Below are 51,550 nucleotides of genomic sequence, written 5' to 3'. Positions count from 1 at the left end.
AACAGTGCGGCCCCGCGGTGAAGTCACCGCGGGGCCGCACTTTTTCTGCTGGGCGCGGCTAGACGCGGGCGCCCGAGTGGATCTGCGCGAAGTACTCCCCGAGCTCCGCGGTGGCCGTGAGCGGCAGGACGTTTGCCACGTACTGGTCAGGGCGGACGACGACGACCACCCCGTCGCGGGAGAGCCCGCGCTCGTCGAAGATGTCGGCACCGGGAACGATCCCGTAAACCTTCTCATATTGGGTCAGCTTGAACGGCCCGACCTCCGGCTTGAACACGGCGGGGACGGCGTTGATGTCGATGTCCTCGTGCGGCTGCTGGTAGATGACCTTCACATCAAACCAGGCGTCGGCGTCGAGCCCCTCCGGCGTGGCCACGAGCGGTGACGCCGCGTCCGTGGCGAGCCATTCGGCGAAGTCCGCGACGGGCGAGGCGCCGCCGGCCGGGGCCGGGTCGGCGAAGACGTAGATGCGCCACCGGCCGTCCGCCGTGGCCTGGTGGCCCAGGTGCAGCGGGTTGGTGTCGCAGACGCGGCAGGCCATGGCCGACTTGAAGCGCTTGCCGACCGGGAAACCGGTGGCCAGCGACTGGTGCGTGGCCTCACCGGTGATCAGGGAGGGGGCGTATTCGGTCATGAAGCCGGCCGGGAACTCGGCCGTGCGCACGTAGAAGTCCTCCAGGTCCGACGGGCTGTCGAACTCCTCGGGCTTCTTGGCCATCATCGTGGACCATTCCTTGTCGAAGTCGATGAGGTTCTTCGCCACGACCTGGCGCTCTGCGGAGTACGTGGAGAGCAGTGCCTCGGAACTGCGGCCTTCGAGGACGTGGGCTAGCTTCCAGCCGATGTTGAAACCGTCCTGCATGGAGACGTTCATGCCCTGTCCGGCCTTCGCGGAGTGGGTGTGGCAGGCGTCGCCGGTGATGAAGACGCGCGGCGCGCGGGTGCCCAGCTGCTCGGGCAGGACGTCGTCGAAGCGGTCGGTGAGGCGGTGGCCCACCTCGTACACGCTGTGCCAGGCGACGTTGCGCACCTCCAGGGTGTACGGGTTGATGATGGCGTTGGCCTTGGCGATGATCTCCTCGATGCTGGTGGTACGCACGTGGCCGTTGTCGTTCTCCGGCACCACGCCGAGGTCCACGTACATGCGGAAGAGGTGCCCGCCCTCGCGGGGGATGAGCAGGATGGAGCCGCCGTCGTGCGACTGGATGGCGCACTTGGTGCGGATGTCGGGGAAGTCGGTCTTGGCCAGGACGTCCATGACGCCCCAGGCGTGGTTGGCCTTGTCCCCGGCCATGGTGCACCCGATCGATGCCCTAACCTTGCTGCGGGCGCCGTCGCAGCCCACCACGTACTTGGCGTGCACCGTCTTCTCGGCGCCCGCTTCCGGGCCGGCACTGCGCACGAGCGTGACCTTGACCGGGTACTCGCCGTCGTCGGTGACCTCCAGCCCCTGGAAGTCCCAGCCGTAGTCCGGCGTCAGGCGGGCAGGGGCGTTCCTCGCGACCTCGGCAAAGTAGTCCAGCACGCGGGCCTGGTTGACGATCAGGTGCTTGAACTCGCTGACGCCCGTCTCGTCGTCCTTGGCCCGGCCGCCGCGGATGATGTGCGTGGGATTCTCGGTGTCCGGGCGCCAGAACGCCATCTCGGTGATCCAATATGCCTCCGAAGTGATCGCCTCGGCGAAGCCGAAGGCCTGGAACGTCTCGACGCTGCGGGCCTGGATGCCGTCGGCCTGGCCGATTTCCAGCCGTCCGCCGCGACGTTCGACGAGCCTGGTGGTGATGCCCGGGAACTGGGCCAGCTGGGCGGCGGTCAGCATGCCCGCGGGACCCGAGCCGACAATGAGCACGTCCACCTGCTCGGGGAGTTCGGCGGGACGGTTGATGCCGGTCCCCGCCGCCGGTTGGACGCGCGGATCGCCGGATACGTATCCGAGGTGGTGGAACTGCACAAGAATCTCCTCATTGCCGGCGGGCGGCGCGTTCAGCACCGGATTAAAATTCGCTATCTGAACACACAGTTCCAATAGCGCACACTAAGCATAATTGTGTGCGCCATCTCACGCAAGCCTGTGACCGCCCCGCACACCGGGAACGCCGCGGATGACGATTCGGACAATTGAGGTCGATATATCGGCATCAATTGTCCGAATCGTCATCCTGGCCGCGTCCCCTGCCGGGCCGCAAACCAGATACCCGCGATGGTCAGTGTGGCGCCGATGGCCTTGACGTTCAGCACGCCGGTCTGGTTGACGCCGTGGTCCACGGCGTAGGAGCTGGCCCAGACGGTCATCAGGCCAACGCCCACCAGCCCCGGGCCGAGCAGGAACGGCACGCGCCAACCCCAGACGAGGAATTGCGCTTTCGGCATCAGGCTGACTGCGGACACCATCAAGGTCGCCATGACCGCACCGGCCGGGCCGCCCATATTGGCAAAGCTGGCGGCAAATCCGCGCCGCTTGGCCGGGGAGTGTTCGAGAGCCACCAGCATGGCGCCGCCCCATTCGCCGCCGACGGCGATGCCCTGGACCAGCCGCAGCACCACCAGCAGCACCGGGGCGGCCAGGCCGATCTGGGCCGTGCCGGGGAGCAGGCCGATGGCCGTGGTGCCCAAGCCCATCATGACCATTGAGACGATCAGGCAGCCTTTACGGCCCAGCCGGTCGCCGAAGTGGCCAAAGATGGCGCCCCCAAGCGGGCGGGCGGCGTACCCCACCGCGAGTGTGCCGAAGGACGCGAACAGGCCCACAGCCGGCGGGACGTTGGCGAAGAAAACCTTGTTGAACACTAGGCTGGCGGCCGTTGCGTACAGCACAAAGTCATAGAATTCGATGGCGCTGCCGATGAAGCTCGAGGCCAGGATCCGCCGCATGGCGGTGGTGTTGAGGCTGTCCTCCCTGCCGGGCCGGCGTGTGGGGGAGCTCTTTGTGTGGGCTGCCATTGTCATCCCGAGGACACCATTTCTAAAATTATCCGCGTAGTTGCGGTGGTCTGGCCGAAGGGGATTGATTGCAGGTCGTCGGGGACGTAGTAGTCCCCGGGGAAGGCCTCCCCCGTCGCCGGCCACACTGACAGCGGTGTGGTGCCCGATACCAAATGGTGCAGTGCCAGCGCCTTGGCGCCGGCCCGCTTTGCCAGCTCCACGGCCTCGGCGGCGCTGGTGTGCGACTTGCGGCGATGGTCTCCCGACGCGCGTCCGGTGCCGTCGGCGGAACTTCCGTACGTCCGGTTGACCCAGTCGAAGTCGATGGCCTCGTGGAGCAGCAGGCCGGTGCCGCGGGCCAGCCGGACCAGGTTTTCGCAGGGCGCGGTGTCGCCGGAGATGGTGACGGAGCCGGCGGCGGTGTCGAAGCGGAAGGCGAACGCCGGGGCTGTGGGAGGGTGCTCCACCAGCGTTGCCGTGACCGTCACCAGCTCGTCGGAGTAGATTTCAAACGGTTCCATTCCCGACGGAGCGGGGTTGCCGTTGGGCGAGTATCCGGCCTCCTTCGGGACGGTAATGTCCCGCGGCACAAAGTAGTCAAAGGGCGACGGCCGCAGGCTGTCCAGGATCCTGTCATTCAGGTCGGTTGCATAGGCGGCCATCAGGTGGTGGAACAAGCCGGTGATGCCGCGGGTCGGGTTGTCCGGGAACACGGGGGCCGGCGGCACGGGGGCCGGCGGCACGGGGGCCGGCGGCACGGGGGCCGGCGGCACGGTGGCGCAAGGGGAAACCGGGGGAAGTTCGCCGCGGTCGCCGGGGCCGACCAGGTGGATCGTGTGCTGGTCGGGGCCGAATGTGAACATGCCGAAGATGGCCAGCGAGCCCAGGTCGACGGTGTGGTCCGAGTGCAGGTGCGTGACGAAGATCCCGCGCAGCGAACTGACGGACAGCCCGGCCAGCATCATCTGCTGGCCCACCCCATGCCCCGCGTCCACCAGATAGGTGGCACCGCCCACCAAGACGGCGGTCGCGATCCCCGAGCGCTTCCCGGCGTTTTCGCCTGTCCACCACCGGGGCCCCCGGCGGTGCCGAGGGTGACCACCCGTGGCGTGAGGTCTGACGACTGCCCGTTCATGCGCTACTCCTGCAACTATGCCGTGAATCACTTCCAGCACCCATCGTGCGTCACTTTCCGGCAGTTGAAAAACGGTTATAACCAGGCAACAAAACTGGTTTTGCCTACGTTTGGGCACGTGTTCCCGGAAACCTCACAGCCTGGGCCCGGAGAATGCAACCATGCCTGAGAACTTTTCGCCGGACCGAACCATGCCCTCAACCCGTGCTGACGGCGTCCGCAGCCTGGTGTCCAAGGTGCCGGAGGTGACGGCGTTGTTTTGGATCATCAAGGTGCTGACCACCGGGATGGGAGAGACCACCAGCGATTACCTGGCCCACACCCTCGATCCCGTGATTGCCGTGGGCATCGGCGCGCTGTGCTTTGCCGGAGCCCTCGCCCTGCAGTTCCGCGTGAAGCGGTACATACCGTGGGTGTACTGGCTGGCCGTGGCCATGGTCAGCGTCTTCGGCACCATGGCCGCCGACGTCCTCCACGTGGGCCTGGGCGTCCCGTACCTGGTGTCCACCGTTTTCTACGCCGCGGTCCTCGCGGCGGTCTTTTTCCTCTGGCACCGCACCGAAAGGACACTGTCCATCCACAGCATCCACACGCCCCGGCGCGAAATGTTCTACTGGGCCGCCGTGCTGGCCACGTTCGCACTGGGCACCGCCACCGGGGACCTCACCGCCGTCACGCTGAAACTCGGATACCTCGGATCCGGCGTGCTGTTCGCCGTCGTCATTGCCATTCCGGCGCTTGCGTACTGGAAGTTTGGGCTGAAGGCCATCGCCGCCTTCTGGGCGGCCTACATCGTCACCCGCCCGTTGGGCGCGTCCTTCGCCGACTGGATGGGCGTCTCCCATGAGCGCGGCGGCCTGGATTGGGGCACGGCCCAGGTCAGCATCGGCTGGGCCGCGGCCATCGCGGTGCTCGTGGCGGTGCTGGCCGCCAGGCAGCGGCGGTCGGAGACGGTGGCGACAGTCAGCCGGTAGCCGGCCATGCCCAAGGCGTGCGCACCGGATGGGCGGCGCCCCTACAGCCGCTGCGCAAACCCCGCGGCGGCGTCCAGGAGCCTCGGCACGCCCGCTTCCAGCGCGGCACCCAGGCCGGGTCCGGCGTCGTTCCTCTCGCCCTGCTTCCAGCGCGTGTAGATCGCCTCGGCGAAGATCGCGGCCTTCCACAGCGCCAGCGCCTGGTACCAGGGCAGTGCGGACAGGTCCAGTCCGAAGTGCTGGTTGTACCGCAGCGCCAGCTCCTCCCGCGTCAGGTAGCCCGGCTGCGCCGTCACGCCGGTCAGCTCCATGATGGTCCCGGCCGATCCCGCCTGCGCATACGTGGCGGTCAGGTAGCCAAGGTCCGCCAGCGGGTCGCCGAGCGTCGCCATTTCCCAGTCAAGCACGGCCTGCACCCGCACCGGCCCGGACCGCCGGAACATCAGGTTCCCCACCCGGTAGTCGCCGTGGATCAGGGAGGTTCGCTGCGTCGCGGGCAGGTTGGCCTCCAGCCACCGCGCCAGCCCGGCCACCTGGGGCAGCTCGCGGGTGGCGCCCTGCTCCCACAGGCCGGCAAACCGCCGCAGCTGCCGGCCCAGGTACCCCTCCGGCCGGCCGATCCCCGCGATCGCGCCCCGGCTGACATCCACCGAATGCAGCCGCACCAGCATGTCCGCCACCGCCTCGCTGGTTTCACGCCGCTGCCCGGGCGGGTCCAGATGCGCCGGGACGGTGTCGGTGACGACGTCGCCGTCCAGGAAATTCATGAGGTAGAACGGCACCCCCAACACGTGGGTGTCCGCGCAGACCGCCAGGATCCTGGGCACGGGGAAGCCCAGCGGCGCCAGCAGGTGCTGGATGTGGGCCTCCCGCACCATGTCGTGCGTGGACGGCGGCAGCGGCGGCCGCGGACCGCGCCGAAGCACGACGTCGGCACCGCGCCTTTTGAGCCGGAAGGTCACGTTGGACTGTCCCCCGCCGATGCGCTGCCAGTGCAGTGGCCCTGTCCCGATCCCGCAGGCGTCGAGGTATTCCTCCACCCGGTCCACCACCAGCAGCGGCGGGACGTCCATCCGGTCCGCCTCGGCCGCGGTCCGGGCCACGTCCTGGCTGCCCGTCATTCCTGGCCCCCGTCGTTGATCCGCGCGGCGCCCCGGAACGGTTCGCCGGCGGCCACCTCGCGGCGCCGGGCGGAGGAGGCACGGCGGGCGATGGCCCACTTGTGGGTCTCCGTGGCGCCGTCGTAAATCCTGAAGGGGCGCACCTCGTTGAGGTACTGGGCCAGCGGAAGGCCGTCGGACACCCCGTCTCCCCCGCACAGCTGCACGGCCCGGTCGATGACGCGGTAGACGGCCTCGGAGCAGTGCACCTTGGCCACGGAGGAGAGCGCGGCGCCCGCCCTTGGGTCGGCGCCCAGCAGCAGCGCGCACTTGCCGATGATGGCGTCCGAGGTTTCAATGTCGATGACCGACGCCGCGATCAGCTCCTGCGCAAGGCCCAGCTGTGAGATGTGCGCGCCGAAGATCTCACGCGTGTTGCCGCGGTCCAGGGCAATGTCCAGCGCGCGGCGTGCCAGCCCCAGCCAGCGCATGCAGTGCGTCAGCCGGGCCGGGCCGAGCCTCAGCTGGGCGTGTTGGAAGCCAAGGCCCACCCTGCCCAGCACGGCGTTCTCGGGCACGCGGACGCCGTCGAAGTGCACGTGCGGGTGGCCGCCGGGCAGGTACTTGTCCATGGTGTGGATCGGCGCACCGACGCGGACCCCCGGCGTATCCATGGGCACCAGGAACATGGTGGCGCCGGCCGGGGATGCCTCCGCCGCGTGGGCCTTCGTTTCCGGGGTGAGGCTTTCCCCGGCCTCCGTTTCCGGGGTGCGGGCCATGACGATGGCGAAGCCGGCGAACGTGGCACCGCTGGTGAAGCGCTTGTGGCCGGTGATGACCCAGTGGTGCCCGTCGCGGACGGCGGTGGTGGCGAGCGCGTCCGGGTCCGAGCCCGCGCCCGGGTGCGGCTCCGTCATGGCGAAGCAGGAGCTGACCCGCCCGGCCGCCAGGGGCTCCAAATAGCGGCGCCTTTGTTCGGGCGTGCCGATCAGGTTGAGCATGTGCATGTTGCCCTCGTCCGGCGCCATGCAGTTCAGGGCGGCCGGGCCGATCGGGGAATACCCGGCCTCCTGGAACACCGGCGACCAGTGTTCCAGCGCCAGCCCCTGCCCGCCGAATTCGCGCGGCGCGTGCGGGGCGTAGACGCCGGCGGCCTTGGCGGCCTCGCCGAGTTCCCGCCGCACGGTCAGGTTCAGTGCCTGCCCGGGGCGCGGCTCCAGCGGGATGACCGTGCCCCGGATGAACTCGCGGGTGCGCAGGCGCAGCTCCTCGACCTGCTCCGGATAAACACCGGGATACTGTGTGCTGTTCACGCGCCGCTCCTTGGGTGGGGGTCTAGCCGAGTCCGCCGGCGTTGAGCAGGCCGCCGTCCAGGGTCAGCACCTGGCCCGTCACCCAGTCGGCGTCCGGGGAGGCGAGGAAGGCGACGGCGGAGGCAACGTCGTCGGGCGTTCCCAGGCGCTTCAGCGGGTAGGCGGCGGCCACCGACTCCTCGCGCCCCTCGTACAGGGCGCGGGCAAAGTTGGTCTTGACCACGGCCGGCGCCACGGCGTTCACGCGGATTTCCGGCGCCAGCTCGATGGCCAGGGTGCGGCTCAGGTGGGAGACGGCGGCCTTGCTGATGCCGTACAGGCCCAGCCCCGGTGCCGGGACATCGCCGCTGACGGAGGACACGTTCACCACGTTGCCGCGGCGCCCCCGGAAATTCAGCCCGGGATGGGCCAGGGCGGCCTGCGTCCAGGCCAGCGTCGAGAGGACGTTGACCTCGAGGATTTTGCGCGCCGCGCCCATGTCCACGGACTCCAGCGGCCCGTAGGCGGGGTTGATGCCGGCATTGTTGACCAGGATGTCCAGCCCGCCCCAAAGCCGGACAACGCCGTCCATCACCGCCGCGCGGTGCGCCGGGTCATCCGCGTGCCCGGCGAAGGTGACGACGCTGCCGGGCGGGAAGGCGGCCGCGGCCTCCCCGAGCTGCTGCGCGCCGCGGGCGGTGATCGCCACGCGGGCCCCCTCGGCGGCGAGCCGCAGGGCGATGGCCAGGCCGATCCCCCTGCTGGCGCCCGTGACAATGGCCGTCTTGCCCACCAGCCGCCGGCAGTCCGCACCCATGCTGTCCTTTCAGCCCCCGGACAGCTGCCGGGCGACACTTGCCAGCATGCTGCGGATTGGGGCGCCGGTCAAGGGGCGGCCGGCGCACGGCCACCCCGGCGACTGCACTGGTATGCGCAGCGGGCACCTCCCGTGCGCCCAACACTGCCCGGCGCATGGTTCACTGCCGGCCGGGCGCAGGACAGGACGGGACACGAGCCGGGCCAACGTCGGGTCAGCGCCCCTGGTGCGCCGCCAGAAACGTGTACACCTCGGTCTCGTCAACGCCGGGGAACGCGCCCTGCGGCATCGCGGCCAGGAGGTGCGAGTTCGCCCGGGTGCTGGGCCAGGCATTGCCGGCCCATTGCGCGGAGAGTTCGGCGGGCGGGCGGCGGCAGCAATCCGGGTCCGGGCAGCGCGACTGCGAACGCTCCGTGGTGTCGCGTCCGCGGAACCACTTCACGTGCTCGTACGGGACGCCGATGCTCAGTGAGTACTCCCCCGAGGAATGCCGTTCCGTGCGGGCCGTGCACCAATAGGTGCCCACGGCCGTGTCCGTGTACTGGTTGAAGGCGCGGAACTTGTCCGGCACGTCAAAGACGGCGCGGGACGTCCAGAACCGGCAGACGGCCTGGCCCTCGATGGCGCCGGTGTGGTCGGCGGGGAAGTTCACGCCGTCGTTCTCGTAGGCCTTGTGGATGATGCCGGACTCGTGCACCTTTTGGAAGTGCGTGGTGATGCCCAGGTGCTCGGTGGCCAGGTTCGTGAAGCGGTGCGCGGCCGTCTCATAGGACACTGCAAACGCATCGCGGATGTCCTCGATGGCCAGCTCCTTGGCGGACTTCGCCTCCTTCAGGAAATCCACCGTGGCGTGCTCGGGCATGAGCAGGGCCGCCGCAAAGTAGTTCGTGTACACGCGCTGGCGCAGAAAGTCCGCGTAATCGCGCGGCGTCTGGTGGCCCAAAACAAAGTGGCCCAGCGCCTGGAGCAGCACGGAGCGGGGGTCGTGGTCGGAGCGCTGGCCGTGGGTGAGGTAAATTCGGTGATTCTTCAAGTCCGTCACCGAGCGGGTGGAATGGGGCAGATCCCCCACGTAGTGCAGGTCAAACCCCAGGTGCTCGGCAATGTCCGCGGCCACATGGTGGGACAGCGGGCCACGGTCATGCCCCACCTTGTCCAGCAGTTCCTGGGCCTGGACCTCAATCTCGGGGTAGTAGTTGTTCCGGGCCTTCATCTCCGCGCGCAGCTCGGAATTCGCCCTCCGCGCCTCCTCGGGCGTTGCGGACTGCTCGTCGAGCCTCCGTTCCAATTCGTGCTGCAGCCCCACCAGGGACTCCAGGATTTCCATGGAAAGCCGCGAACTGACGCGGACCGTGGGCAATCCCAGCGACTGGTACAGCGGCCCCCGCTGGGCCCGTTCGAGCTCGATTTCCAGCGCGGCCCGACGGCTGGGCGGCTCGGCCCCGAGCAGTTGGTCCAGGCTGACACCGAGCACCCCGGCCAGGTGCTGGAGCAGGCTCAGCTTCGGCTCCCGCTTGCCGTTCTCAATCAGGGACAACTGCGACGGCGCGGCGCCCGCCTTGGCGCTGAGGTCGTCAAGGGTCATGCCCAGTTTCTTGCGCAGATGGCGCACCCGGCGGCCCAGCGCAATCAGGTCCACTTCCCCGTCGCCCGCGGCGCCCTTGCCGTTGCGGGGGGCCACATCGCCCAGATTCCAGCTTGCATTGGTCATTTCTTGAGGATACGGGAAGAAGTGCAAATCTTTCCACCATTTGTCTCTAGAAAGCCCATGAAAAGCACTGAATAGTTGATTTTACGAAGAAGGAACACGGATCCCGGATTTCGACAGGCTCAACCACCGAGGTCCTGGACTTCGACAGGATCGACCACCGAACGCAAAGGAGCGACCATCATGAGCGCAGCATTTGAGACCGCAAAGACCCCGGAACAGTCCAACGCCGAGGCAGCCGCCGCGCTGGAACTCGAATGGTCGGCCAACCCCCGCTGGGACGGCATCGAGCGTTCCTACCCGGCCGCCGACGTCGTCAAGCTGCGCGGCCGGGTCCAGGAGGAGCACACCCTGGCCCGGCGCGGTTCCGAGAAGCTCTGGGACCAGCTGCGCAATGCCGGCCCGGAAGGCTACACGAACGCCCTCGGCGCCCTGACCGGCAACCAGGCCGTCCAGCAGGTCAAGGCCGGGCTGAAGGCCATCTACCTTTCCGGCTGGCAGGTCGCCGCCGACGCCAACTCCAACGGCAACACGTACCCGGACCAGTCCCTCTACCCCGTGGATTCGGTGCCGAAGGTGGTCCGCCGCATCAACAATGCCCTCCTGCGGGCCGACCAGATCGAGTTCTCCGAGGGCAAGCAGAGCGTTGAGGACTGGCTGGTGCCGATCGTGGCCGACGCCGAGGCCGGCTTTGGCGGGCCGCTGAACGCCTACGAGCTCATGAAGTCGATGATCACGTCGGGTGCGGCCGGCGTGCACTGGGAAGACCAGCTGGCCAGCGAGAAGAAGTGCGGCCACCTGGGCGGCAAGGTCCTCATCCCCACCGCCCAGCACGTCCGCACCCTCAACGCCGCCCGGCTCGCAGCCGACGTCGCCGGCGTACCTTCTGTTATTGTTGCCCGTACGGACGCCGAGGCCGCCACCCTGATCACCTCCGACGTTGACGACCGCGACAAGCCGTTCCTGACCGGGGAGCGCACCGCGGAAGGTTTCTACAATGTGCGCAACGGGATCGAGCCGTGCATTGCCCGCGGCCTGGCCTACGCACCCCATGCCGACCTCATCTGGATGGAAACCGGCACCCCGGACCTGGAACACGCCAAGAAGTTTGCCGAAGGCATCCACGCCCAGTTCCCGGACCAGATGCTGGCGTACAACTGCTCACCGTCGTTCAACTGGAAAAAGCACCTGGACGACGCCACCATTGCCAAGTTCCAACGCGAACTCGGCGCCATGGGCTTCAAGTTCCAGTTCATCACCCTGGCTGGCTTCCACGCCCTGAACTACTCGATGTTTGACCTCGCTCACGGCTACGCCCGCAACGGGATGAGCGCCTACGTCGAGCTGCAGGAGCGCGAATTCGGCTCCGAAGACCGCGGCTACACCGCAACCAAGCACCAGCGCGAAGTGGGCACAGGCTACTTCGACCTGGTGGCGACAGCGCTGAACCCCAACAGCGGCACCCTCGCACTGGCCGGCTCCACAGAAGCCCAGCAGTTCCACTAACCTCTCCCAACCGTGACGCAGCAGTTGCTGAAAATCTCCGAATTCCCAGCAACCACTGCGTCACAGTTGACCCAGACTTGGAGCAACCCCCATGAACTCAACCAACAGCCTGAACGGATTCACGTTCAACGGCATCACCCTGACCGCACCGCCCATTCACCGCCAGGACGAGATCCTCACCCCCGAGGCCCTGGACTTCATTTCCGCCCTCAACCGTTCGACGACGGCGCGGCGCCAGGAACTGCTGAAGGCCCGCCAGACGCGCCGCCGCCAGATCCTCAGCGGCACCGATCCGCGCTACCTGCGTGAGACTGCCGGAATCCGTGAGGACCCGCGCTGGCGCGTGGCCCCGCCGGCCCCCGGGCTGGAGGACCGCCGCGTGGAGATCACCGGTCCCGTCGACGCGAAAATGACCATCAATGCCCTGAATTCCGGCGCCAAGGTGTGGCTGGCGGACATGGAGGACTCCAGCACGCCCACGTGGGGCAACGTCATCCGCGGGCAGGTCAACCTGATTGACGCGCTGGAGCGCCGCATCGACTTCACCACCCCGGAGGGCAAGGAATACCGGCTGAACCCCGCGCAGGAGCTGCCCACCATCGTGGTCCGCCCGCGCGGCTGGCACCTGCCGGAAAAGCACCTGCTCATCAACGGCAAGCCGATGGCCGGGGGCATCGTGGACTTTGGCCTGTTTTTCTTCCACAACGCCCGCCGGCTGATCGCCCAGGGCACGGGGCCGTACTTCTACCTGCCAAAGATTGAAAACCACCTCGAAGCACGGCTGTGGAATGACATCTTCATCCAGGCCCAGGACCTGCTGGGCATCCCGCAGGGCACCATCCGCGCCACCGTCCTGATCGAAACCATCACGGCAGCCTTTGAGATGGAGGAAATCCTCTACGAACTCCGCGACCACGCCGCCGGTCTGAACGCCGGCCGCTGGGACTACCTGTTCTCCGTCATCAAGAACTTCCGCACCCGCGGCCCGCGCTTTGTGCTCCCGGACCGCAACCAGATCACCATGACCGCGCCGTTCATGCGGGCCTACACCGAACAGCTGGTCCGGGCCTGCCACCGCCGCGGCGCCATGGCCATTGGCGGCATGTCCGCCTTCGTGCCGAACCGCCGCGACCCGGAGGCCAACGCCAACGCCATGGAGAAGGTCCGGGCGGACAAGACCCGCGAGGCCAACGACGGCTTTGACGGTTCCTGGGTGGCCCACCCGGACCTGGTCCCCGTGGCCATGGAGGTCTTTGACGACATGCTGGGCTGGAACCCCAACCAAATCAGCCGCCTGCGCGAGGACGTGGAAACTGACGACCGCGCCCTGCTGGACGTGGCCGGCACCCAGGGGACCATCACCGAGCAGGGCATCCGGGACAACATCTGGGTGGGCATCCAGTACATCGAGTCCTGGCTGCGCGGCCACGGCGCCGTCGCCCTGAACAACCTCATGGAGGACGCCGCCACCGCGGAGATCTCCCGCTCACAGATCTGGCAGTGGATCCACAGCCAGGCCATCACCGACCAGGGCGAGCTCATCACCTTCGACTGGTTGCAGGAAATGCTCGAGGAGGAGTTTGCCAAGATGCCCCGCTTCGACGCCGACCGCTTTGACGACGCCCGGGAGATCTTCGAGGCCGTTGCGCTGGGCGAGGAGTTCCCCGCCTTCCTGACGCTTTCCGCCTACGCCAACTACCTGCACGAGTCCCCGGTGCAGGAGCCGGCCAGGAAGCGCGATCTCGCCGCCGCCTAGGAACGGCACAAGTTTGGCTGGCCCCGCCGGACGCGTCGCCACTGCAGGCCCGAAATCCGGGTCCCGGCGGGCCAGCCTCAACACTTCACCTCCACGTACGACGGCGGTTGGCGCGTTTCCCACGAAACCCGCCAACCGCCGTCGTACGTTGGGAAGCAGCGCCCCCGCGCGCGGAATATTCGCCGTCCGGCGCCCGTTGCCGCCAGTATGAAGATTGAGATCTGGTCCGACGTCGCCTGCCCGTGGTGTTACATCGGCAAGCGCCGCTTTGAGACCGCCCTGAACGCGTTCCCGCACAAGGATTCCGTGGAGGTGCAGTGGCGCAGCTACCAGCTGGACCCCACCGTCCCCGAGCACTACGACGGCACCGAGATCAGCTACCTGGCCGAGCGCAAGGGCATGGACCCGGCCCAGGTCAGGGGCATGTTCGCCCACGTCACGGAGCAGGCTGCCGGGGAGGGGCTGGACTACAAGTTCGACGACGTGGTGGTCGCCAACAGCTTCAACGCCCACCAGCTCATCCACCTCGCCGCCGCCCACGGGAAGGCCGACGGCGTCAAGGAAGCCCTGCTGTCGGCCCACTTTGAGCACGGGGAGGACATCGGCAACCGCGAGTTCCTGGTGCGCACCGGCGCGGCCGCGGGCCTTGACGCCGCCAAGGTCAAGGAGGCCCTGGACACGGACCAGTATGCCGACGACGTCCGGCACGACTTTGCCGAAGCCCGCGCGCTGGGTGTCAGCGGTGTCCCGTTCTTTGTCATCGACCGCAAGTATGGCATCTCCGGCGCCCAGCCGTCCGAACTGTTTGCCCAGGCCCTCGACGAGGCGTGGCAGGAAGCCAACCCGCTGACCATGGTCGCCGCCGGTGATGCGGACGCCGAAGTGTGCGGGCCGGACGGCTGCCCCATCTAGCGCGGTGGCGCGTCGAGGGGGTAGGCGACGATTGCGATTTTCCGTCCGGTGGGGTCCCAGCTCGGCACGTTCATGGTGCCCTGGCCGCCACGGACCCGCGCCAGGTCCCGGATGGTGCCGTCGGCTTCGAGCAGGCGCACCAGGACCTCGACGTTCCCCGGGTGTCCCACCGTTCCCGGCGGGAAACTCACATAGGCGATCCTGATTCCGTCGGGTGAAAGGTGTGGAAACCAGTTGACGCGTTCGTCAAAGGTGAGCTGTTCCGGGCCGGCCTGCGGGGCCTGCGGGACGGGCATGCGGAACAGCTGGGCGTGGCCTGGCGTCGCGGAAGCCCGTTCCGAGTTGAAATACACCCACCGGCCGTCGGGGGAAAACTCGGCGCCGTCGTCGGGGAACCGGTCATTCGTCAGCTGGATGTCGGCACCGCCCGCCGACGGCAGCAGCCAGACATTGGCCCGCACCGTGCCACCGGCGGATTCCACCCCGATGTAGGCAAGCATCCGGCCGTCAGGCGATACTCCGTGCAGGTAGTGGCGGAACCCCTCCCCGTTGTCATTGCTGACGCGGCGCGGGCGGCCGGAACCGTCCAGGGCGACGGCGTAGATGTGGCCGTCGTCGCTGGAGACATAGACGGTGCGGCCGTCGGGGCTCAGGACATGGTCGTTGTTGATCCCGGCAATGCCGCCCAGGTCGATCTCGTCAGGTCCCCCGGCTTCAACGCCAAGGACAAACAACCTTCCTGCGCTGTTCACAATCAACGCCCGACCGTCGGGACTCCAGTTGGGAGCCTCGATAAGCAGCGTGTCGGTGGCATGCCTCAGCGCGACGGTTGCGGAATCCACATCAACGATGAGGAGTTCCGCCCGCTGGCCGGGAAGAAGCTCTCTTGGCATGGGAGTCTCCTGAAAGTGGCACGCCGTGACGGATGAGGGCCCAGGTGTTACTTGACCGCACCAGCCGTCAGGCCGGCCACGAAGTTCTTTTGCAGGAGCAGGAAGCCGATGACGATCGGAATGCTGACCACCACGGACGCGGCCATGATCTGGTTCCAGTACACGTTGGTCTGCGTCGAGTAGAGCTGCAGGCCCACGGCCAGGGTGCGGTTGGCGTCGGTGGTCATGACGGAGGCGAACAGGACCTCGCCCCAGCTGGTCATGAAGCTGTAGATGGCCACCGCCACCAGTCCCGGACGTGCCGTGGGCAGGATGACGGTGAGCAGGGCCCGCATGGGGCCGCAGCCGTCCACCTTGGCGGCCTCGTCCAGCTCGCGCGGGATGCCGTCGAAGTAGCCGGCCAGCATCCAGATCGAAAAGGGCAGGGAGAACGTCAGGTACGTGATGATCAGGCCGGTGCGGGTGCCCACCAGCTGGAGGCCGAAGTTCGTGTTGATGTTCACAAAGATCAGGAACAGCGGCAGCAGGAACAGCACGCCGGGGAGCATCTGCGTGGAGAGGACGGTGGTGGAGAACACCGTCCGGCCCCGGAAGTTGTACCGGGAGATGGCGTAGGAGGCAAAGATCGCGATGATCAGCGAGAGCACCGTGGCAACGCTGGAGACAATGACCGAGTTGACGAAGTAGCTGGCCAGCGGGACGGTCTGCCACATTTCAATGTAGGGCTGGATGGTCAGGGTGCTGGGCCACCAGGTGAAGTCGCCCTGCACATCCTTCAAGGGCTTCAGGCCGGAGATGACCATGACCCAGATGGGGACGATGGTGAAGATGCCCAGGACCGCAATGGTGACGATCCTGAAGGCCTTGGCGCCTGTGGTTTCACGCACGGTCTTTCCTCCGGTTCATGATGAGAAGGTAGATTCCGCTGACAAGCAGCAGGAACAGCAGGAGCAGGACGGACATCGCGGCGCCGGATCCGAAGTTCCAGGTCAGGAACGACGCATTGTAGATGTGGAAGGAAATAAGGTCGCCGGCCGGGGGGTTGGAGCCGCCGAACAGCACAAACGGCGTGTTGAAGTCGTTGAACGTCCAGAGGAACATGACCAGCAGCAGGACCATGTTGACAGGACGCAGCATGGGCAGGGTGATGGCCGACCACTGGCGCAGCGGCTTGGCGCCGTCCACGGCGGAGGCCTCGTAGACGTCGTTGGGGATGGACTGCAGCCCGGCCATGAGCATGAGGAACGCGAACGGCCACAGGCGCCAGATGGCCACGATGACCACTGACCAGAAGGCGTTGTCGCCGATCAGCCAGAACGGTTTGGCACCGGCCAGCCCGAGGTTGTCGAAGAAGAAATGGTTGATGGCGCCGTTGTCCTTTTGCAGCATGAACTTCCAGGCAATGACGCCGGCATACATGGGCAGGGCGTACGGGATGAGGAACAGGGTGCGGAAGAAGCCCCGGCCAAAGAAGGACTTTTGGAGGGCCACGGCCGCCGCCATGCCCAGCCCCCAGGAGATGCCCACCACCAGGATGGTGAAGGCGGCGGTGATCAGGAAGGACCTGAGGAGCCCGGCGCCGACGGCGGAGTTGAAGTCGAGGGCGATCTGGTAGTTCCTGAGGCCGGTGACGGGGGCGTTGCCCCAGTTGGAGATGAACATCTTGGTGAGCTTGAGGAAACTCATCCAAATGCCGGTGACCATGGGAATGACATGGATCACCAGTTCAAAGATGATGGCGGGGGCCAGCAGCGCATACGGCAGCCACCAGCCGGCTCTGCGGGGTTTTCGGCTCCCGCCCTTGGAAGCCTTGCCGGCGGCTCCGGACTTGCGGGTGGTGGCGGTTGCAGACACTGCTGGCACACACCTTTCTTGGGAGGACTTGATGGGCGAAGGGGCGGAGCCTGCGACGCGGGCCCCGCCCCTTCACTTGCGTTTGGTTGTCCGGTTTGTCAGCCGGCAGCCTCGACGGCTTGCTGTGCGGTGGTCAGCGCCGCCTTGATGTCTGCCTTGGAGACGGTTCCCCCGGAGGCAATGGTGGCGAACATCTGGTTCATGGCCTTGCCCACGGTGCTTTCAAACTGGTCCTCGGCGGGCACCAGCGGGAGCGGCTTGGACTTGTTGGCATAAATGTCGCTGAAGGTCTTGGCCTCCTGGGCGTTGTCGGTGAAGACCGCCTTGGCGCCGGCCAGGACGGGCAGTGCGGCGAACGGCTTGTCGAGGGCGGTCTGCGTCTCCGGGCTCGTCATGAACTTGACGAACTTCAGTGCGGCGTCCTTGTTCTTCGTGTTCTTGAAGATGGACATGTTGATGCCGGCCACGTGGCTGGCCACGTCCTTGGCGCCCGCGGGCGCGGGGAACGCCACCACCCCGTATTGGTCGTTCTTCATGCCGTTGGCGACGATGCTGCTGTCGGCATTGTTCTGGTTCAGGATCATGGCGACCTTGCCGGTGGCGAAGTCGTTGACGGCCTTGGTGCCGTTGTCGTACTGCGCGTTCGCCACGTTGACCACCTTGTCGGTCTGCATCAGGTCAAGGTAGCGGGAGATCCCGTCCACGACGCCGTCGGAGGTGAAGGTGGGCTTGCCGTCGGCGCTGAACAGATCCGCGCCGTTCTGGGCTGCGTTGATGAAGGCGAAGTGTGCGTTCTCGGTGTAGCTGCCGGCCGCCAAGGCGAAGCCGTACTTTCCGCCCGTGGTCAGCTTCTTGGCGTCAGTAACCATTTCGGCCCAGGTGGTGGGCGGGGTCAGGCCCGCATCCTTGAACATGGCCTTGTTGTAGTAGAGGCCGTAGGCCAGGCCGTACAAGGGAACAGAGGTGGGGTCCTGCCCCGGCATGCCGCCGGTGTCCATGGCGGTCTTGACGAACTTGTCCTTGCCGCCGATTGCGGTAAACGCGGCCGAGTCGAACGGCATGAACGCGCCGGTGGACTGCAGCGACGCGGCCCACGTGTTGCCAATGTTCAGCACGTCGGGGGCCTGGCCGGAGGTGACAGCGGTCTGGATGCGGGTCTGGAGGTCATTCCAGCCGATGACTTCAAGGTTGACCTTGATGCCGGTCTCGTCCTGGAACTTCTTCAGCTGGGGCGTGAGGACTTCCTTGTCATTGTCCAGGCTCGTTCCCTGGTTGCTGGCCCAGTAGGTGAGCGTCTTGCCGCCGCCCGCCGTGGCACCGGAATTGCTGGTGCCACCGCTACAGCCGGTGGCGGTGATCGCCAGCGCTGCGATTGCCGCAGCTGCGGCAAAAGTACGAATTTTCACTTTCGCGACTTCCTTGTCCTTGTCGTGGGATACCCGAAGATTTGATGCCGGAGCGTTCCGGGCGGACCCGATTCTCATCGTGAATCCAAACCTAGATGAACTTATGCCGATGGTCAATCAAAAGTTAAGAGGACTTTTCCAGGCTATTGAATTTGCATCAGCAGATCTCGGGGCGCGTGCCGGGACCGGGCGGCGCCGGCATACGGAAAAACCTTGAAAACACAAAGGATTTTGGCCGCCAGACGGAGCCCATGGGGCGTGACCGGCATTACTGAACCGGTTCAGCAAGGACGCATCGTTACCGCTTTGTTATGCAGCTACGGGTGCTGGCGGACCACCCCGGCCAGGCTCTCACGGGAGTGCAGCACGCCGGCCGGCATGGCCACACTGGCCCGCTGGTGCCCGGCAATGGTGTCCAGCAGCAGCGCCGCGGAGAGGCGCCCCAGCTCCATGGTGTTGCGGGCCAGGGCCGCCACGCCGGGCGAGCTGAGCCTGCACAGGATGGAGTCGTCCCAGCTCACGATGGACACATTGCCCGGCACGGCGATCCCCCGCCGCTTCAGGGCGCGAAGACCGCCAATGGCCATGAGGTCGTTCCCGTAGACGATGGCGGTCGGGAAGTCAGGGGACCCGACAGCCAGGCCGGCGACGACAGCGGTGGTCGCCTTGCCGCCGTCGTCCGCGGTGTAGTCGGAGGCGCTGAACACGGTGGTCATCCCCAGGTGGTGCGCATGCGCGTGGATGCCTGCGCGCCGGGCGGCCTCGTGCGTGAGCCCCAGCGGGCCGGACACATAGGCGATGTGCCGGTGCCCGCCGCGGTGGAGCGCCTCCACCAGGGTGGCCGCATCCGCGCCCTGGTCGACCGTGGTGTTCGCGCCGAACGGCGTGGGCTGGGCGTCCTCGGCGGCGCCGACCATCACGTGCGGCAGGCGCAGCCGGGAGAGCAGCTGCGGGCGGGAGTCGTCGCCGAAGAGGTCAAAGACAATGACGCCGTCCACCCGCCGCTCCCCCGCCCACCGGCGGTAGACGTCCAGGTCGCGGCCCGGGGCAGGCGCCTCGGTCGGGGCGACCATGCGCAGCATCAGGTTCATGTCGTGCTCGCTGAGGACGGCTTCAATCCCGGCCAGGACGGTCATGTAGAACGACTCGGACCCCAGCTGTTCCGGGGAACGGGCCAGCACGATCCCCACGGCGCCGCTGCGCGATTGCGACAGCGCCCGGGCGCTGGAGCTCGGGTACCAGCCAAGTTCGGCGGCGAGTGCCAGGACGCGGGCGCGGGTGGGCCCGCTGACGCCGGGCTGGCCGTTCAGTGCGTAGGAGGCGGACGCCTTCGAGATGCCGAGGCGCTCCGCCAGGCCGGCGATGGTCACTTTTCCCGCCGGGCCGCCCCCGTTCATGGCTCCCGCCGGGCCGCCGCCGTTCATGGCTCCCGCTGGGCCGCCAGAAGATGCTCGACGCCGGTCGGCGCCAGCACGTGGTCAATCACGAGCCGCCCGGCCCCCAGCACGCCGGCGTGGTCCGCCGCCATGGACTGGACAATGCGCAGCCGGGACGTGGCGAGCGGCAGGGACCTCTGGTAGACAATTTCCCGGACGCCGGCCATCAAGTATTCGCCCGCCGAGGACAGCCCGCCGCCAATGACAATGACGGAGGGGTTGAGCAGGTTGACGCAGGCGGCCAGCACATCCCCCACGTCCCGGCCGGCCTGGCGCATGGCCTGGATGGCGGCCAGGTTTCCGCGCCGGGCCAGCTCCAGGACGTCCTCGCCGGTTGCCGCGGGAACGCCGGCAGCGGCAAGGGTTGCGGCCACGGCGGGCCCGGAGGCCATGGCTTCCAGGCAGCCGAAGTTTCCGCACCGGCACAGTACATCGCCGCCGCGGGGGACACGGACGTGGCCGATGTCCCCGGCCGTGCCGTCGGCCCCGCGCTGCAGCAGCCCGCCGCTGATGATGCCTGCGCCAATGCCGGTGGCAACCTTGATGAAGAGCAGGTTGTCGGCGTCGGGCCAGTAGGCGGCACGTTCGCCCAGGGCCATGATGTTGACGTCGTTGTCCACCAGCACGTTCGTCCTGAACCTCCGCTGGACATAAGCGGGAACGTCAAAACCGTCCCAGCCCGGCATGATGGGCGGGCTGGCGGGCTTGCCGGTGGAATGCTCCACGGGCCCGGGCAGGCCGATCCCGATCCCGACGAGCTCGCGTTCATGCCGGCCGGCCTGGACCAGGAGCTGCGCGGCGTGCTCCAGCACGGCATCCAGCACGGGGACGGGACCGGTCGAGACGTCGATGGATTCCCGGAGCTCGGCGAGCACCTTGCCGCTGAGGTCGGTGAGTCCGGTCAGCACGTGCGTGGCGCCGACGTCGACGGCGAGGACCACGCGTGCCGTTGGCTGAAAGGCAAAGCGCGACGGCGGGCGCCCACCCGAGGAGACCGCCTCGCCGGCGGGCCCGATGAGCCCCGAGGCCGCCAGGGCGTCGATGCGGGCGGCCACGGTGGAGCGGGCCAGTCCGGTGATGTCTGCCAGTTCGGCGCGCGTGCGGGCATGGCCGTCGCGCAGCAGCTGAAATACCTCACCGGCCCGTGATGCCCCGGCCAACGCCGCGCCGCCGCCGGCGCTGTTCCCGCCGGGCGGTGCTGCAGGGGGCATGACTGATGACTTGGGCACTCACAATAAATAACACACGGGCTTCTATCTGTCACAATTTCGATTGATGCAACCATTGCCCCAACTTTTGCTTGACGGTCGTCAAAAGTTCCTTTAGCTTGGAGTCAGCCCCTATCCGCGTCCAAGCAGGAGACCCCAATGACGTATTCACTACAGCTGTACACCGTGCGGAAACCGCTGGAGGAAGACCTGGCCGGCACCATCGCCCGGGTCGCGTCCATCGGCTACACCAACGTGGAGCCGTATAACTTTGTTGCGACGGCGGATCAGCTGGCTGCCGCGCTGGCCGCCAACGGCCTGCAGGCCCCCTCCGGTCATGCGCCGCTGCTGCGCGCCGATCAGGATGAAATTTTCACCGCGGCGAACAAGCTCGGCATTGGAACCGTGATTGACCCGCATGTCGACAGCTCCCAGTGGAGCACTGAGGAAGACATCAAGGCCACCGCCGCCGCATTGAACGCCGCGGCCCTCAAGGGAGCCGGATACGGCGTTCGGGTGGGCTACCACAACCACGAGTTTGAGCTCGAAGCGCAGTTCGACGGCCGCTCGGGCCTGGAAGTCCTGGCCGAAAATCTCAGCCCGGAGGTGGTGCTGGAAGTTGACACCTACTGGGCGGCAGTGGGCGGCGAGGACCCGGTGGAATTGCTCAAGCGCCTGGGCGACCGCGTCCGCTTCATCCACATCAAGGACGGCCCGCTGACCAAGGTGGACAAGGACCAGGTGGCGGTTGGCGCCGGCCAGGTTCGGGTCTGGGACGTCATCGCGGCGGCCCCGGCCCTGGAAGTGGGCGTCGTCGAACTCGACGACTTCACCGGCGACATCTTCGACGCTGTCACGGACAGCCTCAACTACCTCAAGGCGGGAAACAAATGAGCAGCAAGACGGGCCCCGTGGGCGTGGCCATCATTGGCGCCGGCGTCATCAGCAAGGAATACCTCAAGAACCTGACCAGCTTCCCCGACGTCAAGGTCCACATTGTCGGCGACATGTTTGAGCAGGTCGCCGCGGAGCGCGCGGCCGAATTTGGCATTGCGGCTTCGGGCAGCGTCGAGGATGTCCTCAACCACCCGGAAGTGGAGATCGTGGTCAACCTGACCATTCCCGCCGCCCATGTCGAGGTGGCCACGCAGGCGATCAACGCAGGGAAGCATGTGTGGAGCGAGAAGCCGTTCTCCACGGACCGTGAGAGCGGCCTGGGCCTGCTGAAGCTGGCCGACGCCGCCGGGCTGAGGCTCGGCTGCGCCCCGGACACCTTCCTGGGCGCGGGCCTGCAGACCGCGCTGCGCCTGATTGCCGACGGCGCCATCGGGAAGCCGCTGACGGCGCTGACACTGATGCAGTCCCCCGGCCCGGAATCATGGCACCCGAACCCGGCCTTCCTCTTCCAGGAAGGGGCGGGGCCCCTTTTCGACATCGGACCGTACTACCTCACCGCGCTCATCCAGTCCTTCGGCGCCATCACCAAGGTTGCCGCGCTCAGTTCCAAGTCCCGGGACACCCGCGTCATTGGTTCGGGCCCGAAGGCGGGGGAGGAATTTGCCGTCACGGTTCCCACGCATGTCAGTGCCATCGCACAGTTTGCCGGCGGCGAATCGTCCCAGAGCATCTTCAGCTTCCAGTCCCCGCTCCAGCGGACAGGCGTTGTTGAAATCTCGGGCACGGAAGCCACCATCGCCTTCCCCGACCCCAACAACTTCGACGGGGACATCACCCTCCACCGCCTCGGCGTCGACGAGCCGGAGGTCATCCCGGCGGTCGGCGCCACCAGCACGCGCGGCTCCGGCGTGCTGGAAATGGCCCGGGCCATCCGCGCCGGCCGGCCGCACCGGGCCCAGGGATCCATGGCCTACCACGTCCTCGACGCCATGGTTGCGATTTCCGAATCCTTCGAAACAGGTGAGTTCGTAACGCTGCAAAGCACCGCGGCCGCCTCGGATCCGCTCCCCGCGGACTGGGACCCCACCGAAGCAACCCTCTAGGAATCCCACCATGACCTCCCCCCAGACCCCGGCCAGCGCACGCCCGCTGGGCGTGGCCGCAATTGGCTACGCGTTCATGGGCCAGGCCCACTCCCACGCGTGGCGCACCGTGGCCAACCACTTCGACGTGCCCGCCTTCGAGCAGAAGGTCCTGGTGGGCCGGCACGGCGAGGCCGTCGCGGCGGCCGCTCAAAAGTACGGCTGGAGCGAGTCCGCCACGGACTGGCGCGCGGTTCTGGAACGGGACGACATCGACATCGTGGACATTTGCGCGCCCGGCTGGCTGCACGCCGAAATTGCGACGGCGGCCCTCGCCGCGGGCAAGCACGTCCTGGTGGAGAAGCCGCTGGCCAATTCCCTCGCGGAGTCGCAGAAGATGGTCCGGGCCGCGCAGGCGGCCCGGACCGCGGGCGTGCGCTCCATGGTGGGCTTCAACTACCGCAGGCTCCCAGCGCTTGCGCTGGCCCGCCAGCTCATCGCGGAGGGACGGCTGGGCAGCATACGCCAGGTCCGCGCGTCGTACCTCCAGGACTGGCTGGTGGACGGCGAGTCCCCCATGACGTGGCGGCTGCGCAAGGAAACCGCCGGCTCCGGCGCACTGGGGGACATCGCCTCCCACGCCGTCGACCAGGTCCAGTTCCTGCTCGGCGACACCGTCACGTCCGTCTCCGGCACGCTGCACACCTTTGTCACCGAACGCCCCGGCCCCGGGGGCCCTGAAGCTGTAACGGTCGACGACGCCGCCTGGGCCACGCTGTCCCTGGCGGGCGGCGCCGTGGCCAGTGTGGACGTCTCCCGGGTGGCCCTGGGGCAGAAGAACGCGCTGCGCCTGGAAGTTTATGGCACAACCGGGTCGATCACCTTCAACCTGGAAAGCCCCAACGAGCTGTACTTTCTGGACGGCACCGAGCCCGTGGAACTGCAGGGCTTCCGCCGCATCCTGGTCACCGAACCGGGCCACCCCTACGTTTCCGGCTGGTGGCCGCAGGGGCACGTGCTGGGGTGGGAGCACAGCTTCACGCACCAGATCCGCGACTTCCTGCTGGCCGTTGCCGGCGGGACCGACCCCTCGCCGTCGTTCGAGGAGGGGCTGGGCGTCCAACGCGTGCTGGCCGCCATCGAGGCGTCCGCCGCGGCTGGCGGCGCCACGACGCTGGTTGAGCCTGTCCCGGTGGCTGAGCCCGGTGGCCGGGCAGCGAGCCCTGCGAGCGCGTCGAGACCCGGCTCCGCGCTGGTTGAGGCCGCCGAAACCGATTCCCACTCGTCCATCCCGTCAAGGAGTTAGCCATGCCCCGCCCCTACACCCTGTTCACCGGCCAGTGGGCCGACCTCCCGTTCGAGGAAGTGGCCCGCCTGGCATCCGGATGGGGCTACGACGGCCTGGAGATCGCATGCTCGGGCGACCACCTTGACCCGTGGCGCTGGGAGGAGCCCGGCTACGTGGCCGGCAAGCTCGCCGTGCTGGAGCGCCATGGGCTGAAGGTCTGGGCCATCTCCAACCACCTCAAGGGCCAGGCCGTGTGCGACGACCCCATCGACTTCCGCCACCAGGCGATCGTCGGTTCCAGGGTGTGGGGCGACGGCGACGCCGAGGGCGTGCGCCAGCGCGCCGCCGAGGAAATGAAGCTGACCGCCCGCCTTGCCCAGGCCCTGGGCGTGAAGACGGTTGTCGGGTTCACCGGCTCCTCGATCTGGCAGTATGTGGCCATGTTCCCGCCCGTCCCGGAGTCGGTGATCGATGCCGGCTACCAGGACTTTGCCGACCGCTGGAACCCCATCCTGGACGTCTTTGACGAGTGTGGCGTCCGCTTCGCACACGAGGTCCACCCCTCCGAGATCGCCTACGACTACTGGACCACCGTGCGCACCCTCGAGGCGATCGGCCACCGTGCGGCGTTCGGGCTGAACTGGGACCCGAGCCACTTCATGTGGCAGGGCATCGACCCCGTCTCCTTCATCTGGGACTTCAAGGACCGGATCTGCCACGTGGACTGCAAGGACACGAAGCTGCGCATGACAGGGCGCAACACGGTCATGGGCTCCCATCTGCCGTGGGGCGATCCGCGCCGCGGCTGGGACTTTGTCTCCGCCGGACGGGGCGACGTGCCCTGGGAATCGGCGTTCCGCGCCCTGACCGCCATCGGCTACGACGGGCCCATCTCCGTCGAATGGGAAGACGCCGGCATGGACCGACTCCAGGGCGCGCCCGAGGCCCTCGCCGCGCTGAAGAAGTTCAACTTCGCCCCGTCCGCGCTCTCCTTCGACGCGGCGTTCAGCAACCAGGACTAGATTCTCGGCGCTCGGGCTTGTCGAGATCGCGGTGCCCAATTCCGCGCCCGGTCCCCATTTTCGCGCCCATCCCCCATTTTCGAGCCCGGTCCCGCCACCCGGACGTCGACGCCCGCGCCCGTTCCCCGTTTTCGCGCCCGTTCCAAGGGGCGCGAAAACGGGGGACGGGCGCGGGCAGTTTCGGCGAGTGTCGGACGGCCGGCGCTAGACTCGAATCCACTATGAGCATTCCGAAGAACGCGCCCGCCTCGGTACGCATTGACGCCTGGCTGTGGTCGATCCGCGTGTACAAGACGCGTTCCGTGGCCACGGCCGCCTGCCGCGCGGGTCACGTGAAACTCAACGACGTCAACGCCAAGGCCGCGCACACCGTGGTCCCGGGGGACACCATCCGGGTCCGTGAATCCGGCTGGGAACGCATCCTGGAGGTCCGCCGCCTGATCAACAAGCGGGTGGGCGCGGAGGCGGCGGCGCACTGCTTCACCGACCACACTCCCCCGCGCCCGGTGCTGCCGGCGCTCGGCCTGCCCCAGCGGGACCGCGGCGCCGGCCGCCCCACCAAGAAGGACCGCCGCGAGATGGACAGGCTCCGCGGCCAGGACTGAATCACCCCCCTCGATGGCGGATGGTGGGCGAAAAGGCCGGTGCTTCGGCGACACGGGCGCAGGGGGAGCTGGGGGCTCGGCTCGAATCTGGCGGTGTGGATGATGCTGGACCGATGCTGGAGAGTGAGGGTGAGCCCCGGACGGGTATCGGTTGACCAGTGAGGTGGAGGCGGCGAGTTGTTCCTCGGCACCCCAGGCCGGGCCCCGGGCCGGGCACCCCGGGAAGGTGAGGTTCGCCGGCTCGGTCGAGCGTGACGGGGCCGGCCTCGACGAGGTCAGGTTCGGAACCGTCCCTGATGCCGGTGCGGGCAGCCCATCAGCATTCCGCCAGGCGAACGTGGGACGTGGAAATATGATTGCTGCCGAGGGTTGGCTCGCCTAGCGGGCGTCAAATGGCTTGCGCATTATGGTTCCCGTTTTAGGACGAGGAATCGCGATGACGATTACAGAGGATCAGGGGCAGCAAGGGGTTTCGTTTGGGGTGGCGGATCCTGAGCCTGAGTCGGCCGTCGGCGCCTGCGGCCGCCTGCAGTTCTTCCGCCAGTTGCAAGGCGCCGCGGACATACGGCGAAGCACGTGATAAGAGCCGGTGACGAGAGCCGCAGCAGCCGCTGGACACTTCGACATCCCACCCCGTGGAGTCGAGCAGCGCGAGGTCGGTGTCATGGCCCATGACGGCGTACTGGTCACCATGTGGCCGGGTCAGCAGGCGTTCCCCGCTGGCCCGCGGGCATGCAAGCCCCCCCCCGAACAGGGTTTCCCACGAAGTTCCCCGGGGCAGTGCATCCGCGGAAGATTCCACAGGGCGTGGTGCACCGACCGGAATTGCAGCAATAATTGCAGCAAGAGAGGACCGAAGTCAAGGACTGTTCCGCGGCATTCTGGCCGTGCCGAACGTGGTCCTGTCCGGGCACTGGCTCCCCCGCCTAACCCATATCTGGTTCTGTCCCTCAGGCCTGCCGCGTACGTAGATTTGGGCTACAACAGATGGAGTGATTGGAATCACACAGAGTCGAAATGGCATTCCGACCTCCATCGAAGACCCTAGTCTGGCACCTCATGGTGCCGGCACCGAAGTGCACTTCAACGGGTTCCGTCTGAGCAATTTGGAGGAAACGTGAATACCACCGATCCAGAACAGGCCGAAAGTGCGGGCCTCGGCAGAGGCCTTAAACGCAGACACATGAACTTGATCGCGATTGGCGGCGTCATCGGGGCCGGGCTGTTCATCGGCAGCGGCGTGGTGATCAGCCAAACAGGGCCGGCCGCAATCATCTCGTTCCTCATCGGCGGCATCATCACGTTGCTGCTGATGCGAATGCTCGGCGAAATGGCCGTGGCCCGGCCAGTTGTCGGCTCCTTTTATGTCTATGCCCGGCAGGCCCTGGGCCAGCGGGCAGGCTTCACCACCGGGTGGATGTATTGGTATTTCTTTGTCATTGTGGTGGCCGTGGAGGCCATCGCCGGAGCCCGCATCATCCAGCTGTGGTTCCCCCTGGTGCCTCTGTGGATTCTCAGCATCGGCCTGATGCTGCTGCTGACGGCAACGAACATGATTTCGGCGCGGTCGTTTGGCGAGTTTGAATATTGGTTCTCCTCGATCAAGGTCATTGCCATTGTGCTGTTCCTGATTTTGGGCGTGCTGTGGATTACCGGGGTGTGGCCGGGCTCCACGCCCGGCCTGGGCAACTTGGTCAACCATGGCGGGTTCACTCCCTTGGGCTGGGGTGCGGTACTGGCTGCGGTGGTCCCCTGCGTGGCCTTCTATACGGGGGCCGAAATAATCACCATTGCCGCCGCCGAATCTGCCGAGCCGGCGGTGGCCGTCAAGCGCGCGATGAAATCGATTGTGATCCGGGTGGTCACGTTTTACGTCGGCTCAATCTTCATTGTGGTGGCCATCCAAAGCTGGGACGCCAAAAGTGTTGGAGTCAGCCCCTATGCCGCGGTCTTGGACGTCTTGGGGATTCCCGCAGTGGGCACCATTATGAATTTCATTGTGCTCACCGCTGTTCTGTCCTGCCTGAACTCCGCGCTCTACACCACGTCCCGCATGCTCTTCGCGTTGACCAAAAATGGTGACGCCCCCAAGTTCTTCACAAAGCTTTCCAAATCCGGCGTGCCGCGGCGGGCGATCCTGCTTGGCACCACCGTCGGCTACATTTCGGTGGTCTGCGTGTACCTCTGGGGAGACGTCGTCTTCAGCTTCCTGGTGAACTCCTATGGAGCCGTGGCGCTCTTCGTCTACCTGGTCATCGGGATATCACAAATCGTTCTTCGGCGGCGGCTGGAACGCGAGGACCCAGCATCCCTGAAACTGAAAATGTGGCTCTTCCCCTGGCTGAGCTACGCAACTATCGCTCTCATGCTGGCCGTGATCATCGCCATGGCAGTGTTGCCCAGCACCCGCTCCCAGTTCCTCATGAGCGGGGTGACCATGGTGGCGATCCTGGTTGGCTATGAGCTACGCCGCCGATTTGGTCCCAAGCCAGGTGCCGACGACCATGCCGTCAAGACGCGGACCGATCCCGTTGATTCCGGCACCGCCCCGGGGCGGGACGTGGACTTCGCACCCGCCCGCGACTCAAGCCATTACGTCCGGGCCCAAGGTGGTCAGGCTGCGGACAACAACGACCCGCACGGCAGGACCGTCAAGATCCCCGGTTGAGCAGGGCCGCCCGGCATTGAAGCCGGCCGGTGAAGCGCCCGCAGAGTTGCGGGCCTTCCCGGCCGGCTTTTGCGTTCGGGCATCAAGGGGGGGCGGGCCCGGCGCCGTCACCGCCGGAGTGCGTGCCGGACGCTTTTCAGCGGCCCCGGGCCATCAGGGCAAGAACGTCCGCCACGACGGCGGTGGTGGTTCCGTGCGTGAGATCCAGCGCCGCCACCCGCCGGTAGTAGGGGCTCAGATCCAGCCCGACGCCAAGCCCCAGGATTTCCGCCTTTCCGGCGCCCTGTTGGCGTGCGACGACGTCGCGCAGGTGGTGTTCCAAGTAGTTCCCGTCATTGGCGCGCGCCGTGGCGGCATCCATGGGGCTGCCGTCGGAGATGACCAGCAGCAGGCTTCGGGAGGCGCCATCCGGCGGGGCGCCGGAGGCCAGCCGTGCGCATGCCCAGTCCACTGCCTCGCCATCGACCCCTTCACGGTAGAGGTCCTGCTTGAGCAGGCCCGCTATGCCGTGCCTGCCCTGGCGCCAGGACGAGTCCGCGTCCTTGAAGACCAGGTGCCGGGTCTCGTTGAGCCGCCCGGGGTTGGCGGGCCGGCCCGACCGCGACCATTGCCTTGCCGCCCTTCCACCATTCCAGGCCGCCGTGGTGAAGCCCAGAACCTCGCTGCGGACGCCCGCCATGTCCAGGGCCCGGGCATAGGCGTCCACAAGAACGGCAACGGACTCGCTGTGTCCCTTCATGGACCCGGAACAATCGATGAGAAACGTCACGGCCGCATGCGGGCGCGGTTCCGTTCGCTCGGCGCGGAACACCCGGCGTTCACCGCCGGCAGTGACAAGGCGCGCCAACCGGCTGCCGTCGATCCGACCCTCTTCGAGATCTGTTTCCCACCCGTCCGCCACGGGGTCGGACAGCAGGGCCCGCAGCGCCCGGCCAAGGCGGGGGACGTTGATGCGCTGCTGCGCCAGTGCTGCATCGAGCCGGTGCCGGTAACGGCGTAACAGGTCAGGCCGGACCAGTCCCTGCACATCTTGCTGCCGGTCAAAGGCCCGGGTGAACACCCGATATTGCCCGTCGGACGCGTCCAGCGCGCGGCTGCGGCCAAAGCCTGCCACGGGCGGGGCCTGGTCCTGGTCCTCCTGGTCAAAAAGGAGCCTGAAGTCGTTGCGCCGGGCGCGGGTTCGTGCCGGCCGTCCCTGGGCCTCCTCCATGCCCCGGCACAGGGCGCCGATGTGTTCGGCCAACGGCAACGCGGCACGGGCAAACTCTGGCTGGGAAAATCTGGCCCGCCGCAATGGCGCCAGATGCACGGAAACCTGCCGCCCCAGGTGAAACCGTGTTGACTCAACCAGGTCAGCCCTTGCTGCGGGCATGGGCGTCCCGCAGATGCGTTCCCGGCACACCTGCGCCACGGTGAAAAGCAGCATCCCCAGCTGCGTCTCGACCATGCCGGAGGCTTCGAAGTCATTGGACCAGTCGAGAAACCGCCGGGCCAGGTTGCTGGACAGGCCCGGCATGGACTCCGGGGCCAGGGATTCCACCCGGAACTGTTCCAGCATTTCAAAGACCAGCCGGGCGGACGCTGAATCCGGGCACCTGTCAGCATGTTGGCGTGCGTCGCTGTGCAGCACCCGAAGCGCCATGCCGTCGGCAGCGCCCCGGAACGCGGGCAGCACCAACGCGGCCGGGGCCTGCGGGCCCGGGTGCAAATGCGGGGCCGGCATGGGTAGCCGGTCCTCGCCACGGTGCAGGATTCCGCCACGAAAGTGCAGCCCGCCCGTGGCGCTCAGCGCACGAATGGACGCGGCGCACAAGTCCATGAAGTGCTGCGCGTCAGCCGGCGTGGGCCCCATTGCGGGCTCAGCCAGCCATCGCGGCCAGCGTGTGGGCGCCCGGCCGCACAGCGTTCAAATCCGCAGCGTCCAGTTCCGCGTCGAAGCAGCGCTGGAAGTACTCGGCCACCACGGGTTGTTCCGCCTCGTCGCATTTGTTGACGAAGGACAGTCGAAAGGAGACGGCCGGGTCGGGGAAGATCTGCATGTTTTCAGCCCAGGTGATGACCGTTCGGGGTGACATGAGCGTGGACAGGTCGCCCACCTCAAACCCGGCACGGGTCAGGTTGGCCACGGCAACCATGGACGCCACCATTTTCCTTCCCTGCGGAGTGTCCATCTCCGGCACCCGGGCCAGCACGATTTCCAGCTCGTCCGCGGCCGGCGGATGGTTCAAGGCGGCCACAATGTTCCACCGGTCCAGCTGGGCATGGTTCAGGCGTTGCACGCCGTGGTACATCCCGTTCAGGTTTCCCAATCCGACGGTGTTGGCTGTGGCAAAAAGCCGGAACCCCGGATGCACATCCAGGACCCGGTTCTGGTCCAGCAGGGTCAGCTTGCCATCCCGTTCCAGGATCCGCTGGATGACGAACATGACATCCGGCCGCCCGGCGTCGTACTCGTCCAGAATCAGCGCGACGGGGCGCCTCACGGCCCAGGGAATGATTCCCTCCTGGAACTCCGTCACCTGCCTGCCCTCCTTCAGGACGACGGCGTCGCGGCCCACCAGGTCCAGCCGGCCAATGTGCCCATCCAAATTCACGCGCACGCAGGGCCAGTTCAGCCGTGCCGCCACCTGTTCAATGTGGGTTGACTTTCCGGTCCCATGGAGCCCTTGGAGGAGCATGCGTCGGTTGCGGCTGAAGGCGGCCAGGATGGCCAGCGTGACGGAGGGGTTGAATCTGTAGGCGGGATCGATGCCGGGGACATGAGGATCCGGTTCGGAAAAGGCCGGCACCAGCAAGTCCGAGTCAATGCCGAAGACCTCCCGCACGGAAACCGTGGTGTCGGGCAGGGCGGCGGCGCTGGACACTGTGCCTGTGGAAACCGTGAGGGGCGCGGGGCCGGCCAACTGATCCACGGCCTATCCCACCTCTCCGTCGCGATTCTCACCGGCAGTATCGGCGGCCTCCGCTTCAATGCGTCCCATCGCCTCCGCGGCCATGAGCAAGGCCGGCACCAGGTCCGCGGCCTTCTCGGGAGTCAGGCGCATAAAGGGCCCCTGGACCGCAACGCACAGGTTCGAGACCGCATTGCTCGTGGGAACAAGGACTGCCGCGCAGACCAGCCCGGGCAGGAATTCTTCGTCGTCGATCGCGTAGCCGCGCTCCTTGACCTGGTCCAGGTCCGCTTCCAGCAATTCCAGGCTGGACAAGGTCTTCGGCGTATACCGGGTCAGCTCGGCGCCGCTCAGGAGCCGGCGGCGCTGCGCCGGCGTGAACTGCGAAAGAATCATCTTCCCGCTGGCGGAGGCGTGCACGGGTACGCGTGAGCCGGGCTGCAGGGTCACCCGCAGGGGTTCGGCCGTTTCCACCCTGTCCAGGTAGACAACCTCGCTGCCGGAGACGGCGGTGACGTTGCAGCTCTCGCCCAGTTCCTTCACAAGCGACTGGAGCACTGCATGCCGGGCGCCGTGGTAGATGTCGTTGATGAGCAGGTTTTCGGCCATCCGCCGCAGCCGGACGCCCACACCGTAATGCCGGCCGTCGTCCTGGCGGATCAGCAGGCCCGCGCCTTCAAGCTGCGCCAGCATGCGGTGCAGCGTCGGCTTTGGCGTGCCGGTTTCCTCGACCAGGCCCTGCAGGGTGAACAGCTGGTCGTGGGTGGAGATGAGCTCCAACAGCGAGAAGAGCCGCAGTGTGGGCGTCTCCCCGGCCAGTTCCGTAGGGCCCGTCTGCCTGGCGGCGTCAATCCGGCGAATGTCGCCCATGTGTGCTCCTTGGCCAATGATGGTTCAGCAGGTGGTCTTGTAAATTTATTGTACGTGGCGTTCCGAATATTTGAAATACCCATTGACCCGCCCCCGTTTTCGTCATAGTCTCGTCTCGGATTACAAAAACAGGAACGTTGAGTTCCAGATTTAATAAACCCTTAGTCGATCTAGGTCCGCCTAGAGGAGGAGTGGCCACCATGAGCCAAGAAACTCTCGCCCGGTCCAATGAGGACGGCAACGCCCGTTCCGATTCAGCTGCCGTCAATGAAGCCCCTGCAGCACCCGCACGCCAGGCAGTCCAGGGTGTCCAGAAGATGACGCCGTCGGAAGCATTTGTGGAGACCCTGGTCGCCAATGACGTCACGGACATCTTCGGCATCATGGGCTCCGCGTTCATGGACGCCATGGACATTTTTGCCCCGGCAGGCATCCGCCTGGTCCCCGTGGTGCACGAACAGGGTGCCGCCCACATGGCGGACGGATATTCACGGGCCAGCGGCCGCCACGGCGTGGTCATCGGGCAAAACGGTCCAGGCATCAGCAATTGCGTCACGGGCATCGCCGCAGCGTTCTGGGCACACAGCCCGGTGGTGATCGTTACGCCGGAGGCCGGCACCAACGGAATCGGCCTCGGCGGCTTCCAGGAAGCCAACCAGTTGCCCATGTTCCAGGAATTCACCAAATATCAGGGGCACGTGACCCATCCGGCCCGGATGGCCGAATACACTGCCCGCTGTTTTGACCGGGCGATGTCGGAAAACGGCCCCACCCAGCTGAACATCCCCCGTGATTACTTCTATGGCGAAATCACGGCCGAGATCCCGCAGCCGCGCCGCGTGGACCGCGGGGCCGGCGGCACCAAGAGCCTTGAGGAGGCCGCGGAACTGCTGGCACAGGCCAAGTTCCCCGTCATGGTCTCCGGCGGGGGCGTGGTCATGGCCGACGGCGTGGAGGAATGCAAGGCCCTGGCCGAGCGTCTGGGCGCCCCCGTGGTCAACAGCTACCAGCACAACGACTCCTTCCCCGCCAGCCACCCGCTCTGGGCCGGTCCGCTGGGATACCAGGGCTCAAAGGCGGGTATGAAGCTCATCTCCCAGGCCGACGTCGTCGTCGCCTTGGGAACCCGGCTGGGTCCCTTTGGAACGCTGCCGCAATACGGGCAGGCCTACTGGCCCAGCGATGCGAAGATCATCCAGATCGACGCCGACCACAAGATGCTGGGCCTGGTCAAGAAGATCAGCGTCGGCATCTGCGGCGATGCCAGGGCCGTTGCCGCCGATCTCAACGAGCGGCTGGCGGGCAGGACGCTCGCCTGTGACGCCACCAAGGCCGAGCGTGCCGCGGCGATCAAGGCCGAAAAGGAAAGCTGGGAGCAGGAACTGACCGAGTGGACCCATGAGAAGGACGACTACAGCCTTGACATGATCGAGGAACAAAACGGCGAGGAGGGCAACTGGCTGCACCCGCGCCAGGTGCTGCGCGAGCTGGAGAAGGCCATGCCGGAAAATGTCATGGTCTCCACCGACATTGGCAACATCAACTCCGTGGCGCACAGCTACCTGCGCTTCGAGAAGCCGCGCAGCTTCTTTGCCCCCATGAGCTTCGGCAATTGCGGCTACGCGCTGCCGACCATGATTGGCGCCAAGGCCGCCGCCATGGACCGTCCGGCTGTTGCCTACGCCGGCGACGGCGCCTGGGCCATGAGCATGGGCGAGGTGCTGACCGCCGTTCGCCATGACATTCCCGTCACAGCCGTCGTGTTCCGCAACCGCCAATGGGGGGCGGAAAAGAAGAACCAGGTCGAGTTCTACGGCCGGCGGTTCGTTGCCGGCGAGCTGGACAACGGCGAGAGCTTTGCCGCCATGGCCCAGTCGATGGGCGCCGAAGGCGTTGTCGTTGACAAGCTCGAGGACGTCGGCCCGGCCCTGCAGCGTGCCATCGACGCCCAGATGATCGACGGCAAGACCACCGTCATCGAAATCATGTGCACCCGCGAGCTGGGCGACCCGTTCCGCCGCGACGCACTGTCCAAGCCGGTTCGCATGCTCGAAAAGTACAAGGACTACGTGTAAAGGCAGCAGCTGGAGGCAGTCAGCAGCGCCAAGTCGCGCATGGAGCGGGTGTTCCCGGAAGCTTCCACCTTCCGGGAACACCCGCTTTGTGTGTTTGCCGGGCGTCCGGCCGCCCGGAACCCAGCGTCGCGGCTAGTCCGTCCCGCCCGCCAGCAGCGATTGTGCCACGTCGCCGAGAATTGCCATGCCCTCCGCCACGGAGCGTGTCGGGATGGCGCCATAGCCGATCCTGAAAAAGTTCCTGGGCGGGTCCGGATTCAAGAAGAAGATGTCCCCACGCTCTATGAGGACGCCGCGTTGTTCGGCGCGGCGGACCAATTCCACGGAGTCCAGCTCCGGCGGCCCCTTGACCCACAGGCTGACGCCGCCGGGCGGGTAGGCGTCCTGCGGCCAGGGCAGGTGCCGGTGCGCCAGTTGGCTGACCATTTCCCAGCGCTTCTTCATTTGCAGCCGGTGCCGCCGCAGGGCGCGGTGGTAGTCGCCGCTGTCGATGAGCAGGGCCAGCGCGCGCTGCGTGTGCCCCGGCGGATGGCGGACCTGGTACCGGCGGACGCGGCGCAGTTCCGCCACCAGCTCTTCGGGTCCGACCAGAAACCCCATGCGCAGCCCCGGGGCCAGGAATTTGGAAAATGTGCCCAGGTACACCACGTCGCCGCTGGTGTCCAGCGCCTTCAGGGACGGGCTGGGGCTCCCCATGTAGCGGAACTCGCTGTCGTAGTCATCCTCGACCACTACGGTTCCGGACGCTGCGGCGAGTCCAAGCAGGTGATGCCGGCGCTCCATGCTCAGCGTGACGTTGGTGGGGTGGTGGTGGCTGGGCGTGACGTAAACCATTGCGGTTCCGCTGAAGGATTCAGGCAGGCGCAGGCCGCGTTCGTCAACGTCGATCCCGTAGACCTGTGCGCCCGTCCGCAGGAAGATGTGCCGGGCATCCAAATAGCCCGGGTTTTCCAGTCCTACGCGCTGGTGGGGTCCCAGGAGGGTCCTGCCCAACAGGTCCAGCCCCTGCTGGGAGCCGATGGTTATGAGGATCTCCTGCGGCCTGGCTTCGATGCCGCGGGCAGGCAGGATTTGGCGGCGGATCAAGTCAATCAGCAGCGGGTCGTCGGCACCGATGCTGTCTTGAAGGCTGGCGAAGATGTGCGGGCGGTAAAGTGCATCACGCAGGCAGCGCACCCAGGCCGTGGTGGGAAAGCTTCCGACGTCAACCTGTCCAGCAATGAACGGAAACGGGTAGGCATGCCAGTCCTCGTTTTTTTCCACGTCCGCGATCGAGTCATCCGCGTATCGGCGCATGCGTGAGGACCAGTCGATGACCGAACCGGTGGCCCGCACCTCGGCTTCGGCGGCTGCCAGCATGTCCGGGTTGACGAATATGCCGCTGCGCTCGTGGCTGATGACCAAGCCTTCGGTGAGCAGTTCCTGATAGGCCAGATTGATGGTGTTCCGCGATACGGAGAGTTCGACGGACAGTTCCCGGGAGCTGGGCAGCCTGCGCCGGGAGTTGAAAATGCCAGTGGCAATGCCGTGCTCGATGACCCGGCGGACCTGCCTGTACAACGGTTCGCTGGAATCACGGTCAATCTCAACTAGCGTCCTTGGCACGCCGTCCCTTCCTTGACACCGAAGTGACCGATCACCATGAAAGAGCGGGGGAGCTCACCATCGGGCTCCCCCGCCTGATACTTCACTTCATTCTACTAGCCCAGGGCGGCTTCCTTGCTGGGATCGACGACGTCGATCCCATGAACGGCCCCCACCGCGGCATTTGTCAGCCGTCCACCGAAAGTGCTCAGGCCAGCCCGCAGGGCCGGGTCGCCGGCCAGTGCGGCCTCCACCCCCTTGTTGGCCAGTGTGACGGCGTAGCGCAGCGTGACGTTCGTCAGGGCGTAGGTGGAGGTGTTCGGCACCGCGCCCGGCATGTTGGCCACGCAGTAGAAGATGGAGTTGTGCACCTTGAAGGTGGGATTTTCGTGCGTGGTGGGGCGCGTGTCCTCGAAGCAGCCGCCCTGGTCCACGGCGATGTCCACCAGCACCGAGCCCGGCTTCATCTTGGCCACGAGCTGGTTGCTGACCAGCTTGGGCGCCTTGGCCCCCGGGATCAGCACCGAGCCGATCACCAGGTCTGCATCGACCAGGGACCGTTCGATCTCCATGGCGTTTGATGCCACGGTCTTCAGCCGGCCCTGGTAGATCGCATCGAGCTCGCGCAGCCGGTTGATGTTGATGTCCAGGATGGTCACGTCGGCGCCGGCGCCGAGCGCCATGGCCGCGGCGTTGGTGCCGGACACGCCGGCACCCAGGACCACGACCTTGGCCGGGCGGACGCCGGGGACGCCGCCGAGCAGCATCCCCTTGCCGCCGGCTGGGGCGGTCATGCACTGGGCGCCCACCTGCACGGACAGCCGGCCGGCCACCTCGGACATGGGTGCCAGCAGCGGCAGTGCCCGGCCGTCCTGGACCGTTTCGTAGGCGATGGCGGTGACGCCGCTGTCCATGAGCGCGCGGGTCAGTTCCGGTTCGGCGGCAAGGTGCAGGTAGGTGAACAGGACCAGGCCCTCACGGAAATACTGGTACTCCGCGGCGATCGGCTCCTTGACCTTGATGACCATGTCGGCACCGTTCCAGGCCTCGGCCGCCGTGTCGACCAGGCGTGCCCCGGCCACGGCGTACTCGTCATCCGAGATGGAAGAGCCGACGCCGGCACGGCGCTCGAGCAACACCGTGTGGCCCTGGCCCACCAGTTCGTGGACTCCGGACGCGGTCATCGCTACTCGGAACTCGTTGTTCTTGATTTCCTTGGGGACACCGATGATCATTTGAAACCTCCTGATGGTTGAAGCCTGAATTCATCATGGCCGCCGTGCAGGCTGCGCAGCATAGTGGAAGTCTGCCCCCGGGAACCATGGGTCCAGAAGATCCAGAATCACCACACCGCATGGGGCCAAACTGGTCCTGTTGGCTGGGTCACATGTGGCCCTGATGTTGGGCGGCCAGCCAGCCTAGGCTTCGAGCACAACTAGTTTCAACACATGAGGAGATGATCGTGGACACCACCCAACTGCGAGCCCAGGCCCGCCGGCACCTCGGACCACACTTCACGCGCAAGGACACCTGGGACAGTGACTTCCCGATTTTTGTCCGAGGCGAGGGCAGCTATTTAATTGACACGGAGGGCGACCGGTATCTGGACGGACTGGCCGGGCTTTTCTGCGTCAACATGGGCCACGGCCGCGGTGACATTGCCCAGGCGGCCAGCGATCAGCTCAACACGCTTGCCTATGCCTCAAATTGGGGCTCCGCACACCCGCCGGCCATCGCGGCTGCCACTCTTATCGCCGACCTGGCACCCGGGGACCTGAACACCACGTTCTTCGTCAACTCCGGTTCCGAAGCCGTGGAGACGGCACTGAAATTTGCACGCCAGTACTTCCGCAGCCAGGGCCAGCCACAGCGCACCAAGATCATCAGCCGCGACATGGCCTACCATGGCACCACCATGGGCGCCCTGTCGGTGACGCAGCTGCCCAAGATCAAGGAACCGTTCGGCGAGCTGCTCCCGGGAATCCGCAGCGTTCCGAACACGCTTGGCTTCACCGGCGACTGCGGCCCCGTGGAAGACCTGGACTGCTTTGCGGCGTTCGAAAGGGTCATCCTCGAAGAGGGTCCGGAGACCGTGGCGGCAATCTTCGCCGAACCCGTCCAGAACGGCCGCGGCGCACTTGTGGCACCCGACGGCTACTGGCCTGCCCTGCGCGCCTTGTGCGACAAATACGGCATCCTTCTGGTCTCGGACGAGGTCATCTGCTCGTTTGGCCGACTCGGCCACTTCTTCGGCTACGGCCTCACCGGCGTCGTGCCGGACATGGTCACCTTCGCCAAGGGATCCACCTCCGGCTATGCCCCCCTGGGCGGCATGATCGTCCGCGAGAAGCTCGTGACCGAGCTGTTCAACTCCTCCAAGGGCGGCGTCTTCACGCACGGCGCCACCTGGGGCGGGCACCCGGTCTCGACCGCCGTCGCGGTTGCCAACATCACGGCGATGCGCGACGAAAACGTGTTGGGCAACGTCCAGGCGCAGGGACCCAAGATCAAGGAAGCCCTGGAGTCCCTGAAAAACGCGCACCGCTGCGTCAAGGCTGTTCGCGGCACAGGGTTCTTCTACGCAATCGAGCTCATGGCCGACAGCTACAGCGGGCGCGAATTCACCGAGGCCGAGTCGCTGAAGGTCCTGCGCGAAGTGCTGCCGGAGTCGTTCAAGCGCACGAAGGTGATCCTGCGCGGCGACGACCGCGGGGCCACGATGCTCATGATCTCCCCGCCGCTGGTGGCCGACGCCGAGGTGCTCAATGAGCTGTTGCACGGCGTGGACGCCATGCTCAACGACGTCGAAAAGGCCGTCCAGCCCTAGAATCCACCCCTTTTCCTGCCCGGCATGGGCGTCAGCTCCTTCCATGCCGGGCAGGAAAAGGGACGTTCCTGTCCGGCTGGGGCAGGCAGGGCAGCAGGCAAACTGAAAGGCGCAACCATGGGTGCGGAAAGCAGTGACGGCCGGGAACACCGGTCGGTCGTGATCGACCGGTGGCAGCGGGACCTTGCCGGCCGCGGGCGAGTCGTGGGGCTCGCCGACGGCGAGGACCCACGGGCAATCCGCGCGGCCCGGTGCCTGCTGGAGCGCGGTGTTGTGGTTCCCAAACTCATCGGCCGGGCCGGACTGATCAGGCACGGCGCGGACATGCTGGGCTGGAAGGTCCCGGAGGCCGCCATCATCGACATCGGCGAGCTGGCCGGGGACGACGGCGTTGCCTCGACGCTCCGGCAGGCCTTCCCCCAACGGCCGGCACAGCTCTCAGCCGCCGGTTCGGATCCGGTGTATCTGGCCGCGGCAGCGCTGGCGACGGGCCGTCTCGATACCTGTGTGGCCGGAGCCGGCCAGCCCACGGCGCATGTGCTGCGGGCCGGGCTGCGGGTCATTGGGCTGGCTCCCGGGTGCACCACCTTGAGCAGTTCCTTCCTGATGTTGCTACCCGACGGACGGGAACTTAGCTTCACCGATTGCGCCGTGGTGCCGGACCCCACCCCGGAGCAGCTGGTAGACATCGCCGTCTCAGCAGCCGCAACGCACCTGGCTGTCACGGGAACCCATCCCCGGCTGGCCCTTTTGTCCTTCAGCACCCTGGGCAGCGCCAGCCACCCGAAAGTTGACAAGGTGACTGCCGCTTTGGGAATGCTGCGTTCAAACTTCCCGGAACTGGACGTGGACGGGGAAATGCAACTGGATGCAGCCCTGGTGCCTGACATCGCGGCCTCCAAGGCCCCCGGGTCGATGGTGGCGGGCCGGGCCAACGTCCTGGTCTTTCCCAATCTGGATGCCGGGAACATCGGCTACAAGATTGCCCAACGGCTGGGCCGGGCTGCCGCACTGGGACCGATCCTGCAGGGGCTCAGGGCACCGTTGAACGATCTGTCACGCGGCTGCAGCACGGAGGACATCGTCGCTCTCGCCCTGCTCAGCGGCGTGCAATCACTGGCTGGAACCACCGCCGTTGGCCTCGAAGGCTCCGCCGGTACCCGAACCCTGGAACCCCAACTGATCCACTAAAGCCGGCCCCCATGCCTTGCGAACAGCTACGACGGAAAGGATTTCCGGCCCGAAACCGCCTTCCCTCCACGGCGTTTCACCGGATCGAACACGACCATGACCCAAAAACTGATGTCTGCCGAGCAGCGCCGCGAGAGGCGGCGCACCCTGCCTCGTGCGTTGACAACAAATCCCCTCAAGCACAAGTTGGCACCCGGCCTCGCGGTTGCGGCGGCAGCCGTCGGCGTCGCCTGGCTGGTGCACAGGACCGTGCCGGGGATGCCGTTTCTGACGGCCGCGGTCATATTAGGCATCCTTGCAGCGAATCTGCCCGGCACCCGCTCCCCGGTCAGCGGAGTCTTGCAGCCGGGCCTGGAATTTTCGGGCAAGAAGTTCATGCGGCTGGGCATTGTCCTGCTGGGCCTGAAACTCAGCCTGTTTGACGTGGCAGCCCTGGGCTGGGGGACCCTGGGGATCATCATCGCGATTGTGCTTCTGACTTTTTTGGGGACGCTGTTGCTCGGCAAGGCGCTCAAGCTCCCTGGCGACCAGCCGATCCTGCTGGCCACGGGCTTTTCCATCTGCGGCGCGTCCGCCATTGGCGCCATGAGCGGCGTGACGAAGACCGACCACCGCGACACCGTTGTGCCGATCGCCCTGGTCACCCTGTGCGGGACCCTGGCCATCGGCGTGTTGCCGCTCCTGAAAATCCCACTGGGTCTGGACCCTGTGCAGTTCGGCCATTGGGTGGGCGCCAGCGTGCACGACGTGGGCCAGGTGGTGGCCACGGCGCAAACCGCAGGCCCTGCGGCCTTGGCCGGTGCGCTGATCGTCAAGCTCACACGCGTGCTGATGCTGGCACCAATGGTCACGTGCGTGGCCCTGGTCAGGCGGCGCCGGAGCAACAACCGCGCCGGCAGCCCGTCCGGCGGGCCCGACGACACGGTAAAACTCCCCCCCTTGGTCCCATTTTTTGTTGCCGCGTTCATGGCCATGATCGTGGTGCGCACGCTGGGAATCCTGCCGCCGCCGGCCCTGGGCCTGGCCGGGACCGCACAGGACCTGCTCCTGGCCGCCGCCCTGTTTGGTCTGGGTTCGTCCGTCCGGGTCAAGTCCCTCCTCCAAACCGGGGGCCGGGCGATCGTCGCGGCCATGTTGTCCTGGGCTCTCATTGCGGTGCTGGCCTACGGGGGCGTGCAGTTGATGTGACGGCCGCGCGCAGACCAGTGGCATGAAAGGCACGACGAAACACGCCCTGGCGCAAAACCTGCGGATCACAGCGCATCGCATCCCGGTGCATGAGGGTCTCGCGGCTTTCAGTGTGCTGGATGGGCCCACAGCGGCGAGCGAGCCGGGGCCTGACACCCAGGGCAGGCGCCACTGAAACGGCCACTGCCCGAGGGGAAGCCGCTGTGGGCATTCCACGACGGACCGCTGCGGCCCCTGCGCTTTCGGACGCCGCCTGCGCATTCGGACACGGTTCTACCGGTGTCCGAATGCGCAGGCGGCGTCCTTTTTGTGGGGACCGGCGGTTACTTCTTCTCCTCGACCGTCACTGTCCATGAATCGACGTTGGCGGCACGGACGTCAAGGTAGTACCTGCCCGCAGTCTTGTGCAGTGCCGTGGTGCTGGCCCCGGTCTTGCTGAGCATGACGATCGGGATGCCCCCGTCCTTGGAAATGTCCTTGCCCTCCGGTTCCAGGTAGATTGCCGCAACCACCATGTCGGCGCCGCCCTTGAAGTCGTAGCTCAGCTGGGCCTCCGCCCCCGTCAGTTCAAAAACCTGGCTGGCGGAATCACTCGTCCCCTGCAGTGACTGGACGGTCGTCCACTTCTTGGCCGCCGGCGCAGCAGCCGGCGCAGCGGCCTTTGCGGGCGCCTTTGCGGGCGCGACGGCGGCAGGAACTGCGGGCGCTGCGGCCGGACCGGCGGCCGTGCCGCCCCCGGAACCTGCGGTCCCGCCGGACACCGCACCCAAGACGATCAACACGGCGGTGACGATCCACGCCAGCACCCTGTGCTTGGCGTAGCCGGCCAGGAGGAGCCCCTGCTTGTCCCGCTGTTTGCCGGCGAGGGTCACGATGAGGTCCACCAGGGTCCAGACACCCAGCCCGCCGAGGGTGACGAGTTTGAGGATGCCGGTTCCCACCTTGCCCAGGTAGAACCTGTCGATGCCCAGGCCGCCCAGCAGGAGGGCGAGCACCCACGTGGTGACGAAGGACTTGGGGCCGACGCCGGCGTGGGGCTGCGGAACGGGCTGCAGGGACGGGGGCCCGGGGTTGAGTGTGTGTGTCATTGTCGTTTCCTTTCGTTGACGCGGCGTGTGCCGTCGCGTCGGATGTGCTGAGTGCCGCAGAGTGCGGCTGGCGGGTGCGCGCGGGCCCTACTGTTTGGTCCAGGTGCCACAGCTGGAGGTCTTGAAGTCCTGTCCGGCGCTGAGCGTCACGGACGGACGCCCGCCGCCCGGGATGTCGTTTTCGATGATGTCGGAGCCGTTGCTGCCGCCGGCCAGGATGGCCCAGTAGCAGTCGGAACTGACGGCCGCGGCGCTCACGTAGGTGCCCGGCGCGATATCCCGACCGACAGCCCAAGTGCCTTCGCCGATGGTGTTTTTGGCCTTTGCCTTCTCCGCCCCGGTGACGGCGTCCTCACGCTTCTTCACCGCAGCCTCGGCCTCCGCCACCTTCTTTTCGGCGGCACCCACGGCACTTTCCCGCTCCGCAACCGCGTCCTCGCGACCCTTGATTTCGCTTTGCAAGGTTGCGTACTTGCCGTCCAGCGTGCGGTACGCGGCCCTGGAATTGCTGAGGGCTTCGTCCACGCCCGCCTTGCCCTGCGCCAGCTGCACATAGGCGTCGCTGGCGGTGGGGTCCGGGAGCGTGGTGCCGAACCAGGTGCCCGCGCCGAGAAGCACGACGGCGGCCGCCCCGCCCGCGAGCGCCTTCCGTTTCCATGTGCGCCGGGAGGCGCCTTTTGCGGGCGTGCCGCCTTTTGCCGCCGGCCCGCCCTTGACCGGCGGCATCGGATCGGTGGGTGGTGGGCTGGTCCTGTTTTCCATGGTTGGTCCCCTAAGAATGCTGTGAGTGATGAAAAGTGGGCGTGGGGTGGCCGTCCCCCAATGAATGGCCACCCCACGGTCAGGGGGCGGCTCAGCCGCGAGGTGCGTCCCCACGAGGGCTCTGCCCGGGATCGCGGACCGGGTCCGCCGGGGGCGCTTTGCCCGGTGAGGCGGGGGTCCCCGGCTGGCGAGGTGGCCGCTTGCCGCCGAACAAGACACCGTCGGCCAGGCCCAGCACGTGCCCGTAAGTGCTGAAAACGAGCCGGCCGGCTTCCTTGCCCGGATCTTCGTCCGGCCTGGTGCTTTCCACGGTGGTGCCCCCAATGGGTTGTTGTCCTGCGTTGACAGAACCAAGCTAAGTCCCTTTCGACCGGGGCGCTTCTGGATTCGGCTGATAAGGGGACTTACCAACATGTTGTTCGCAGGCCGTGGATTGCGACATAGGCTGTACACGCACCGAACATGCCGATCGAGGGGAGGGCGCGTGAAGCAACAGGGAGCGGCCCTCCGCATCTCCTTGGCGGAAATCGCGGCCCTGGCACAGGTGAAGCGCCCGGTGGTGTCGATGTGGCGCAGCCGCAGCAGGGCCACGTCTACCCCGTTCCCCGAGCCGGTCCGGGTCATCCGCGGCCAGCAGCTATTTGACGCCGGCGAGGTGGCGACCTGGCTCGAGTCAACCCGGCACGGGAACAACCCCCAGGCTGCGGCGGACATGGCTGCCTTCGCCCGGGGGGATTCCGCCCGGACGGATCCCGAAGCGGCGTTTGCCGCCCAAACCGCGCTCGTCACCCTGCACCGGCTCACGGGCGGCCCGCTGGCCGGACTCGACCGTGATGACCTGCTGGACGCCGCCGATGACGCGGACCCGGACGACGAGTTCCTCTACTCGGAAATCGAGGGCCTGGGACGGACGGCCCCGGCGGCAGCGGCGCACGCCGACCAGCTCGTGGACGCCGCCTACTCCCCCGCCGCGGCCTTTGAGCAACTCCTGGGCGGCCGCTTCCGGGCCGGGCTGCGCGGCCAGGCGGAAACGGCCCTCGCGCAACGGGCCGTCGACCTGGCGGCGAGGACCGCCGTCGAACTTGCGGCAGGCAACGGCACCGGGAGGCCCGTGTTTGTCGATTCCACCCCCGGCGGCAGCGACCTTCTGGTGAAAGTCCTGAACCTCCTTCCCGAGGACGCGGATCCCCTGGTCCTGACCCGCGACGGGCGGGACCAGGCGTCGCGGACCGCCCGGCGCCGCCTGCTGGTCCACGGCGCGCGCCGCAGGCCGCTGGCCGTGTCGGATGGCGGCCAGTTCACGGTCGGGGCGCCGGCCGTCCATGTGGCGTCGTACCCGCCGCCCGGCACCCCGGACCTGGCGGCCCCGGACATCCTGGCGGACATCGAGAACACCGTCCTGCAGATGGACGATTCCCAGCGCGGGGTTGTCATGGCCCCCGCGGCGGTGCTCACGGACGCCCTCGACGACGCCAAAGCCGCCGCGGCGCGCTCGGACCTGCTCCGCTCGGGCCGGGTGCGCGCAATCGTCCGCCTCCCCGCCGGCCTGGTCCCCGCCAAAGCCCGCCAGGCGCTGGGCCTCTGGGTGCTCGGCCCCGCCCACGCGTCCGTGCCGATCGCCGAGCGCTGGACCATGGTCGCCGACGTCACGGACACCCCTTTGACCGCCGACGCCGTCCAGGACCTGGTGGGCGACCTCGCCGTTTCGCTGGGAACGGCGGGCCTGATCCGCGCCCACGCCATGCGCTTTGCCCGCACCGTGCCCACCTCCCGCCTGCTCGCCCGCCGGGGTGCGCTGGTCCGCCACGCCGTGCCCCGCCGCAACGGACCGACCGCTGCCGAGCAGGCGGTGCGGGCGGACCAGCTCGTCGCGCAGCTCAACGATCCCGCGGCGGTCCCGGCGCCCCTGCCCGTCCGGGTGTCGCTGGGCCACGGCGCCCCCAACACCGAAATGGTTGACGTGCTGCTGTCGCAGGGCCACCTGCGCTACGTCCCGGGCGTGCGCCTCGCCGCCGGGCTCCCCGTGGCGGACGACGGCGGCGCCCGGGTCCTCGGGCCCGCGGACCTTGGGCGCGGCGCGGGTAAGGGACGCCGCGGCCCGGCTGTCCGGAGGATCGACCGCCTGGTCCTGGCGGCCAACCACCCCACCGCGCGGCTGACCGAGCCCGGCGACGTCGTCTTCGCCACCGTCCCAACACCCGCGGCGACCGTCGACGCCGAGGGCGGGGCCGTCGTCGAATATCCCGCCCGGGTGCTGCGGGTCAGCGGCGCCGATCCCGGCGGGCTCATGCCGGAGCTGCTCGCTGCGGACATCAATGCCGCCGCCTCCAAGGACTGGCGGCATTGGGCGCTCCGGCTGGTGCCGCACGCCGCGGCACAGCAGTTGCAGCATGTCCTGGGACTCCTGGAGCAGGAACGGGGCGCCGCCCAGCTCAGGCTCGACCGGCTCACCGAACTCACCACGCTCCTGCGCGACGGCGTCAGCGCCGGCGGGCTCGCCGTGGACGCTACGATCGATTTAACGTAAAAGGAAGATGCTCAATGCCCCCGAAGAAAAGCACCGCGAAGAACCTGGACGCCGCCCCGTCCACCATGAAGGAACTCAAGGACACCCTGTGGAAGGCCGCCGACAAGCTGCGCGGGTCCATGGATGCCTCCCAGTACAAGGACGTCATTCTGGGCCTGGTGTTCCTGAAATACGTCTCCGACGCCTTCGACGAGCGGCGCGAGCAGATCCGGGCGGAGCTGACGGCGGACGGCCTGAACGACGAGCAGATCGGCCAGCTCATTGACGACACCGACGAGTACACGGGCCGGGGCGTGTTTTGGGTTCCGGCGCGCGCCCGGTGGACGTACCTGGCGCAGCACGCCAAGGGCACCCAGGCCACCCTGGACGAGCACGCCAAGGGCATCGGCGAGCTGATCGACGACGCGATGGCGTACGTGATGGGCGCCAACCCGTCGCTGGCGGCCACGCTGCCGATGATCTTCAACAAGGACAACATTGACCAGCGCCGCCTGGGCGAGCTGCTGGACCTGTTCAACTCCGCCAAGTTCACCGGCCAGGGCGCCACGAAGGCCCGCGACCTGCTCGGCGAGGTGTACGAGTACTTCCTGGAGAAGTTCGCGCGCGCCGAGGGCAAGCGCGGCGGCGAGTTCTACACCCCGGCTGGCGTGGTCCGCGTGCTGGTGGAGGTGCTCCGCCCCGACCACGGCCGCGTGTACGATCCCTGCTGCGGTTCCGGCGGCATGTTCGTCCAGGCCGAGAAATTCCTCGAGGCGCACCACAAGGAGGGCTCGGAGATCTCGGTCTACGGCCAGGAGCTCAACGAGCGCACCTGGCGGATGGCGAAGATGAACCTGGCCATCCACGGGCTCAACGGCAACCTGGCCTCGCGCTGGGGCGACACCTTTGCCCGCGACCAGCACCCGGACATGCAGGCCGACTTCATCATGGCCAACCCGCCGTTCAACATTAAGGACTGGGCGCGCTCGGAATCGGACCCGCGCTGGAAGTACGGCGTGCCGCCCGCCGGCAACGCGAACTACGCCTGGATCCAGCACATCATCTCGAAGCTGGCACCGGGCGGCTCGGCCGGCGTGGTCATGGCCAACGGGTCGATGTCCTCCAACTCCGGCGGCGAGGGCGAGATCCGCGCGCAGCTGGTGGAGGCGGATCTGGTGTCCTGCATGATCGCCCTGCCCACGCAGCTGTTCCGCTCCACCGGCATCCCGGTTTGCACGTGGTTCTTCGCCAAGGACAAGGCTTTGGGTGCGCATGGTTCCGTGGACCGAACCGGACAGGTGCTGTTCATCGACGCCCGGAACCTAGGGCACATGGTGGACCGCGCCGAGCGTGCTTTGAGCGATGAGGACATCGCGTTGATTGCCGGCACCTTCCACGCCTGGCGCGGCACCCCGCCGGTGGTCGAGCCGTCCCCGCCCGTCGAGCCGTCCCCGGTGGTCGAGTCTGTCGAGACCCTCCCGGTGGTCGAGCAGCGAGCTCTGCGAGCGCGTCGAGACCAGGAGGCCCAGACCCCGGTGGTCGAGCCTGTCGAAACCCTCCCGGTGGTCGAGCAGCGAGCTCTGCGAGCGCGTCGAGACCAGGAGGCCCAGACCCCGGTGGTCGAGCCTGTCGAAACCCAAAGCTCTGTCGAAACCCCCTACGCCGACATCCCCGGCTTCTGCTACTCCGCAACCCTCGCCGAGATCAAGGCCGCCGATTACGCCCTTACCCCCGGCCGCTACGTCGGCGCCGCCGACGTCGAGGACGACGGCGAACCGATCGAGGAAAAGATCGCCCGCCTCTCCGCCGAACTGTTCGCCCAGTTCGACGAGTCGGAGCGTCTGGCGGCGGTAGTCCGCGAACAGCTGGGGAGGGTCTCATGAGTCAATGGAAAACCTATTCCATGCGCGATGTCACAAACATAACTGATTTCGTGGCAAACGGTAGCTTCGAATCGTTACGCGTCAATGTCAACACGTCAACTGAACTCGGATTCGCCATTCTTGTCCGCCTCGTGGATCACAACTCAGGATGGAAAGGCCAGCTCAGCTACGTCGATGAGGCCTCTTACACGTTCTTGAAGAAAAGTCGCTTGGAACCAGGCGATGTCGTCGTGAGCAATGTCGGGGCAAATGCCGGCACGGTCTTTCGGGTTCCAAATTTAGGGATGCCTGTCACTCTTGGTCCAAACTCTGTCGTCTGCCACCCGTTGGATCCATCAGTTCTGGATCGGCGATTCCTCTATTACATGCTGGTTTCGCCGCTGGGACAGTCTCTGCTCGGAGGAATTATTAGCGGGAGTGCGCAGCCAAAGTTCAATAAGACATCACTGCGTCAATTACAGATCCCACTGCCGCCCCTTGAAGAGCAGCAGGCCATCGCCGAAGTCCTAGGCGCCCTCGACGACAAGATCGCCGCCAACACCAAACTCGCTGCGACAGCCCATGAGTTGGCTGCTCTCATCTACGAACAAGCGACCAGTCCCATGAGCATTGTCCCGATGTCTTCGGTTTTATCGCCTGTCCTAGGGGGCACCCCGCCGCGTTCCAGAGAAGACTTCTGGGGCGGAGATCGGCTGTGGGCATCCGCCAAGGATATTACGGGCGCTGACTTCTACACTGTTGTCGACACAGATGAAAAGATTTCCCAATCGGCAGTGGAAAAGACAAAGGCCAAGCCTCTGCCAGCAGGAAGCGTCATTCTGACGGCCAGAGGGACAGTAGGAGCCGTCGCCCGTCTCGCTGTTCCAGCTTCCTTCAACCAGTCTTGCTATGGGTTCGTACCCGGAACCGTTCCGGCAGGCGTGCTGTATTTCTCGATAGTTAATGCCACAAAGCGGGCAAAAGCCATCGCCCATGGTTCAGTCTTCGACACAATCACAATGAAGACTTTTGACCACTTGGAATTCCCCGACTTCAGGGGAGGCGCAATGTCAAAAATGGAATCCAAGATCACGCCATTCCTAGATGCCATCACAGGTGCAGTTTTAGAGAACCGGTGCCTCGCCGCAACCCGCGACGCTCTCCTCCCCCAGCTGATGTCTGGCAAGCTGCGCGTCAAGGACGCCGAAGCCCTCGTCTCTGCCGCGGTCTAAACGCGGTGAACGGCCAAAGTCGGTGTCATTGTGACCGGATCAGGCGTTGAAAGCGCGCGCTTGATTCGCGATCCATCGTGGAGGGATCGGCCGAATCTCCACCGCCGGCCCAGGAACCTGATCCCAGCGGTGGCACGGCACCAGCCGACAAGTCAGCAGAACTTACGAATACTGCTTAAGAGAAGTCACTTTTCATAATGGATCGCGGACGGCACACTTGAGAGGCAGTTATTTAGATCACGCGACGGCGAACCCGTGCTGCATCACAGCAGCCGGGCACCGCCGTCCACTAAGGAGACCCGCGCATGGCAACACCCCCAAACCCACTGTCCGTCTGGCGGCGCAAGCCGATCGCCGAGATGGAGATTGAAAGCGCAAAGAGCGGACTGCTCAAGTCCCTGGGGTTGTGGCAGCTGACCGCGATCGGCGTCGGCGGCATCATCGGCGTCGGCATTTTCTCGCTCGCCGGGCTCGTGGCCCACGGCGACCCGAGCCATCCCGGCGTGGGGCCGGCCGTGCTGATCTCCTTCCTCATCGCCGGGCTGGCCTCGGCCGCGGCGGCCCTCTCCTACGCGGAGTTCGCCGGCATGATCCCGCGGGCCGGCTCCGCCTACACCTACGGCTATGTGGCCCTGGGCGAGCTGACCGGCTGGTTCATCGGCTGGGACCTGCTGCTGGAGTACATCGCCATCGTGGCCGTCGTCGCCATCGGCATCTCCGGCTACATCAACGCCTTCCTCAGCGGTTTCGGCATGCACCTGCCGCACGCCATTTCCGCCACGATGGAGGACGGCGGGATGATCAACCTGCCCGCCATCCTGGTCTGCCTGCTGGTCACCTGGATCCTCAGCCGAGGCACCAAGGCGCTGGGCCGGTTCGAACTGGCCGCCGTGGCCGTCAAGATCGTGCTGATCCTGTTCATCGTGGGGCTGGGCATGTTCTACGTCAACGCCCACAACTACAACCCGTTCATGCCCAGCGGCTTCGGCCCGGTCGTCACGGGCGCGGCCACCGTCTTCTTCGCCGTGTTCGGCTACGACGCCATGAGCACCGCCGCCGAGGAGGCCACGGACGGCAAGAAGCACATGCCCAAGGCCATCATCATGTCCCTGGTGATCGCCATGCTGCTCTACGTTGCCGCCACCCTGGTACTGACCGGCATGCAAAACTACAAGAACATCGACCCCACGGCCGGGTTCGCCTCCGCCTTCACCAGCGTCGGCCTGCCCGTTATAGCCAGCATCATCTCCGTTTTCGCCGTGCTGTCCATCCTGACCGTGATGCTGACCTTCCTGCTCGGTGTCAGCCGCGTCTGGTTCTCCATGAGCCGCGACGGGCTGCTGCCCAAGTGGTTCTCCAAGGTGGACAACCGCGGCACACCCAAGCGCGTCACGTGGATTGCCGGGCTGGGCTCGGCCTTCCTGGCCGGCGTCTTCCCCATCCGCCTGGTGGCCGACCTGACAAACATCGGCATCCTGGCCGCATTCGTGGTGGTCTGCATTTCGGTGATCGTGTTCCGCTACACCAAGCCGGATGCGCCCCGCACCTTCCGGCTGCCGTTCATGCCCGTGGTGCCCGCCGTGGGCGTGCTGTTCTCGCTGTTCCTGATCTGGCAGCTGTCCTGGGAAACCAAGCTGCGCTTCGTGGTGTGGCTGGCGATCGGGCTGGTCATCTACTTCACGTACAGCCGCAAGCACTCGCTGATGAACCCGAACAGCCCGCGGCACAGCGAACTCGACGTCGTCCCCGCCGTCGGACGGCCCGGTTCATAGTCCTCTCAGGCAATCGACAGCGCCAGGCTTCTCTTCGAAGTGTCAGCGGCGATCAGGCTCGACATCTTCCTGCTCGCCCGCGAGGAGACGTTGGCCCCCGACATACGCCACACCCAGGAATCGCTCCGGGACTCAACAACGGGCACCAGGGTGAAGCGGACTGTCCGTGGATGACTTTCCAGATGCCTGGCTGAACGGCGTCCATGTTGCCGCCCTGACTTCCGATGGCCCCGGCGGGCCGCCATCAAACTGCCCAGCCCCTTATTGCCCGGCCCCAACGGGAACAAACCTATGGTGCTTGATATAGATTTAACGCCGTCATGGTGACATGATGGTGAGAGGGCGCCGATGGCGCGAGGCAACACGTCGGGCGCGGCCGCCTTGGCGCACGGAACCTGACGGGGTGATAGGGAGGAGAGGACCATGATTCTTAAGGAAATTTCAGTTGAACGGTTCATTTTTACCTGCACCGGCTGTGGGCATGCCTGGGTGGCCGACTATGACGCCCAGCATGTGGAGGATGGCCACGGGCACGCGCGGGACTATTTCTTTCGTGACGGGGTTCAATGCCCCGATCCCACGGGCCCGGGTGAAACCATATGCCCGCAATGCGGCCGGGCCTCGGTCCTGGCCCACCTCAGCGCCCGCCGGGCCAGTCCCGCAGTCACTGACCAGGCTCCTGAAGGTCCGGGGGAAATGCCCACCAGCGCCCGTACCGCTGCCCGGGCCAAGGCACCGCTGCTCCCCGGCGCACAATAATCGCCAGGGAGCCAGCTGACACTCGATCACCTGGCGCCGATGCCCGGGGCAGGGACCGGCACTGGGCACCGCCGCGCGGCTGGTCCCTGCCGTCTGGAAGCTGGTGAAGCCGTGATTTGTTTTGCGGCGCGCTGTTCTGTCGCCAAGTGTCATTCCGGCGTCAGGTCCGGCGCTACTCCAGCATCAATGCATCGGTGCGCATGGCCTGGGACGGCAAGGGAAACCGAAGGCAACGCGTTCTCGGCACTGATCCCAGGGTTCCGCCGCCGGTGGGACATGACGTGCTGGAAGAATTTTTCTTGTCCACGGGCAACAGCCCATGTTCCGTGGATCGGTCAGTGGCTGCCGGAGCCGTGGATGAAGGCTTCGGCGTGGTCGACGGCCTTTTTGAAGGCGTCATTGCGCAGGGTGATGTGGTCCTTGCGTGGGGATTGGATGTAGTTGGTTATCCCAGGTCGCAGC

General features: G+C 66.6%; 38 protein-coding genes. 18 read left to right on the top strand and 20 right to left on the bottom strand.

Features of this window, described 5'->3' with window-relative positions; genetic code table 11:
- Window positions 1–58: 58 nt before the first annotated feature.
- The 3 genes from G6034_RS16075 to G6034_RS16065 all read right to left on the bottom strand — a co-directional run bounded on the left by G6034_RS16075 (window position 59) and on the right by G6034_RS16065 (window position 3,938).
- Window positions 59–1,951, bottom strand: a complete 1,893-nt coding sequence (locus G6034_RS16075) for an FAD-dependent monooxygenase (protein ID WP_176636122.1) — start codon at window positions 1,949–1,951, stop codon at window positions 59–61.
- A gap of 203 nt (window positions 1,952–2,154) precedes the next feature.
- Complete coding sequence (locus G6034_RS16070) at window positions 2,155–2,940, bottom strand: MFS transporter (protein ID WP_176636121.1); 786 nt, start codon at window positions 2,938–2,940, stop codon at window positions 2,155–2,157.
- A 2-nt stretch (window positions 2,941–2,942) separates the two neighbouring features.
- Window positions 2,943–3,938: an MBL fold metallo-hydrolase gene (locus tag G6034_RS16065; protein WP_343038112.1), complete on the bottom strand. Its 996-nt coding sequence runs from the start codon at window positions 3,936–3,938 to the stop codon at window positions 2,943–2,945.
- A gap of 280 nt (window positions 3,939–4,218) precedes the next feature.
- On the opposite strand from G6034_RS16065, the gene G6034_RS16060 reads away from it, so the two are divergent.
- Window positions 4,219–5,031 carry a COG4705 family protein gene (locus tag G6034_RS16060; RefSeq protein WP_246296105.1) on the top strand — a complete coding sequence of 271 codons (813 nt, stop codon included), beginning with the start codon at window positions 4,219–4,221 and terminating at the stop codon, window positions 5,029–5,031.
- A gap of 41 nt (window positions 5,032–5,072) precedes the next feature.
- On the opposite strand, the gene G6034_RS16055 is transcribed toward G6034_RS16060, so the two are convergent.
- The 4 genes from G6034_RS16055 to G6034_RS16040 all read right to left on the bottom strand — a co-directional run bounded on the left by G6034_RS16055 (window position 5,073) and on the right by G6034_RS16040 (window position 9,978).
- Window positions 5,073–6,152 carry a phosphotransferase family protein gene (locus G6034_RS16055; RefSeq protein WP_176636120.1) on the bottom strand — a complete coding sequence of 360 codons (1,080 nt, stop codon included), beginning with the start codon at window positions 6,150–6,152 and terminating at the stop codon, window positions 5,073–5,075.
- On the bottom strand, window positions 6,149–7,444 hold the full coding sequence (locus G6034_RS20340; protein ID WP_176636119.1) for an acyl-CoA dehydrogenase family protein: 1,296 nt from the start codon (window positions 7,442–7,444) through the stop codon (window positions 6,149–6,151). The genes G6034_RS16055 and G6034_RS20340 overlap by 4 nt, the downstream gene beginning before the upstream one ends.
- A 22-nt stretch (window positions 7,445–7,466) precedes the next feature.
- Entirely contained in the window at window positions 7,467–8,240 is a 774-nt protein-coding gene (locus G6034_RS16045; RefSeq protein WP_176636118.1) for an SDR family oxidoreductase, read from the bottom strand.
- 214 nt (window positions 8,241–8,454) lie between these two features.
- Window positions 8,455–9,978, bottom strand: coding sequence for a helix-turn-helix transcriptional regulator (locus G6034_RS16040; protein ID WP_176636117.1), 1,524 nt, complete (start codon window positions 9,976–9,978; stop codon window positions 8,455–8,457).
- A 153-nt stretch (window positions 9,979–10,131) separates the two neighbouring features.
- On the opposite strand from G6034_RS16040, the gene aceA reads away from it, so the two are divergent.
- From aceA to G6034_RS16025, 3 genes are all read left to right on the top strand, one after another.
- Complete coding sequence (aceA, locus tag G6034_RS16035) at window positions 10,132–11,454, top strand: isocitrate lyase (protein WP_176636116.1); 1,323 nt, start codon at window positions 10,132–10,134, stop codon at window positions 11,452–11,454.
- Window positions 11,455–11,545: 91 nt separating this feature from the next.
- On the top strand, window positions 11,546–13,210 hold the full coding sequence (gene aceB, locus G6034_RS16030) for a malate synthase A (RefSeq protein ID WP_176636115.1): 1,665 nt from the start codon (window positions 11,546–11,548) through the stop codon (window positions 13,208–13,210).
- 207 nt (window positions 13,211–13,417) lie between these two features.
- Window positions 13,418–14,122: a DsbA family oxidoreductase gene (locus G6034_RS16025; RefSeq protein ID WP_176636114.1), complete on the top strand. Its 705-nt coding sequence runs from the start codon at window positions 13,418–13,420 to the stop codon at window positions 14,120–14,122.
- Here G6034_RS16025 and G6034_RS16020 read toward each other — a convergent pair.
- From G6034_RS16020 to G6034_RS15995, 6 genes are all read right to left on the bottom strand, one after another.
- Window positions 14,119–15,015 (bottom strand): TolB family protein, encoded by an 897-nt coding sequence (locus tag G6034_RS16020; protein ID WP_176636113.1) that lies wholly within the window; start codon window positions 15,013–15,015, stop codon window positions 14,119–14,121. The two genes, G6034_RS16025 and G6034_RS16020, sit on opposite strands and share 4 nt — an antisense overlap.
- A 47-nt stretch (window positions 15,016–15,062) precedes the next feature.
- Window positions 15,063–15,902 carry an ABC transporter permease subunit gene (locus G6034_RS16015; RefSeq protein ID WP_176636112.1) on the bottom strand — a complete coding sequence of 280 codons (840 nt, stop codon included), beginning with the start codon at window positions 15,900–15,902 and terminating at the stop codon, window positions 15,063–15,065.
- Window positions 15,895–16,869, bottom strand: a complete 975-nt coding sequence (locus tag G6034_RS20335; RefSeq protein WP_343038111.1) for a carbohydrate ABC transporter permease — start codon at window positions 16,867–16,869, stop codon at window positions 15,895–15,897. The genes G6034_RS16015 and G6034_RS20335 overlap by 8 nt, the downstream gene beginning before the upstream one ends.
- Window positions 16,870–16,967: 98 nt before the next feature.
- Window positions 16,968–18,275 (bottom strand): ABC transporter substrate-binding protein, encoded by a 1,308-nt coding sequence (locus G6034_RS16005; protein ID WP_343038110.1) that lies wholly within the window; start codon window positions 18,273–18,275, stop codon window positions 16,968–16,970.
- 317 nt (window positions 18,276–18,592) lie between these two features.
- A complete protein-coding gene (locus G6034_RS16000) occupies window positions 18,593–19,699 on the bottom strand; it encodes a LacI family DNA-binding transcriptional regulator (RefSeq protein WP_176636110.1) in 1,107 nt (368 codons plus the stop codon).
- Window positions 19,696–20,922 carry an ROK family transcriptional regulator gene (locus G6034_RS15995; RefSeq protein WP_176636109.1) on the bottom strand — a complete coding sequence of 409 codons (1,227 nt, stop codon included), beginning with the start codon at window positions 20,920–20,922 and terminating at the stop codon, window positions 19,696–19,698. Before G6034_RS15995 ends, G6034_RS16000 begins: the two co-directional genes overlap by 4 nt.
- A 156-nt stretch (window positions 20,923–21,078) precedes the next feature.
- Here G6034_RS15995 and G6034_RS15990 point away from each other — a divergent pair, with 156 nt between their 5' ends.
- The 6 genes from G6034_RS15990 (at window position 21,079) to G6034_RS15965 (ending at window position 28,481) form a co-directional block, all read left to right on the top strand.
- On the top strand, window positions 21,079–21,813 hold the full coding sequence (locus G6034_RS15990) for a sugar phosphate isomerase/epimerase family protein (protein WP_176636108.1): 735 nt from the start codon (window positions 21,079–21,081) through the stop codon (window positions 21,811–21,813).
- Window positions 21,810–22,919, top strand: a complete 1,110-nt coding sequence (locus G6034_RS15985; RefSeq protein ID WP_176636107.1) for a Gfo/Idh/MocA family protein — start codon at window positions 21,810–21,812, stop codon at window positions 22,917–22,919. The genes G6034_RS15990 and G6034_RS15985 overlap by 4 nt, the downstream gene beginning before the upstream one ends.
- A 10-nt stretch (window positions 22,920–22,929) precedes the next feature.
- Window positions 22,930–24,204, top strand: coding sequence for a Gfo/Idh/MocA family protein (locus tag G6034_RS15980; protein ID WP_176636106.1), 1,275 nt, complete (start codon window positions 22,930–22,932; stop codon window positions 24,202–24,204).
- Between the two features lie 2 nt (window positions 24,205–24,206).
- Window positions 24,207–25,208, top strand: coding sequence for a sugar phosphate isomerase/epimerase family protein (locus tag G6034_RS15975; RefSeq protein ID WP_176636105.1), 1,002 nt, complete (start codon window positions 24,207–24,209; stop codon window positions 25,206–25,208).
- Between the two features lie 221 nt (window positions 25,209–25,429).
- Window positions 25,430–25,813, top strand: a complete 384-nt coding sequence (locus G6034_RS15970) for an RNA-binding S4 domain-containing protein (protein ID WP_176636104.1) — start codon at window positions 25,430–25,432, stop codon at window positions 25,811–25,813.
- A 1,183-nt stretch (window positions 25,814–26,996) separates the two neighbouring features.
- On the top strand, window positions 26,997–28,481 hold the full coding sequence (locus G6034_RS15965; protein ID WP_218063980.1) for an amino acid permease: 1,485 nt from the start codon (window positions 26,997–26,999) through the stop codon (window positions 28,479–28,481).
- Window positions 28,482–28,617: 136 nt separating this feature from the next.
- Here the strand turns inward: G6034_RS15965 and G6034_RS15960 are convergent, their stop codons facing one another.
- The 3 genes from G6034_RS15960 to G6034_RS15950 are packed head-to-tail and all read right to left on the bottom strand — an operon-like array spanning window position 28,618 to window position 32,242.
- The gene (locus G6034_RS15960) at window positions 28,618–30,300 is read right to left on the bottom strand and encodes a cobaltochelatase CobT-related protein (protein WP_218063979.1); all 1,683 of its coding nucleotides are present in this window, start codon (window positions 30,298–30,300) and stop codon (window positions 28,618–28,620) included.
- Between the two features lie 40 nt (window positions 30,301–30,340).
- Entirely contained in the window at window positions 30,341–31,393 is a 1,053-nt protein-coding gene (locus G6034_RS15955; protein WP_343038109.1) for an AAA family ATPase, read from the bottom strand.
- Window positions 31,394–31,396: 3 nt separating this feature from the next.
- Window positions 31,397–32,242 carry an IclR family transcriptional regulator gene (locus G6034_RS15950; protein ID WP_176636101.1) on the bottom strand — a complete coding sequence of 282 codons (846 nt, stop codon included), beginning with the start codon at window positions 32,240–32,242 and terminating at the stop codon, window positions 31,397–31,399.
- A 200-nt stretch (window positions 32,243–32,442) separates the two neighbouring features.
- Between G6034_RS15950 and xsc the strand changes: the two genes are divergently transcribed.
- On the top strand, window positions 32,443–34,317 hold the full coding sequence (xsc, locus tag G6034_RS15945) for a sulfoacetaldehyde acetyltransferase (RefSeq protein ID WP_218063978.1): 1,875 nt from the start codon (window positions 32,443–32,445) through the stop codon (window positions 34,315–34,317).
- 132 nt (window positions 34,318–34,449) lie between these two features.
- Here xsc and pdxR read toward each other — a convergent pair whose 3' ends face one another.
- Entirely contained in the window at window positions 34,450–35,922 is a 1,473-nt protein-coding gene (gene pdxR / locus G6034_RS15940; protein ID WP_176636100.1) for a MocR-like pyridoxine biosynthesis transcription factor PdxR, read from the bottom strand.
- 95 nt (window positions 35,923–36,017) lie between these two features.
- Complete coding sequence (gene ald / locus G6034_RS15935) at window positions 36,018–37,136, bottom strand: alanine dehydrogenase (protein ID WP_176636099.1); 1,119 nt, start codon at window positions 37,134–37,136, stop codon at window positions 36,018–36,020.
- 227 nt (window positions 37,137–37,363) lie between these two features.
- Here ald and G6034_RS15930 point away from each other — a divergent pair, with 227 nt between their 5' ends.
- From G6034_RS15930 to G6034_RS15920, 3 genes are all read left to right on the top strand, one after another.
- Window positions 37,364–38,728 (top strand): aspartate aminotransferase family protein, encoded by a 1,365-nt coding sequence (locus tag G6034_RS15930; protein WP_343038108.1) that lies wholly within the window; start codon window positions 37,364–37,366, stop codon window positions 38,726–38,728.
- A gap of 117 nt (window positions 38,729–38,845) precedes the next feature.
- Window positions 38,846–39,919 carry a phosphotransacetylase gene (locus tag G6034_RS15925; protein ID WP_176636097.1) on the top strand — a complete coding sequence of 358 codons (1,074 nt, stop codon included), beginning with the start codon at window positions 38,846–38,848 and terminating at the stop codon, window positions 39,917–39,919.
- A 96-nt stretch (window positions 39,920–40,015) separates the two neighbouring features.
- Window positions 40,016–41,107 carry a YeiH family protein gene (locus G6034_RS15920; RefSeq protein WP_246296103.1) on the top strand — a complete coding sequence of 364 codons (1,092 nt, stop codon included), beginning with the start codon at window positions 40,016–40,018 and terminating at the stop codon, window positions 41,105–41,107.
- 323 nt (window positions 41,108–41,430) lie between these two features.
- On the opposite strand, the gene G6034_RS15915 is transcribed toward G6034_RS15920, so the two are convergent.
- Both G6034_RS15915 and G6034_RS15910 read right to left on the bottom strand, forming a co-directional pair.
- The gene (locus G6034_RS15915) at window positions 41,431–42,195 is read right to left on the bottom strand and encodes a TM2 domain-containing protein (protein ID WP_176636096.1); all 765 of its coding nucleotides are present in this window, start codon (window positions 42,193–42,195) and stop codon (window positions 41,431–41,433) included.
- A gap of 87 nt (window positions 42,196–42,282) precedes the next feature.
- A complete protein-coding gene (locus G6034_RS15910; protein ID WP_176636095.1) occupies window positions 42,283–42,957 on the bottom strand; it encodes an Rv1352/Rv1906c domain-containing protein in 675 nt (224 codons plus the stop codon).
- Between the two features lie 484 nt (window positions 42,958–43,441).
- Here G6034_RS15910 and G6034_RS15905 point away from each other — a divergent pair, with 484 nt between their 5' ends.
- The 4 genes from G6034_RS15905 to G6034_RS15890 all read left to right on the top strand — a co-directional run bounded on the left by G6034_RS15905 (window position 43,442) and on the right by G6034_RS15890 (window position 50,329).
- Window positions 43,442–45,484 carry a hypothetical protein gene (locus G6034_RS15905; RefSeq protein ID WP_176636094.1) on the top strand — a complete coding sequence of 681 codons (2,043 nt, stop codon included), beginning with the start codon at window positions 43,442–43,444 and terminating at the stop codon, window positions 45,482–45,484.
- Between the two features lie 14 nt (window positions 45,485–45,498).
- On the top strand, window positions 45,499–47,346 hold the full coding sequence (locus tag G6034_RS15900; RefSeq protein ID WP_176636093.1) for a type I restriction-modification system subunit M: 1,848 nt from the start codon (window positions 45,499–45,501) through the stop codon (window positions 47,344–47,346).
- On the top strand, window positions 47,343–48,557 hold the full coding sequence (locus G6034_RS15895; RefSeq protein WP_176636092.1) for a restriction endonuclease subunit S: 1,215 nt from the start codon (window positions 47,343–47,345) through the stop codon (window positions 48,555–48,557). The genes G6034_RS15900 and G6034_RS15895 overlap by 4 nt, the downstream gene beginning before the upstream one ends.
- Window positions 48,558–48,862: 305 nt before the next feature.
- Window positions 48,863–50,329: an amino acid permease gene (locus G6034_RS15890; RefSeq protein ID WP_176636091.1), complete on the top strand. Its 1,467-nt coding sequence runs from the start codon at window positions 48,863–48,865 to the stop codon at window positions 50,327–50,329.
- Window positions 50,330–51,550 lie beyond the last annotated feature (1,221 nt).

It is taken from the genome of Arthrobacter wenxiniae, from assembly GCF_013376105.1.
GTDB lineage: Bacteria > Actinomycetota > Actinomycetes > Actinomycetales > Micrococcaceae > Specibacter > Specibacter wenxiniae.
This window is presented reverse-complemented; position numbering and strand designations above follow the sequence as displayed.

Excerpts from the sequence above, each read along its gene's own strand:
- G6034_RS16070 (WP_176636121.1), bottom strand. The coding sequence starts at position 2,940 with ATGGCAGCCCACACAAAGAGCTCCCCCACACGCCGGCCCGGCAGGGAG.
- G6034_RS16060 (WP_246296105.1), top strand. The coding sequence starts at position 4,219 with ATGCCTGAGAACTTTTCGCCGGACCGAACCATGCCCTCAACCCGTGCT.
- G6034_RS16055 (WP_176636120.1), bottom strand. The coding sequence starts at position 6,152 with ATGACGGGCAGCCAGGACGTGGCCCGGACCGCGGCCGAGGCGGACCGG.
- G6034_RS16045 (WP_176636118.1), bottom strand. The coding sequence starts at position 8,240 with ATGGGTGCGGACTGCCGGCGGCTGGTGGGCAAGACGGCCATTGTCACG.
- aceA (WP_176636116.1), top strand. The coding sequence starts at position 10,132 with ATGAGCGCAGCATTTGAGACCGCAAAGACCCCGGAACAGTCCAACGCC.
- aceB (WP_176636115.1), top strand. The coding sequence starts at position 11,546 with ATGAACTCAACCAACAGCCTGAACGGATTCACGTTCAACGGCATCACC.
- G6034_RS16025 (WP_176636114.1), top strand. The coding sequence starts at position 13,418 with ATGAAGATTGAGATCTGGTCCGACGTCGCCTGCCCGTGGTGTTACATC.
- G6034_RS16020 (WP_176636113.1), bottom strand. The coding sequence starts at position 15,015 with ATGCCAAGAGAGCTTCTTCCCGGCCAGCGGGCGGAACTCCTCATCGTT.
- G6034_RS16000 (WP_176636110.1), bottom strand. The coding sequence starts at position 19,699 with ATGAACGGCGGCGGCCCGGCGGGAGCCATGAACGGGGGCGGCCCGGCG.
- G6034_RS15995 (WP_176636109.1), bottom strand. The coding sequence starts at position 20,922 with ATGCCCCCTGCAGCACCGCCCGGCGGGAACAGCGCCGGCGGCGGCGCG.
- G6034_RS15990 (WP_176636108.1), top strand. The coding sequence starts at position 21,079 with ATGACGTATTCACTACAGCTGTACACCGTGCGGAAACCGCTGGAGGAA.
- G6034_RS15985 (WP_176636107.1), top strand. The coding sequence starts at position 21,810 with ATGAGCAGCAAGACGGGCCCCGTGGGCGTGGCCATCATTGGCGCCGGC.
- G6034_RS15980 (WP_176636106.1), top strand. The coding sequence starts at position 22,930 with ATGACCTCCCCCCAGACCCCGGCCAGCGCACGCCCGCTGGGCGTGGCC.
- G6034_RS15975 (WP_176636105.1), top strand. The coding sequence starts at position 24,207 with ATGCCCCGCCCCTACACCCTGTTCACCGGCCAGTGGGCCGACCTCCCG.
- G6034_RS15970 (WP_176636104.1), top strand. The coding sequence starts at position 25,430 with ATGAGCATTCCGAAGAACGCGCCCGCCTCGGTACGCATTGACGCCTGG.
- G6034_RS15965 (WP_218063980.1), top strand. The coding sequence starts at position 26,997 with ATGAACTTGATCGCGATTGGCGGCGTCATCGGGGCCGGGCTGTTCATC.
- G6034_RS15960 (WP_218063979.1), bottom strand. The coding sequence starts at position 30,300 with ATGGACTTGTGCGCCGCGTCCATTCGTGCGCTGAGCGCCACGGGCGGG.
- G6034_RS15950 (WP_176636101.1), bottom strand. The coding sequence starts at position 32,242 with ATGGGCGACATTCGCCGGATTGACGCCGCCAGGCAGACGGGCCCTACG.
- xsc (WP_218063978.1), top strand. The coding sequence starts at position 32,443 with ATGAGCCAAGAAACTCTCGCCCGGTCCAATGAGGACGGCAACGCCCGT.
- ald (WP_176636099.1), bottom strand. The coding sequence starts at position 37,136 with ATGATCATCGGTGTCCCCAAGGAAATCAAGAACAACGAGTTCCGAGTA.
- G6034_RS15925 (WP_176636097.1), top strand. The coding sequence starts at position 38,846 with ATGGGTGCGGAAAGCAGTGACGGCCGGGAACACCGGTCGGTCGTGATC.
- G6034_RS15920 (WP_246296103.1), top strand. The coding sequence starts at position 40,016 with ATGACCCAAAAACTGATGTCTGCCGAGCAGCGCCGCGAGAGGCGGCGC.
- G6034_RS15915 (WP_176636096.1), bottom strand. The coding sequence starts at position 42,195 with ATGACACACACACTCAACCCCGGGCCCCCGTCCCTGCAGCCCGTTCCG.
- G6034_RS15910 (WP_176636095.1), bottom strand. The coding sequence starts at position 42,957 with ATGGAAAACAGGACCAGCCCACCACCCACCGATCCGATGCCGCCGGTC.
- G6034_RS15900 (WP_176636093.1), top strand. The coding sequence starts at position 45,499 with ATGCCCCCGAAGAAAAGCACCGCGAAGAACCTGGACGCCGCCCCGTCC.
- G6034_RS15895 (WP_176636092.1), top strand. The coding sequence starts at position 47,343 with ATGAGTCAATGGAAAACCTATTCCATGCGCGATGTCACAAACATAACT.
- G6034_RS15890 (WP_176636091.1), top strand. The coding sequence starts at position 48,863 with ATGGCAACACCCCCAAACCCACTGTCCGTCTGGCGGCGCAAGCCGATC.